General features: G+C 72.1%; 48 protein-coding genes. 17 read left to right on the forward strand and 31 right to left on the reverse strand.

Annotation, left to right across the window (positions count from 1 at the left end; genetic code table 11):
* From GQQ95_RS17590 to GQQ95_RS17625, 8 genes are all read right to left on the reverse strand, one after another.
* Positions 1 to 1,301, reverse strand: a 1,301-nt coding sequence (locus GQQ95_RS17590; protein ID WP_246205762.1) for a branched-chain amino acid ABC transporter permease, incomplete at its 3' end; no start/stop codon positions are given.
* Complete coding sequence (locus GQQ95_RS17595; protein ID WP_157428911.1) at positions 1,298 to 2,176, reverse strand: branched-chain amino acid ABC transporter permease; 879 nt, start codon at positions 2,174 to 2,176, stop codon at positions 1,298 to 1,300. The genes GQQ95_RS17595 and GQQ95_RS17590, both read right to left, overlap by 4 nt.
* Positions 2,176 to 3,027, reverse strand: a complete 852-nt coding sequence (locus GQQ95_RS17600) for an ABC transporter ATP-binding protein (protein WP_157428912.1) — start codon at positions 3,025 to 3,027, stop codon at positions 2,176 to 2,178. Before GQQ95_RS17600 ends, GQQ95_RS17595 begins: the two co-directional genes overlap by 1 nt.
* Positions 3,024 to 3,803 (reverse strand): ABC transporter ATP-binding protein, encoded by a 780-nt coding sequence (locus tag GQQ95_RS17605; RefSeq protein WP_212275560.1) that lies wholly within the window; start codon positions 3,801 to 3,803, stop codon positions 3,024 to 3,026. Before GQQ95_RS17605 ends, GQQ95_RS17600 begins: the two co-directional genes overlap by 4 nt.
* A gap of 305 nt (positions 3,804 to 4,108) precedes the next feature.
* Positions 4,109 to 4,870: a glucose 1-dehydrogenase gene (locus GQQ95_RS17610; RefSeq protein ID WP_246205764.1), complete on the reverse strand. Its 762-nt coding sequence runs from the start codon at positions 4,868 to 4,870 to the stop codon at positions 4,109 to 4,111.
* Positions 4,867 to 5,919, reverse strand: a complete 1,053-nt coding sequence (locus GQQ95_RS17615; protein WP_246205766.1) for an NADPH:quinone oxidoreductase family protein — start codon at positions 5,917 to 5,919, stop codon at positions 4,867 to 4,869. Before GQQ95_RS17615 ends, GQQ95_RS17610 begins: the two co-directional genes overlap by 4 nt.
* On the reverse strand, positions 5,916 to 6,515 hold the full coding sequence (locus GQQ95_RS17620) for a TetR/AcrR family transcriptional regulator (protein WP_157428913.1): 600 nt from the start codon (positions 6,513 to 6,515) through the stop codon (positions 5,916 to 5,918). Before GQQ95_RS17620 ends, GQQ95_RS17615 begins: the two co-directional genes overlap by 4 nt.
* A gap of 47 nt (positions 6,516 to 6,562) precedes the next feature.
* On the reverse strand, positions 6,563 to 7,318 hold the full coding sequence (locus tag GQQ95_RS17625; RefSeq protein WP_157428914.1) for an SDR family oxidoreductase: 756 nt from the start codon (positions 7,316 to 7,318) through the stop codon (positions 6,563 to 6,565).
* Positions 7,319 to 7,469: 151 nt separating this feature from the next.
* Here GQQ95_RS17625 and GQQ95_RS17630 point away from each other — a divergent pair, with 151 nt between their 5' ends.
* Positions 7,470 to 8,864 (forward strand): MFS transporter, encoded by a 1,395-nt coding sequence (locus tag GQQ95_RS17630; RefSeq protein WP_246205768.1) that lies wholly within the window; start codon positions 7,470 to 7,472, stop codon positions 8,862 to 8,864.
* A 230-nt stretch (positions 8,865 to 9,094) separates the two neighbouring features.
* On the opposite strand, the gene GQQ95_RS17635 is transcribed toward GQQ95_RS17630, so the two are convergent.
* The 5 genes from GQQ95_RS17635 to GQQ95_RS17655 form a co-directional block, all read right to left on the reverse strand.
* On the reverse strand, positions 9,095 to 9,958 hold the full coding sequence (locus GQQ95_RS17635; protein ID WP_157428916.1) for a 3-hydroxyacyl-CoA dehydrogenase: 864 nt from the start codon (positions 9,956 to 9,958) through the stop codon (positions 9,095 to 9,097).
* The gene (locus GQQ95_RS17640) at positions 9,955 to 10,500 is read right to left on the reverse strand and encodes a MarR family winged helix-turn-helix transcriptional regulator (RefSeq protein ID WP_157428917.1); all 546 of its coding nucleotides are present in this window, start codon (positions 10,498 to 10,500) and stop codon (positions 9,955 to 9,957) included. The genes GQQ95_RS17635 and GQQ95_RS17640 overlap by 4 nt, the downstream gene beginning before the upstream one ends.
* Before the next feature lie 208 nt (positions 10,501 to 10,708).
* Positions 10,709 to 13,420, reverse strand: a complete 2,712-nt coding sequence (locus GQQ95_RS17645; protein WP_246205770.1) for a cation-translocating P-type ATPase — start codon at positions 13,418 to 13,420, stop codon at positions 10,709 to 10,711.
* Positions 13,421 to 13,561: 141 nt separating this feature from the next.
* A complete protein-coding gene (locus GQQ95_RS19525; protein WP_212275566.1) occupies positions 13,562 to 16,702 on the reverse strand; it encodes a DEAD/DEAH box helicase in 3,141 nt (1,046 codons plus the stop codon).
* 35 nt (positions 16,703 to 16,737) lie between these two features.
* Positions 16,738 to 17,493 carry a DeoR/GlpR family DNA-binding transcription regulator gene (locus tag GQQ95_RS17655; RefSeq protein WP_157428919.1) on the reverse strand — a complete coding sequence of 252 codons (756 nt, stop codon included), beginning with the start codon at positions 17,491 to 17,493 and terminating at the stop codon, positions 16,738 to 16,740.
* A gap of 47 nt (positions 17,494 to 17,540) precedes the next feature.
* Here GQQ95_RS17655 and GQQ95_RS17660 point away from each other — a divergent pair, with 47 nt between their 5' ends.
* On the forward strand, positions 17,541 to 17,930 hold the full coding sequence (locus tag GQQ95_RS17660; protein ID WP_246205772.1) for a DUF4406 domain-containing protein: 390 nt from the start codon (positions 17,541 to 17,543) through the stop codon (positions 17,928 to 17,930).
* 6 nt (positions 17,931 to 17,936) lie between these two features.
* On the opposite strand, the gene GQQ95_RS17665 is transcribed toward GQQ95_RS17660, so the two are convergent.
* Both GQQ95_RS17665 and GQQ95_RS17670 read right to left on the reverse strand, forming a co-directional pair.
* Positions 17,937 to 19,778: an N-acetylglutaminylglutamine amidotransferase gene (locus tag GQQ95_RS17665; RefSeq protein ID WP_157428920.1), complete on the reverse strand. Its 1,842-nt coding sequence runs from the start codon at positions 19,776 to 19,778 to the stop codon at positions 17,937 to 17,939.
* Positions 19,779 to 19,785: 7 nt separating this feature from the next.
* Positions 19,786 to 20,316 (reverse strand): DUF4383 domain-containing protein, encoded by a 531-nt coding sequence (locus GQQ95_RS17670; RefSeq protein WP_157428921.1) that lies wholly within the window; start codon positions 20,314 to 20,316, stop codon positions 19,786 to 19,788.
* Positions 20,317 to 20,564: 248 nt separating this feature from the next.
* On the opposite strand from GQQ95_RS17670, the gene GQQ95_RS17675 reads away from it, so the two are divergent.
* The gene (locus GQQ95_RS17675; RefSeq protein WP_157428922.1) at positions 20,565 to 21,998 is read left to right on the forward strand and encodes a M20/M25/M40 family metallo-hydrolase; all 1,434 of its coding nucleotides are present in this window, start codon (positions 20,565 to 20,567) and stop codon (positions 21,996 to 21,998) included.
* 73 nt (positions 21,999 to 22,071) lie between these two features.
* Here the strand turns inward: GQQ95_RS17675 and GQQ95_RS17680 are convergent, their stop codons facing one another.
* Both GQQ95_RS17680 and GQQ95_RS17685 read right to left on the reverse strand, forming a co-directional pair.
* Positions 22,072 to 22,914, reverse strand: a complete 843-nt coding sequence (locus GQQ95_RS17680; protein WP_157428923.1) for an SDR family NAD(P)-dependent oxidoreductase — start codon at positions 22,912 to 22,914, stop codon at positions 22,072 to 22,074.
* A 27-nt stretch (positions 22,915 to 22,941) separates the two neighbouring features.
* Positions 22,942 to 23,406 carry a Cif family virulence factor gene (locus GQQ95_RS17685; RefSeq protein WP_157428924.1) on the reverse strand — a complete coding sequence of 155 codons (465 nt, stop codon included), beginning with the start codon at positions 23,404 to 23,406 and terminating at the stop codon, positions 22,942 to 22,944.
* Positions 23,407 to 23,507: 101 nt separating this feature from the next.
* Here GQQ95_RS17685 and GQQ95_RS17690 point away from each other — a divergent pair, with 101 nt between their 5' ends.
* Positions 23,508 to 23,969, forward strand: coding sequence for a DoxX family protein (locus GQQ95_RS17690; RefSeq protein WP_246205773.1), 462 nt, complete (start codon positions 23,508 to 23,510; stop codon positions 23,967 to 23,969).
* On the opposite strand, the gene GQQ95_RS17695 is transcribed toward GQQ95_RS17690, so the two are convergent.
* Positions 23,932 to 26,124, reverse strand: a complete 2,193-nt coding sequence (locus GQQ95_RS17695) for a hypothetical protein (protein ID WP_157428925.1) — start codon at positions 26,122 to 26,124, stop codon at positions 23,932 to 23,934. The two genes, GQQ95_RS17690 and GQQ95_RS17695, sit on opposite strands and share 38 nt — an antisense overlap.
* 357 nt (positions 26,125 to 26,481) lie before the next feature.
* Here GQQ95_RS17695 and GQQ95_RS17700 point away from each other — a divergent pair, with 357 nt between their 5' ends.
* On the forward strand, positions 26,482 to 26,898 hold the full coding sequence (locus GQQ95_RS17700) for a CBS domain-containing protein (RefSeq protein WP_157428926.1): 417 nt from the start codon (positions 26,482 to 26,484) through the stop codon (positions 26,896 to 26,898).
* Positions 26,899 to 26,957: 59 nt separating this feature from the next.
* Here GQQ95_RS17700 and GQQ95_RS17705 read toward each other — a convergent pair whose 3' ends face one another.
* The 4 genes from GQQ95_RS17705 to GQQ95_RS17720 form a co-directional block, all read right to left on the reverse strand.
* Positions 26,958 to 27,974 (reverse strand): LacI family DNA-binding transcriptional regulator, encoded by a 1,017-nt coding sequence (locus GQQ95_RS17705; RefSeq protein WP_157428927.1) that lies wholly within the window; start codon positions 27,972 to 27,974, stop codon positions 26,958 to 26,960.
* A 20-nt stretch (positions 27,975 to 27,994) separates the two neighbouring features.
* Positions 27,995 to 28,906: a carbohydrate ABC transporter permease gene (locus tag GQQ95_RS17710; protein WP_157428928.1), complete on the reverse strand. Its 912-nt coding sequence runs from the start codon at positions 28,904 to 28,906 to the stop codon at positions 27,995 to 27,997.
* 3 nt (positions 28,907 to 28,909) lie between these two features.
* The gene (locus GQQ95_RS17715) at positions 28,910 to 29,890 is read right to left on the reverse strand and encodes a carbohydrate ABC transporter permease (RefSeq protein ID WP_157428929.1); all 981 of its coding nucleotides are present in this window, start codon (positions 29,888 to 29,890) and stop codon (positions 28,910 to 28,912) included.
* Positions 29,891 to 30,162: 272 nt separating this feature from the next.
* The gene (locus GQQ95_RS17720; RefSeq protein WP_157428930.1) at positions 30,163 to 31,470 is read right to left on the reverse strand and encodes an ABC transporter substrate-binding protein; all 1,308 of its coding nucleotides are present in this window, start codon (positions 31,468 to 31,470) and stop codon (positions 30,163 to 30,165) included.
* 194 nt (positions 31,471 to 31,664) lie between these two features.
* Here GQQ95_RS17720 and GQQ95_RS17725 point away from each other — a divergent pair, with 194 nt between their 5' ends.
* The 4 genes from GQQ95_RS17725 to GQQ95_RS17740 all read left to right on the forward strand — a co-directional run bounded on the left by GQQ95_RS17725 (position 31,665) and on the right by GQQ95_RS17740 (position 38,172).
* A complete protein-coding gene (locus tag GQQ95_RS17725) occupies positions 31,665 to 34,148 on the forward strand; it encodes a beta-galactosidase (protein WP_157428931.1) in 2,484 nt (827 codons plus the stop codon).
* Between the two features lie 129 nt (positions 34,149 to 34,277).
* A complete protein-coding gene (locus GQQ95_RS17730; RefSeq protein WP_157428932.1) occupies positions 34,278 to 36,470 on the forward strand; it encodes a glycosyl hydrolase 53 family protein in 2,193 nt (730 codons plus the stop codon).
* 85 nt (positions 36,471 to 36,555) lie between these two features.
* Positions 36,556 to 37,035, forward strand: coding sequence for a pyridoxamine 5'-phosphate oxidase family protein (locus GQQ95_RS17735; protein WP_157428933.1), 480 nt, complete (start codon positions 36,556 to 36,558; stop codon positions 37,033 to 37,035).
* Positions 37,036 to 37,050: 15 nt separating this feature from the next.
* Positions 37,051 to 38,172 (forward strand): epoxide hydrolase family protein, encoded by a 1,122-nt coding sequence (locus tag GQQ95_RS17740; protein ID WP_157428934.1) that lies wholly within the window; start codon positions 37,051 to 37,053, stop codon positions 38,170 to 38,172.
* Positions 38,173 to 38,219: 47 nt separating this feature from the next.
* Here GQQ95_RS17740 and GQQ95_RS17745 read toward each other — a convergent pair whose 3' ends face one another.
* Positions 38,220 to 38,867, reverse strand: a complete 648-nt coding sequence (locus GQQ95_RS17745; protein ID WP_157428935.1) for an NADPH-dependent F420 reductase — start codon at positions 38,865 to 38,867, stop codon at positions 38,220 to 38,222.
* A 206-nt stretch (positions 38,868 to 39,073) separates the two neighbouring features.
* Here GQQ95_RS17745 and GQQ95_RS17750 point away from each other — a divergent pair, with 206 nt between their 5' ends.
* Positions 39,074 to 39,472: a hypothetical protein gene (locus GQQ95_RS17750; RefSeq protein WP_157428936.1), complete on the forward strand. Its 399-nt coding sequence runs from the start codon at positions 39,074 to 39,076 to the stop codon at positions 39,470 to 39,472.
* Between the two features lie 87 nt (positions 39,473 to 39,559).
* Here GQQ95_RS17750 and GQQ95_RS17755 read toward each other — a convergent pair whose 3' ends face one another.
* A complete protein-coding gene (locus tag GQQ95_RS17755; RefSeq protein ID WP_157428937.1) occupies positions 39,560 to 40,009 on the reverse strand; it encodes an Hsp20/alpha crystallin family protein in 450 nt (149 codons plus the stop codon).
* 243 nt (positions 40,010 to 40,252) lie between these two features.
* On the opposite strand from GQQ95_RS17755, the gene GQQ95_RS17760 reads away from it, so the two are divergent.
* Complete coding sequence (locus tag GQQ95_RS17760) at positions 40,253 to 40,468, forward strand: hypothetical protein (protein WP_157428938.1); 216 nt, start codon at positions 40,253 to 40,255, stop codon at positions 40,466 to 40,468.
* Between the two features lie 97 nt (positions 40,469 to 40,565).
* The gene (locus tag GQQ95_RS17765) at positions 40,566 to 41,039 is read left to right on the forward strand and encodes a nuclear transport factor 2 family protein (RefSeq protein WP_157428939.1); all 474 of its coding nucleotides are present in this window, start codon (positions 40,566 to 40,568) and stop codon (positions 41,037 to 41,039) included.
* A gap of 27 nt (positions 41,040 to 41,066) precedes the next feature.
* Here the strand turns inward: GQQ95_RS17765 and GQQ95_RS17770 are convergent, their stop codons facing one another.
* The 3 genes from GQQ95_RS17770 to GQQ95_RS17780 form a co-directional block, all read right to left on the reverse strand.
* Positions 41,067 to 41,576 carry a methylated-DNA--[protein]-cysteine S-methyltransferase gene (locus tag GQQ95_RS17770; RefSeq protein WP_157428940.1) on the reverse strand — a complete coding sequence of 170 codons (510 nt, stop codon included), beginning with the start codon at positions 41,574 to 41,576 and terminating at the stop codon, positions 41,067 to 41,069.
* Between the two features lie 150 nt (positions 41,577 to 41,726).
* Positions 41,727 to 42,092, reverse strand: a complete 366-nt coding sequence (locus tag GQQ95_RS17775) for a hypothetical protein (RefSeq protein WP_157428941.1) — start codon at positions 42,090 to 42,092, stop codon at positions 41,727 to 41,729.
* 380 nt (positions 42,093 to 42,472) lie between these two features.
* On the reverse strand, positions 42,473 to 42,991 hold the full coding sequence (locus GQQ95_RS17780; RefSeq protein ID WP_157428942.1) for a MarR family winged helix-turn-helix transcriptional regulator: 519 nt from the start codon (positions 42,989 to 42,991) through the stop codon (positions 42,473 to 42,475).
* Positions 42,992 to 43,094: 103 nt separating this feature from the next.
* Here GQQ95_RS17780 and GQQ95_RS17785 point away from each other — a divergent pair, with 103 nt between their 5' ends.
* Positions 43,095 to 44,132 (forward strand): NADP-dependent oxidoreductase, encoded by a 1,038-nt coding sequence (locus tag GQQ95_RS17785; protein ID WP_246205774.1) that lies wholly within the window; start codon positions 43,095 to 43,097, stop codon positions 44,130 to 44,132.
* An 83-nt stretch (positions 44,133 to 44,215) separates the two neighbouring features.
* Here GQQ95_RS17785 and GQQ95_RS17790 read toward each other — a convergent pair whose 3' ends face one another.
* A complete protein-coding gene (locus GQQ95_RS17790; protein ID WP_157428957.1) occupies positions 44,216 to 44,815 on the reverse strand; it encodes a response regulator transcription factor in 600 nt (199 codons plus the stop codon).
* 131 nt (positions 44,816 to 44,946) lie between these two features.
* Positions 44,947 to 46,176: a sensor histidine kinase gene (locus GQQ95_RS17795; RefSeq protein ID WP_157428943.1), complete on the reverse strand. Its 1,230-nt coding sequence runs from the start codon at positions 46,174 to 46,176 to the stop codon at positions 44,947 to 44,949.
* Positions 46,177 to 46,345: 169 nt separating this feature from the next.
* Between GQQ95_RS17795 and GQQ95_RS17800 the strand changes: the two genes are divergently transcribed.
* On the forward strand, positions 46,346 to 46,909 hold the full coding sequence (locus GQQ95_RS17800; protein WP_157428944.1) for a hypothetical protein: 564 nt from the start codon (positions 46,346 to 46,348) through the stop codon (positions 46,907 to 46,909).
* A 135-nt stretch (positions 46,910 to 47,044) separates the two neighbouring features.
* Here the strand turns inward: GQQ95_RS17800 and GQQ95_RS17805 are convergent, their stop codons facing one another.
* Positions 47,045 to 47,887: a helix-turn-helix transcriptional regulator gene (locus GQQ95_RS17805; RefSeq protein ID WP_157428945.1), complete on the reverse strand. Its 843-nt coding sequence runs from the start codon at positions 47,885 to 47,887 to the stop codon at positions 47,045 to 47,047.
* Between the two features lie 178 nt (positions 47,888 to 48,065).
* On the opposite strand from GQQ95_RS17805, the gene GQQ95_RS17810 reads away from it, so the two are divergent.
* From GQQ95_RS17810 to GQQ95_RS17820, 3 genes are all read left to right on the forward strand, one after another.
* On the forward strand, positions 48,066 to 49,010 hold the full coding sequence (locus GQQ95_RS17810; protein ID WP_157428946.1) for an SDR family oxidoreductase: 945 nt from the start codon (positions 48,066 to 48,068) through the stop codon (positions 49,008 to 49,010).
* A 98-nt stretch (positions 49,011 to 49,108) separates the two neighbouring features.
* A complete protein-coding gene (gene glsA / locus GQQ95_RS17815; protein ID WP_212275568.1) occupies positions 49,109 to 50,332 on the forward strand; it encodes a glutaminase A in 1,224 nt (407 codons plus the stop codon).
* Between the two features lie 484 nt (positions 50,333 to 50,816).
* Positions 50,817 to 51,194, forward strand: a complete 378-nt coding sequence (locus tag GQQ95_RS17820; RefSeq protein WP_157428948.1) for a YciI family protein — start codon at positions 50,817 to 50,819, stop codon at positions 51,192 to 51,194.
* Positions 51,195 to 51,502: 308 nt separating this feature from the next.
* On the opposite strand, the gene GQQ95_RS17825 is transcribed toward GQQ95_RS17820, so the two are convergent.
* Positions 51,503 to 52,336: an SDR family oxidoreductase gene (locus tag GQQ95_RS17825; RefSeq protein ID WP_343032772.1), complete on the reverse strand. Its 834-nt coding sequence runs from the start codon at positions 52,334 to 52,336 to the stop codon at positions 51,503 to 51,505.
* Positions 52,337 to 52,342 lie beyond the last annotated feature (6 nt).

Raw genomic sequence — 52,342 nt, forward strand, 5'->3', positions numbered from 1 at the left:
GTCGGCGCGTCCGGCGTCGGCGCGTCCGGCGTCGGCGCCGCGGGCGTCGGCGCGTCCGGCGTCGGCGCGTCGGGTGCGTCGAGTGCGTCCGGCGCGTCGGGCGTCGTCGGCGCCGGGGCGCCGCGACGCGGCATCCGCTTCGGCAGTGCTCCCCGGATGCCGCCCGGCCACGCCGCCGTCACCACGATGAGCAGCACGCCGAACACGAGCACCGGGAGGTTGCCCGTGAGGCGCTGCGCGGCATCCGCCGACAGGTCGAGCGCACCCGTCGCGGTCTGGATGAGCCAGGGCAGCATCACGATGACGATGGACCCGAGGAAGGCGCCGAGCAGGCTGCCGAGCCCGCCGATGACGGCCGCGACGACGAGGAGCAGCGAGAACGCGAGCGTGTACGCGCCGGGGCTGACGCTCTGCGTCACGAAGCAGAGCACGGCGCCGCCCGCGCCCGCGGCGATGGAGCTCGCGGTGAAGGCGAGCACCTTCACGCGCCCGGCCCGGACGCCCTGCAGCCGGGCCGCCGTCTCGTCGTCGCGCACGGCGCGCATGCGGAGGCCCGCCGGTCCGTTGCGGAGCACCGCGAGCCAGGTCACGACGCCCGCGGCCACGAGGATCGCGACCCACGCCTGCCACTGCTCGACGGCGATGAGCGCGCGAAGCACCTCGGGAACGCCGTCGTACGGGATCTGCACGCCCTGGTCGCCGCGGAACACGCCCGAGAACACCGCCGTGAACGCCGGCAGTGCGATGACCAGCACGAGCGTCACGCCCGAGAGGTACGGCCCTTTCAGGCGGGCGGCGGCGAGCCCCAGCAACAGGCCCAGCAGGGCGGATGCCGCGATCGCGGCGGCGAGCGAGAGCAGGAAGCGGGGCACGCCGTCGACGCCGGCCTCGGTCAGCGCGTTGGCGGCGAGGGCGTATCCGTAGCCGCCCGCGGCCATGAGCGCCGCATGCCCGAGGGAGAGCTGCCCGGTGAGGCCGATGAGCAGGGTCAGGCCCGCGGTCGCGCAGAACGTGGCCGCGATGATCGCGAACTGGTAATTGCGATACGGGTCGAGCAGGAACGTCGCGCCGATCGCGACGAGCGTCAACACGAGGGCGGTGAGCAGCAGGCGCGAGGTGGGCCGGCGTTCGCCGCGATGCACGCGGAGGCTGATCGTGAGCGGGCCCGAGCCCGCGGGCGCGGGCGTGGTGGGCGTGGTCTCGGGGGCGGCGGGACTGGGAGCGGGAGCGCCGGATGCCGCGGCTCCGGGTGCCGGGGCTCCGGGAACCGGGGCGCCGGATGCCGCGGTGCGGGCGTTCATGCGGTCCTCGCCTCGGCCGCGGCGAACAGGCCGCCCGGCCGCACGAGCAGCACGCCGACGAGCAGGACGAGCACGGCGATCGGCGCGACGGTCGCACCGAGGTAGCCGGTCACGAGGCTGATGAGCACGCCGACGGCGAGCCCGCCGATGAGGGCGCCAGGCGGCGAGTCGAGTCCGCCGACCACGGCGACCGTGAACGCCGAGACGAAGAGCATGTCGGCCGAGTGCGGGTTGAGTCCGAGCTCCGTGGGCACGAGCAGCAGTGCCGCGAGCGCACCGACCGCGGAGGCGAGCACCCAGCCGGCGGTGACCATGCGCGCGACGCGCACGCCGAGCAGTCGCGACACCTCGGGCGCGAAGGCCGAGGCTCGCAGCTGCAGGCCGAGCGAGGTGCGCGTGAAGAGGAGCGCCAGGATTCCCATGAGGCCGATCGCGACGATGAGCACGAAGAGGTCGTACGGCGAGAGCACGGGCACGCCGCCGATCACGATGGGCGTCTCGGGGAACGGCGCCTCCATCGGGCGCGCGTTCGGCCCGAACGCGATGCCGAGCGCCGACTGCAGCACCATCACCACGCCGATCGCGATGATGACCCCCGAGAGCGGGGACGCGTGCGTCGCGAAGCGCATGACCCCGCGCTCGACGATGAAGCCCATGAGTCCGCCGGCGACGAGGGCGCTCGCGAGGCCGATCCAGTACGAGCCGGTGAGCCCGGTGACGGCGAAGGCGACGTAGGTCGCGACGACGGCCATCGCGCCCTGCGCGAAGTTGACGACGCGGGCCGCGCGCCAGATGAGCACGAGGGCGAGCGCGAACAGGGCGAAGATCGCGCCGCGGGCGAGGCCGGTGGCGAGGAGGAAGAGGAGGCGGTCCATCAGAATCCCAGGTAGGCGTGGCGGAGGGCGGAATCGGTGCGGAGGTCGCGGGCCGGCCGGTCGGCGACGACCTCGCCGAGGTTCAGCACGACCCCGTGGTCGGCGATGGCGAGCGCGCTCGTCACGTTCTGCTCGGCAAGCAGCACCGTGAGGCCCCGCTCGTCGCGGAGCGTGCGCAGCACCGCCATGATCTGGGCGACCACGCGGGGCGCGAGCCCGAGCGACGGCTCGTCGAGCAGGAGCACGCGCGGCTCGGCGATGATCGCCCGGCCGAGGGCGAGCATCTGCCGTTCACCGCCCGAGAGCTGGTGCCCGGCCGCACGACGACGGCGTGCGAGCGGCTCGAACAGGTCGTAGATGCCGTCGACGGCCGTCGTCAGGCGCCGCCCGCGGAAGCGCTGCAGCCCCCCGAGCCTGAGGTTCTCGTCGACCGTGAGTTCGGCGACGACGCTGCGCCCCTCCGGCACCTGGGCGAGGCCGGCCCTGGCGCGATTCTCGACCGAGACGCCGGCGAGGTCCTCGCCGTCGAACACGATGCGACCGGATGCCGCGGGCATGAGCCCCGACACCGTGCGCAGCAGCGTGGTCTTGCCCGCCCCGTTCGCCCCGAGGAGGGCGACGATGGAGCCGGCGGGCACGCGCACGTCGACGCCGCGCAGCACGGGGGCGCCACCGTAGCCGGCGGTGAGGCCATCGAGGTGCAGCTCGGCGCCGGCGCGGTGCGGCCCGCGGACCGCGGCGGGCGGCGTCAGCTGCGCGGCGGCCGGCGTCACCTGCGCGGCGGCCTCGGCGCCCGACCGGGAACGTGGCTCGGACTGGGACTGCGACTGCGGCTGGGGCTGCGTGCTCATGCGGCGGGCTCGATTCCGAGGTAGGCCTCTTCGACCCGGGGGTCGGCGCGCACCTCGTCGGGGGTGCCGCACGCGATGACGCGACCGAAGTCGAGCACGACGATGCGGTCGGCGACCCCCATGACGAAGTCGACGTGGTGCTCCACGAGCAGCACCGAGCACCCGGATGCCGCGACCTCGCGCACGGCGGCGCCGAGCGCCTCGATGTCCTCTTCACCGAGCCCGCCCGCCGGCTCGTCGAGCAGCAGCAGGTCGGGATCGGTGACGAGCGCCCGCGCGAGCGCGACCCGCTTGCGCTCGGGGTAGGGCAGCGCAGCTACGGGCACTGCCGCGAGGTGCGCGAGTCCGAGTTGCGCGAGGCATCCGCTCGCCGTGTCCTCGGCGTCGGCCGTCCGGCCGGCGCCCCCGCCGCCGCGCTGCGCCTGCAGCGGCACCAGCACGTTCTCGAGCACGGTGAGGGAGTCGAAGAGCCCGAGGCCCTGCAACGTTCGGGCGACGCCTCGGCCGACGAGCCCGGTGGGGCGGTTCGGGGCGGTCGCGCCGTCGATGCGGATGCCGCCGGCGGCACGCCGCACGAGCCCGCACACGGCGTTGAAGACGGTGGTCTTGCCGGCGCCGTTCGGCCCGATGAGGGCGACGACCTCGCCGCGGCCCACCTCGAACGAGACGGCCTCGAGCGCGGTGAGCCCGCCGAAGCGCACGGTCAACTGGTCGACCCGCAGTCGCGGTTCGGGGGCGGATGCGGCGGTGGAGTCGGGCTCCACGCCACTCGGCATGTGGTTCATCGGCACCTCTTCGTGTCGGTTTCAAGGTCACTGTACAACAGATACCGACCAGACGGTATGCCCGAGATCGAAGCGTGATCCGGTGGGCAGTTGGACGTGGCGCGCGCGCGGCAGGGCGCGTCCGAGCGGTCACGCTCTGCGGCATCCGGATGCCGCAGAGGCAGCAATTCGTGACCGCTCGGAGCTTCCCGACGGCATGCCGCCGGGCGCGGACGCGAATGGTCGCCACCCGACCGCGATGGTGACCATTCGCGTCCGCGGTGCGAGCGAGGCGGGACGGGACGGGCGCGGGGCGCTCAGTGGTGCGGGATGCCCGCGATCATGCCGCCGTCGACGACGAACTCCGCGCCGCTCGTGAACGACGAGGCATCGCTCGCGAGGAACACGATCGTGCCGGCGACCTCGTCGGGCACGGCCGGGCGTCCGAGCGGGATATCGAGCTTCGCCGGGTCGATGCGCGTCGTCATGTCGGTCAGGATGAGCCCGGGATGCACCGAGTTCACGCGGATGCCGAACTGCCCGAGTTCGACCGCGAGCGACTGGCTGAGCCCGCGGACGCCGAACTTGGAGGCCGTGTAGCCGTGCAGCCCGGGGGACCCGCGCATGCCCTCGACCGAGGAGATGTTGATGATCGAGCCCGACCCCTGCGCCTTCATGGCGGGCACGACGGCGCGGCATCCGAGGAAGACCCCCGTGAGGTTCACGGCGATCACGGCGTCCCACTTCGCGAGGGTGAGGTGCTCGATGGGGGCGGCATTCGCGATGCCGGCGTTGTTCACGAGCACGTCGATCGCGCCGAAGGACTCGAGCGTCGCCTCGACGGCCGCCGCCCAGGATGCCTCGTCGGTCACGTCGAGGCGCACGAAGCGCGCGCGGTCACCGAGCTCGGTCGCGAGGTCCCGGCCCTCGTCGTCGAGGAGGTCGGCGACGACGACCCGCGCGCCCGCGGCGTGGAGCGCCCGCGCGTACGCGGCGCCGAGCCCACGGGCACCGCCGGTGACGAGCGCGACGCGTCCGCCGAGGTCGGCGCCGCGCACCCGCCGGTCCCCCGCGCTCACGATGCCACCGCATCCGCGACGCGCACGACGAGCCGGCCGACGGTCGCACCGCCGGCCAACTCCTGGATCGCGGCCGGGGCCTGATCGAACTCGACGATCCCTCCGACGACCGGAGTGATCGCACCGGCATCCGCCAGTCGCACGAGTTCGGCATGGGCCTCGCGCACGAGCTCCGGCCGGCGCTGCTGGTAGAGCGCCCAGTGCAGGCCGAGCACCGAGTAGTTCTTGACGAGGGCGTGGTTGGCGCGCACGGGCGCGACGTCGCCGCTCGCGAAGCCGACGACGACGATGCGGCCCTCGAACGCGATGCACTTCGTGGTGCGGGTGAACGCGTCGCCGCCCACCGGGTCGAACACGACGTCGGCGCCGCGCCCGTCGGTGAGCTCGTTGACCACCGCGGCGAAGTCCTCCTGCTCGGCACGCACGATGACCGTCTCGGCGCCCGCGGCGCGCGCGGTCTCCGCCTTGGCCGCCGAGCCGACGACGGCGATGACCCGCGCCCCCGCCGCGACGCCGAGCTGCACCGCGGCCGTGCCGACCCCGCCGGCGGCGGCGTGCACGAGCAGCGTCTCCCCCGGCTGCAGCGCCGCCCGTCGATGCAGGCCGAACCACGCGGTCTGGTAGGCGATCACGAGGCCGGCCGCGTGCACGTCGTCGAGGGACGCGGGTGCGAGGTGCGCGGCATCCGCCTCGACGATCGCGTACTCGGAGAGCACGCCGATGCGCGAGGCCACGACCCGGTCACCCGGTTCGAACGGACGAAGGCCGGCGGACGCCGCGGACGCCGCGACGCCGTCGCCGACCGCGACCACCTCGCCGACGAGCTCGATGCCCGGCACGAACGGCAGCTCGGGGCGCACCTGGTACTCCCCGCGGCAGAGCAGCACGTCGGGGAAGTTCACGGCCACCGCGCCGGTGCGGAGTAGCAGCTCGCCCGTGCCCGGCGCCGGCACCGCGACCTCGTGCTGCTCGAGCACGTCGGTGGGCTCGCCGTGCCGCACGACCCGCCAGGCGCGCATCGTCTCGGGACGGGGCATCCGCTCGCTCATCGCGCTCCCCCCTTCGCGGCCTTCGCATCGATTCCCGTGAGGAACAGGTCGGTGAGCTGCTCGGCGAGGAGCGTCTTGCCCTCGGGGCCCTCGGGCGAGTACCAGTGCGAGAGGTAGTGCACGTCGGCGAAGAAGTTGGCAATGAGCACCGGCTGCGGGATGTCGGTGCGGTACAGCCCCTCGGCCTGGCCCTGCTCGATCAGCTTCGCGAACGTGTCGTTGTAGTCGCGGCGCCGCCGGGTCACCTCGGACTGCCTCGGCGCGGCGAGCATGTGCATGCTGCGGAAGAACACCGTGCCCTCCGGCAGGAAGTCGATCGACGTCTCGATCACGTCGATGCACACCGCGCGCAGCACCTCGCCGACGGGGCCGCCGCGCTCGATGATCTGGTCGAGGTGCTCCTTCTGCAGCGAGAGCATGCGGTCGTAGATGCCGAAGAGCAGGTCGTCCTTCGACTGGAAGTAGTGGTACATCGCACCCTTGGTGACGCCGGCCGCCTCCACGACCTGCTGCACGCTCGTGTTCGCGTACCCGTTCGCGGCGAAGAGCTCGACGGCCGCTCGCATCACGTCGTCGGCGACGCTGGTCTCCTTCATGTGGTTCTCGTCTCTGTCGGGATCTCGGTGTTCGAAGTCTGGTTCCCTCAGCCGATCGGCCGCAGGCTCGCGCCGCCGTCGATGAGGATCGTCTGCCCGGTGATCCACGCGGCATCCTCGGAGAGGAGGAACGCGACCGGGCCGGCCACATCGTCGGGAACGCCGAGCCGCTGGAGCGGGTACTCGGCGGCGACCTCGGCCTCACGGCCCTCGTAGAGCGCCCGCGCGAAGGCCGTCTTCACGACGGCGGGGGCGACGGCATTCACCCGGATGCCGGGCGCGAGCTCGTGCGCGAGCTGCACCGTCAGGTTCATGAGCGCCGCCTTGGAGACGCCGTAGAACGCGATGCCGGGCGCTGCCGAGACCGCGGAGATCGAGGAGAGGTTCACGATCGAGCGCGTGAGCCCAGCCTCGACGGCCGAGCGCGTCCACTCGAGCGCGGCCACGACGTTGACCTCGAGGATCTTGCGGATCACGGAGGCCTCGATCTCGAGCGCGGGCCCGTACGCGGGATTGATGCCGGCGTTGTTCACCAGGTGGTCGAGTCGGCCGTGGCACTCGGCGATGTGGGCGAAGACGGCGGCGCGGTGCTCGGCGTCGTCGGCCTTGCCGGCGATGCCGGTCGCGTGCGGGACGCCCGCTTCATCGACGCCGAGTTCCGCGACGGCGGCGTCGAGCGACTCCTGCGAGCGGCCCGTGATCACGACGCGGGCCCCCTCGTCGACGAGGCGTCTCGCGATCGCGAGGCCGATGCCCCTGCTGCCACCGGTGATGAGCGCTACGCTCGATTCGAACCTCTGCACGCGTCTCTCCTTCGAGTTCGCGGGTGGTGCGGATGCCACAGGATGTCGTGGCATACCGACTGGACGGTATGCAGGTCAGCGTACCCCATCCGCCCGGCGTCGTGCAGCGACGCGCGCCCGACCTCCGTCGAGGAGGGGTGAAGATGGACTGGTGAGCCTCTCCACGCCCGCGCCATCCGCGAACCCCATCGTTCCCCCGTGGCGCCTGTGGCTCATCTGGGGCGTCGGCGTGGCCGCGTACGTGCTCTCGATCACGAACCGCACGTCGCTCTCGGCCGTCGGCGTCGATGCGGCCGTGCGCTTCGATGCGGATGCCTCGACGCTGTCGATGTTCGCCGTGATCCAGCTCGCCGTGTACGGCGGCATGCAGATCCCGGTGGGGGTGCTGCTCGACCGGCTGGGCGCGCGGCCGGTGATCACCGCGGGAATGGCGCTCATGGCCATCGGCCAGGCGGTGCTCGCGTTCGCGCCCGACGTCGGGTGGGCGATCGTCGCGCGCATGCTGCTCGGCGCGGGCGACGCGGCGGTCTTCCCGAGCGTGCTGCGCGTGGTCGCCGTGTGGTTCCCGGCGAGGCAGGCGCCGTTCCTCGTGCAGATGACCGGGATCCTCGGCCAGGTCGGCCAGCTCGCCGCCATCTTCCCGCTCGCGGCCCTGCTGCACGCCACGACGTGGACGATCACCTTCGGCAGCCTCGCAGGACTCGGCGTGCTGTTCACCGTGCTGACGTTCGCGGTGATCCGCAATCGCCCGCCCGACCGCTCGGAGGACGTCTCCGTCGACACGCAGACGGGTGCGATCCAGATCGTGCGCTCCTCGGTCGACTTCCGCGAGAGCTTCCGCCAGTCATGGGCGCACCCCGCGACCCGCCTCGCGTTCTGGTCGCATTTCACGACCCCGTTCTCGGGCACCGCGTTCATGCTGCTCTGGGGGTTCCCGTTCCTCACGGTCGGCGAGGGCCTCACCCCGGCCGTCGCCTCGCTCGTGTTCAGCGTCTACGTCGTGTTCGGCGTGCTCTCGGGGCCGGTCATCGGCATGCTCTCGAGCCGGCACCCGATGCGCCGCTCGCGCATGCTCGTGCTGCCGATCATCGGGCTGCAGGCGTTCGTCTGGCTCATCGTGATCGGCTGGCCGGGCCAGGCACCGCTGTGGCTCCTCTTCGTGCTCGTGTTCGCGATGAGCACGGGCGGCCCGGCGTCGATGATCGGCTTCGACCACGCGCGCACGTTCAACCCAGCGCACCGGCTCAGCACGGCGACCGGCATCGTGAACGTCGGCGGGTTCCTCGCCGCCCTGCTCGCGATCCTCTTCATCGGCCTCGCCATGGACGCCCAGGGCGCCGGCACCCCCGACACCTACACGCTCGAGGCGTTCCGGATCGCGTTCCTCACGCAGGTGCCGCTCTGGGCGCTCGGCGCGCTCTTCATCGTCATCGAACGGCACCGCACCCGCGTGCACCTGGGCCTCGAGGAACCGCGCCGGCGGCGCCGTCGTCGTGGCATCGCCGCGGTCGGCGACTCGCCCGGCGACGAGCTGCCGCTCGACTGACCCGACGGGCGGAGACGGCGGATGCCGCGACGAGGGGTCCCGTCGCGGCATCCGGCAGTCGCGGCATCCGGCAGTCGCGGCATCCGTCCGGTCGCGCACCCGCGGAGGAGATCAGTCGATCGGGAGGACCGAATCGGTGTTCGGCTCCTCCCGATCGCGCGATCTCCTCCCGAGGGGACGGCGGATGCGTCGCGCGTGGCTCCTGAGCGGGCGGCTCGCGCCGAGGGGAGCTAGGCCGCCTTCGGGTAGCTGTAGAAGCCCTCGCCCGTGGCGACGCCGAGCTTGCCCTGGTCGATGTAGCGCTCCTTGATGAGGTCGGCGAAGGCCTGCTGCTTGGGACCGCCGGCCTTGGAGATGTTGTACGCCGTGGTGAGGCCGACGATGTCGTAGATCTGGAACGGGCCCATCGGGGCGCCCGTGCCGATGCGCCAGGTCTTGTCGATGGCGTCGGGCTCGGCGATGCCGTCGACGAGCAGCTCGCCCGCGGCCGAGAGGAACGGCACGAGCAGGGAGTTGAGCAGGTAGCCCGCCTTCTCCTTCTTGATCTCGATCGGGACCATGCCGATCTTCGACGCGAATTCGACGACGGTCGCGTACACCTCGGGGCTCGTGGCCTCGGTGCCCATGACCTCCGCGGTGTTGTGCGCCCAGACGCGGTTGGCGAAGTGCAGTGCGAGGAAGCGATCGGCGCGGCCGGTGAACGGCGAGAGGTCGCTCGGCAGCAGGGTCGAGGAGTTCGTGGCGAAGATCGTGCGCTCGGGCGCGAGCGCGGCGAGCTTCTCGTAGGTCGACTGCTTGAGCGCCAACTGCTCGGGGATCGCCTCGATGACGAGGTCGGCGTTCGCGACGGCGTCGGCGAGGTCCGCGGTCGTGCGGATGCGGCCGAGGGCGGCCTGCGCGCGGTCGTCGGCTCCGGGCACGCCCTCTGCGACGTAGGTGTCGGCGAGTCCGGCGAAGCGCTGCTTCGCGGCCTCGAGCGCGTCGTCGCTGATGTCGTAGGCGACGACGTCGAAGCCGCTGAACGCGGTCTGGTAGGCGATCTGCGAGCCGAGCACTCCGGTACCGAGCACGGTCACGTTCGCGATGGCGGTCATTGCTGTTCCTTCTTTCGTTGCGTCCCTCGTGGGGCGTTCTCGGCGCCGGGTGCGGCGCTGTCCTGAGACCCGGTGGGGGCCTCGAGCGGATGCCGCGGACGGGTCTCGTCCGGACGTCCGACGTTGAATCGCTGCAGGTCCCGCGCGAAGCGGGCGACCTGCGGGTCGGTCCAGTCCGCGAGCTGGTGGCTCACGATGCCGTGCAGGACCTCGATGGCCTCGTCGTAGGCGGCCCACCCCTCGTCGGTCAGTTCGAGCGGACGGCCGCGGCCCGCGGCATCCGGGACCTCGCGGACGACGCCGAGTTCGGTGAGGCCCGCGAGCTGGCGGGAGACCGTCGAGCGGTTGAGGCGATAGGCCTGCGCGATGTCGACCGAACGGCAGCCCGGGTTGTCGGCGATGAACCCCAGGATCGACTGGTCGGTCATGCTGAGCGCGAGGTTCGCGGTGCGCGCGTCGGCGATGCCGCGGCGGCTGATGGTGATGAGGGCGCCGAGGATCGCGGTGGTGGCGCCGTCGCGGGTGTTCGCCGCTGCATCCATGGTCCGGACCTCCTGTTGTCAAATGCAACGCTACGCTCGTGCGTTGCATTCCGCAACAAAGCAAAGCGTCTTCGCATGCTCCCCGCGGATCCCGCCGGTCGGGCGCGGAGGGCGGCGAGGTGGAACTGACGGATGCCCCGACCCTTCGCCCGGGGCATCCGTCGTCCTGGTTCAGCTCATGGCGCCCCTGGCGCCCCTGGCGCACCGGTCACCGGCGTGCGCGCAGCCGCCGGCGACGGAACCACTTGTCGCCCTCGACGACGACCAGCAGCACGAGCGTCAGCCCGATGCATCCGAGCCACTGCCAGCCGGTGAGGGACACGGTGCCGAGCATCCGCTGCAGCACGCCGATCTCGGTGGACGCCACGATGAGCAGCACCGGCCACACGAGGATCTTCGCGACGGCCGCGATGGGGGCCCGCAGGCCCGACTCGGGCGTGCGGCGCATGAGCAGCGCGCTCAGCACCGTGGCGAGGCCGAGCACGACGTAGGCCATGGTCATCGAGGCGGTCGGCTCGGTCGGGCTGGGCGCGTCGGGCCCCCACAGCAGCGGCACGAGCGCGATGAGGAAGATGACCGCACCGTAGACGAGCCACTCGACGAGCGAGACCCGGTTGACGACGCCGACCTTCGGGTCGCGCGGCGGGTGGTTCATGATGCCCGGCGGGTTCGCGTCGGCGGCGATCGCGAAGACCGCGAAGAGGGCCACGAAGAAGTTGATGAACAGAACCTGGGCCGGGAACAGCGCGACGCCCTCGGCGATCGAGAACGCGCTCGCGGCGAGGAACAGCATGATGAGGCTGAGGAGCTGCGTCATCTGGAACCGCAGGTACGCCGTGATCTTCGAGTAGACGATGCGGCCGATCTCGACGGCGTGCACGAGGGTCGCGAAGTTGTCGTCGGTGAGCACGAGCTTCGCGGCCTGCTTCGTCACCTCCGAGCCGGAGCCCATCGCGACGCCGATGTTCGCCTGCTTGATGGCCGCCGCGTCGTTCACGGCGTCGCCGGTCATCGCGACGATGGCGCCCTTCGCCTGCAGCAGGCGCACGAGTCGCAGCTTGTCGTCGGGCGTGACGCGGCCGAAGACGTGGAGGTCCGGCAGCCGGCCGCTGAGCTCCTCGTCGCTCATCTGCTTGAGGTCGGCGCCGCTCACGGCCCCGGTGCCGAGCCCGAGCTCGGCGCCGATCGCGCCCGCGGTGACCGCGTGGTCACCGGTGATCATGCGCACGTCGATGCCCGCGTTGTGGGCGACCGCGACGGCGTCCTTCGCCTCCGTGCGCAGCGGGTCGACGATGCCGACGATGCCGATCAGCGAGAGCTCCTCGACCCACGACATCGGGTCGGCCGCGATGCGACCCTCGTCGCCGTCGTCGAGGAAGCGCGCCGCGATGGCGAGCGTGCGCAGGCCGGTGGCGGACATCCGCTCCAGCTCGGTGGTCGCCGCGTCGGATGCCACGGGCACGACCTCGCGCGTCTCGCTGAGCATCGTCGTGCAGCGGCCGAGCACCACGTCGGGCGCGCCCTTCACGATGAGCACGAGACGCTGCTCGCCGCGGTAGGGGATGCGCTGGAGCGTGGCCATGAACTTGTAGTCGGAGTCGAACGGCACCTCGGCGAGGCGCGGGTAGTCCTTGCGCGCCTGGTCCGCGTCGATGCCGAGCCTCGCGGCGAGCACGACGAGGGCCGCCTCGGTGGGGTCGCCGACCACGTCGCCCTCGGGCGAGACCGTCGCATCGTTGGGCAGGCCGATCGCGAGGCCGAGGGTCGGGGCGTCGAGGGGTTCGTCGGACGTGCCGATCACATGGCCCTCGAACGAGTACCCCTCGCCCGTGACCCGGTAGGTGTTGCCGCCGAGCCACGCGGTGCGCACGGTCATCATGTTCAGGGTCAGGGTGCCGGTCTTGTCGGAGCAGATCGCGCTCGTCGCCCCGAGCGTCTCGACGTCGTTCAGCGAGGTGACGATCGCCCGTTCCTTCGCGAGCTTCGAGGCACCCCACGCGAGCAGGCTCTGCACGAACACCGGCAGGCCCGTCGGGATGGCCGAGATCGCCACCGCCGTGGCCAGGAAGAGCAGTTCGTCGAGGCTCTGGCCGCGCGCGAAGCCGATCAGCACGATCACGAGCACGGCGCTCCAGGCGATGATGCCGAGCACCTTCGTGAGGCCGTCGAGTTCGAGCTGCAGGGGCGACTTCTTATCGCCGACCTGCGTGAGCAGTGACGCGATGCGGCCCATCTGGGTGCGCATGCCGGTCTCGACGACGACGATGCGCGCCGTGCCGCGCGTGACCGAGGTGTTCTGGAAGACCATCGACGTGCGGTCGGCCAACGCGGTGGAGGCCGTGTTCTCGGCCGATCCCTTCGGAATGGGGAGCGACTCGCCCGTGAGCGAGGATTCCTGCGTCTCGAGGTTGGCGGACCTCAGGATCCTGCCGTCGGCCGGCACGAGGTCCCCCGACTCCAGCTCGACGATGTCGCCGGGCACGAGCCCGGTCGCGTCGATCTGCAGCAGCACGCCGTCGCGGATGACGCGCGCCTTCGGCGTCTGCAGCTTGGCGAGCGCGTCGACGCTGCGACGGGCCTTGACCTCCTGCTGGGTGCCCGTGATGACGTTGAAGAGCACGAGGACCGCCACGATGATCGCCGTCGTGACCTGCCCGATGAGCAGGGACACGATCGTGACGGCGATGAGCATGAGCGTCATGAGCTCGAGCACCTGGCTGAGCGCGATGCGCCAGACGCTCGGCGGCGGCGCGCTCTGCAGCGCGTTCGGCCCGGCGTCGGCAAGGCGCCGCTCCGCCTCGGCGGCGGTGAGCCCCCTGGCCGCCTCGGTCTTCGCCTGCGCGACGACGGCGTCGGGGGCGAGCGCCCACCACTCGATGCCGTGCCCCTCGGTTGTGCCCTGCTGTGCTTCGATGGTCACGGAACCCCCCAGATCCTCGCCGACAATCCACACCATAGCCCTCGGAGGGCGGCCGGCGGCAGGTCATGGGCGCCCCGGTTTCGGCCGTCGGGTCGGCGGGACCGCGGCCGTGGCATCCGCTGCAGGCTCCGGCCGCGCGCGTCAGGCGCCGAGCAGCCCCCGCAGGTCGTCGGCCGTGAGCGCCTCGGCGGCGCGCGGGTCGGCGGCGTCGGTGCCCTCGTCGAGGATCGACGCGACGAGGGCGCCCTTCCGCGCCTTGAGCGCCATCACCTTGTCTTCGATCGTGTCGGAGGCGACGAGCCGGTAGACCATGACCTGCTTCGCCTGCCCGATGCGGTGCGCGCGGTCGACCGCCTGCGCCTCGCTCGCCGGGTTCCACCACGGGTCGAGCAGGAACACGTAGTCGGCCTCGGTCAGGTTCAGTCCGAAGCCGCCCGCCTTCAGGCTGATGAGGAACACGGATGCCTCGCCGTCGCGGAAGCGCGCGATCTCGGCGTCGCGACGGCGAACGGGGGTCGACCCGTCGAGGTAGGCGTAGGACACGCCCGCGGCGTCGAGCCGCGACCTCGCCCGGCCGAGGAACGACGTGAACTGGCTGAAGACGAGCGCCTTGTGCCCTTCGGCGAGCACGTCGTCGAGCTGCTCGAAGAGCGCGTCGAGCTTGGCCGACGGCATGCCCGCGTAGCGTTCGTCGTCGATCAGCGTGGCGTCCAGTGCGAGCATGCGCAGCAGGGTCAGCGAGCGATAGACGATGAATCGGTTGCGGTCGAGGTCGTCGATGAGGCCGAGCAGCTTCTGCCGCTCGCGCTGGAGCATCGTGTCGTAGAGGCGCCGGTGGCTCGGCGCGAGCGCGACCTCGAGCACCTGCTCCTGCTTGGGCGGCAGCTCGGGCGCCACGAGCTCCTTCGTGCGTCGGAGCATGAGCGGTCGGATACGGCGGCGCAGCCGATCGCGGCGCTCGAGGTTGCGGTCCTGCTCGATGGGGCGCCGGTACTGCTCGTCGAAACCACGGCGCGAGGCGAACAGGCCCGGCGCGACGATCTGCAGGATCGCCCACAGCTCGCTCAGGTCGTTCTCGATGGGCGTGCCGGTGACGGCCAGCCGGAAGGGTGCGCGGATGCCGCGGGCCGCCGCGTGCACCTTGGTCGCCGCGTTCTTGACGAACTGCGCCTCGTCGAGCACGAGGCCGCCCCACTCGAGGGCGGCGAACGCCTCGGCCTCGAGGCGCAGCACGGCGTAGGTCGTGACGACCAGGTCGGCCCCCGCCGCGGCGTCGGCGAGGCTGGCCTTGCGCTTCGCCTCGGTCGAGGTGACGGATGCCACGCGCAGGCCCGGCGTGAACCGGGCGGCTTCGCGCACCCAGTTCGAGGCGACCGAGGTCGGGGCCACGACGAGGAACGGCCCGGTCCGCTCGGCGGCCGGCTCGGCGTCGTCGCCGGCTCGGACGGTCTCGTCGGGGTCTCGATGCGCTCCTTCGTCGCTACTGGACCGCCGGAGGTCGCCGCTGCCCGGCCGACCTTGCGCGACGGCATGCGCGACGAGCGCGAGCGCCTGCGCGGTCTTGCCGAGGCCCATGTCGTCGGCGAGGATGCCCCCGAGCCGGGCCTTCCAGAGGTAGGCGAGCCAGCGGAACCCGGCGAGCTGGTACGGCCGGAGCGGCAGGACGACGCCCTCGGGCTGGGGCAGCTCCTCGACCCGCCCGTGCTCGAGCGCCTCGACGGTGCGACGCCACGAGACGGCGGGCTCCGAGACATCCGCCAGGTCCTCGAAGTCGGCCCAGAGGCTCGTGCGACTCGCGTGGATGCGCAGCCCGGTCTCCCACTCGGCGAGCGCGCCGGCCTCCTCGATGAGCTCGCGCAGGGGGTCGAAGACCGCCTGGTTCAGCATGAGGTAGCTCTTGTCGACCATGAGCAGCCGGCGCTGCCCCTTCGCCAGCGCGCGGAAGAGGGGCATGAACGGCACCGGCCGGCCGTCGATCGTGATGACCACGCCGAGGTCGAACCAGTCGGTCTTGCGCGACTCGACCGTGGTGATGCGCACCTTCGGCGGCTCGGTCAGCAGGCGGTAGTCGGGGCGCTCGCCCTCGACCTCGATGCGGAGCGGATGCCGCTCGGCGAGCGCCTCGAGCCTCGGCAGTCGCTCGGCGCAGAACTCCGCCGCGTCGACGCCGCGCACGAGCACGGTGTCGAGCGGCACCCAGCCCAGCACGTCGGCGACCCGTGCGAGCAGGTCGTCGTCGAGGTCGGGGTCGGCGGCCGCCTCGGCGATCGAGGCGGCGACCGCGGAGCTGCTGTCGATGCCGTCGGATGCCCCGACCGGCGTGGTGCGGCCGTCGGCGTGCTCCCAGTGCCACGCGAGGCGCAGCACGTCGTGCGGCTCGAAGACGAGGTCGAGCACGAGGGCCGCCGGAGCCGGCGGCGGAGGCGTGAACGACCCGTCGCGACTCGCGATCGGGAGGGAGCGGGCGAGCCCGGGCAGGTGGCGACGGAGGAACTCGGGCACGTCGGCCGGCGGAACCCCCACCGGCGCCTCGCCCGGGTTCTCGAGCAGCGCGCGTGCCGCGGGGGTGACCGGCCCGCGGAAGCCCGCGAGCTCGATGCGCCCTTCCTCGAAGTCGGAGCGGTAGACGCCGTGCTCGCCGATGGCGCGGGCGTTCGCCAGTGGACCGGCCACCTCGTCGAACGCGAGCTCGGGCGAGAGCGTCAACGTGCCGTCGGCACCCTCGCGGGCGTCGAGCCCGACGACCGCCGAGCCGTGCAGGACGACCTCGGGCGTGACATCCGACCCGACCAGCGCGACGCCGAGGCGTGCGGCCTCGGCGAACAGCGCCCAGAGCAGCGGGCTCTCGAACTCGTCGAGCGTGACCCACTCCGACCCGTAGGTCGTGTAGACGCTCGGGGAGCTGCCCTTCAGGAGCGTGAACTGCGCGAACCAGCGGGCCTGCGCGGGGTCGAAACCGCCGGCCTCACCCTGGTAGGCGATGTTCTGCCACGTGAGGCCCGCCTTGATCCACGCGCCTCGGACGCTCTGGGTGACCGGTCGCACGGCGAGGCGATCGACGGATGCCGCACGCTTGGCCGGTTCGTCGCGGGGACCCTGCCACTGGCCGCTCCGCCGCGTGACCTTGCGACGGAGCTCGAACTGCAGCCCGAGCCGCTTCGAGGCGCCGGAGGGCGGATCGGCCGGTGCGCCGCGATGCGGGCCGGCCGGCCGCGGGGCGAGGGGCGCGAGGGCCGACCGCCAATCGCCGACGCCGCGCGTGGGCGGCGTCGAGTCGGTCATCCCCTCATGCTCGCACGGACCGCCGACGCGCTCGGTTACCCGGCGTCGATCACCCTGACGCCCGTCTCGCGGAGCCGCGCGAGCGAGGTGGGGTCGGCGTCGGCGTCCAGCACGAGTCCGGCCACGGCCTCGAGCGGCAGCACCTGGTGAGGAGACGCCGCTCCGACCTTCTCGACGCTGCCGAGCGCGAAGGTCTCTGCCGCGCGGGAGGCGAGGACCCGCTTCATCGCGGCCTCGTCGGCGTCGCCGGTGGTGAGACCGGTGTCCGGATGGATGCCGGTGACGCCGAGCAGGAACAGGTCGGCGGTGATGCGCCCGGCGGCCTCGACGGCCGCGGCGCCCGACGCGACGGCCGAGTGCTTGAACAGGCGACCGCCGATGAGGATCACGTCGGCCTCGTGCTCGAGCAGTGCGACGGCGATCGTCGGGCTGTGGGTGACGATCGTGCACGGCCGCTCCCGCGGGAGGTGCCGCACCACTGCCAGGTTCGTCGTGCCGCCGTCGAGGATGACCGTGGCACCGGGGCGGATCAGCCGGGCGGCGGCGGCAGCCACCCGGTCCTTGCTGTCCGACGCGATCGTGCTCCTGGCGGCGTAGTCGGCGACGGCGGGTGAGGCCGGGACCGCGCCGCCGTAGACCCGGGTGAGCAGCCCCTCGCCCGCGAGTTCGCGGAGGTCGCGCCGGATGCTGTCCTCCGAGAGATCGAGTTCCTGGGCGACCTCCTTGGCCACGATGCGTCGATCACGGCGCAGTCGCTCGAGCAGGAACTCACGTCGCGCAGCCGCCAGCATTCGCACTCCTTCACGTTGTTGCACGTTCCTGCACTATTATGGCAGACATGACCACTTCCATGATGATCCTGATCGCCGGCCCCTACGCCTCCGGCACGAACGGCGACCCCGCGCTCATGCAGCGCAACCTCGAGCGCCTGGAGGAGGCGGCCTGGCCGCTCTTCGAGGCCGGACACGTGCCCATGATCGGCGAGTGGGTCGCCCTGCCCGTCCTCCGCAGCGCGGGTGCCGACGGGCCGACCGATCCGCTCGCCGAACAGGTGATGTACCCGACCGCCGAGCGGCTGCTCCAGCGCTGCGATGCCGTGCTCCGCCTGCCGGGCGATTCACGCGGCGCCGACCAGGATGTCGCGATCGCGCGCTCGCGCGACCTGCCGGTGTACTACAGCCTCGACGAGGTCCCCGGCGTGATCGCGGCATCCGAGCTCGCGAGCTGATCGGGGTCAGACCGCCCGGGATGCTGGCACCCAGTCGACGGCCCCGACCTCGGCCAGGACCGCGCTCGGTGCGCTGACGTGCTCCTGCAGCCAGAGCTCGAGCACGGCGAGCGGCCACAGCAGGTTGCCGTCGACGGCGGAGAACGAGCCGTTCGGCCTCGCGAGCAGGCGGTCCAGTTCCGCCGGGCGCACGATCGACCGGAGCCTGGCGGTGCTCGGCCCGAGGGCGTCCCTGACCAGTTCCAGGACCGCCCCGTCGAGCTCCTGGAGGGCCGGCACGGGGAAGTACCCCTTCGGGCGGTCGATGACCTCGGCCGGCAGCAGCCTGCGGCCGAGCATCTTCAGCGGCCCCTTGCCGCCGTCGGCGAGCTTGAGCTCCGGCGGGCAGGTCGCGGCCAGCTCGACGAGCTCGTGGTCGAGGAACGGCACCCTCGCCTCGAGTCCCCAGCTCATCGTCATGCAGTCGAGCCGCTTCACCGGGTCGTCGACCATGAGGAGGTGGGTGTCCAGCCGCAGGATGGCGTCCAGCGCCGTCGCAGCCCCCGGAGCCGACAGATGGGCCGCGGCGAGCGCCCGGCTCACGTCCCGGTGCGGCATGCTGCCGGCCCTCACCAGCCTCAGCAGCTCGCGCTCGTCGCGATCGAAGAAGGCCTCCGACAGCACGTCGATGGCCCGGTCGCGGCGGGCGCCCGCTGCCGCCGCGTGGTAGCCGTAGCCGGCGAACACCTCGTCGGCGCCCTGGCCGCACAGCACGACCTTGATCTCGCGGGCCACCGCCTCGGCCAGGAGGAAGAACGCCGGCACGTCGTGGGAGGCCATCGGCTCGGTCATCGCCGCCACGCTGTCCATCACCATCGGCGCGATGGAGTCGGCGCCCACCCGGAGTTGGCGATGATCGGTCCCGAAGGCCCGTGCCACGGCATCCGAGTACCGGAACTCGTCACCCGACTTCCCGCCCGCGCTCTCGAAGCCGATGCTGAACGTGTGCGGCGGTGCCCCGCTCACGCGTGCCAGCAGGGCGACGAGGAGGCTCGAGTCGAGCCCTCCCGAGAGCAGCACGCCGACCGGGACGTCGGCGACGAGCCGACGCTCGACGGCGGTCTCGAGCGCGGCCTCGACGGCGTCGGTCCAGTCCTCGGCGCTCCAGCGCTCACGATCAGGCGAACGCTCGTACTCGGGCTGCCAGTAGATGCGGTCCCGCTCGGCGCCCGTGGCCGAGACCACGCGCACGGTCGCGGCGGGGAGCTTCTCGACCCCCGCGAGGATGGTGCGCGGGGCGGGCACGATCGAATGCCACGACAGGTAGTGGTGGATCCCGACGGGATCGAGCGAGGTGTCCACGTCGCCGGCCGCGAGCAACGCCGGCAGGTGGGAGGCGAAGCGCAGCCCGGTCGGGGTTCGCGCGAGGTAGAGCGGCTTGATCCCGAGGCGATCCCGCGCGAGCACGGCCACGTCGCGCCGCCCGTCGATGATCACGATCGCGAACATCCCGATGAGGTGCTGCACGAAGTCCTCGCCCCAGCGCTCGTAGGCCCGCAGCACGACCTCCGTGTCCCCGTCGGAGCGGAACGGGCGATCGCCCTCCAGTTGCTCGCGCAGTTGCTTGTAGTTGTAGATGCAGCCGTTGAAGACGAGGGCCAGGCCGGACTCCTCGTCGACCATCGGCTGCGCCGCGGCATCCGTCAGGTCGATGACCGTGAGCCGTCGGTGGCCGAGCGCCGCCCAGCCGTCGTTCCAGTAGCCTTCGCCGTCGGGGCCGCGGCAGGCCTGAGCATCCGACATCCGACGGACCGCCCGCAACTGCGGGCGATCCGCGCCGAACGCGAGTTCACCGGCGATGCCGCACATGGCCGGCTCAGCGGACCGTGCGGGAGCGGCCCGTCGTACCGGTCGTGCCCGTCGTACCGGTCGTGCCGGTCGTGCCCGTGCGGCGGACTCGGTCCTCCCGTCCGAGCAGGACGCCCAGCACGATCATCGCGACGGCGAGCACGGCGTGCAGCCAGTTGTCGGCGGAGTTGAGCGGGACGAAGTTCGCCGGGTGGTCGCCCGAGAGGAACAGCCCGTAGATCAGGAGCAGCGCGTAGACCGCACCACCCCAGATGAGGTAGTTCTTCGAGAATGCGAAGCTCGTCGCGGCAGCGAGCCCGACGATGCCGTAGAGCAGGTGCACCAGGTTGTGCAGGATGGACACCTGGAACACCCCCAACAGGAGCGCCTGCGATTCGTGCCCGGCGAACTGGATGGTCTCGAGGTTCGTCGTGAGGCCGGGGATGAACCCCGCGACGCCCACGATCACGAAGACGATCCCGAACACCAGGGCCACCTTCTGGACGGGCGTTTCCGCGTACCTGGTCCGATCTGCCGCCGGACGGGCAGTGCTGTGCATGTCGACCTCCTCGTCAGGTCCGGCATCCGAGCGAGCGGATCGCCGGAACGTGGGTTCTCCGCACATGGTCGACCGGCCTCGCCGATCCGAGGGAGGGGCTTGACTCCCGCGTCGCGGAGGGGCAGCGACTGATGCGCCGCCGGCCGCGGCCTGCGCGAACTGCGGATGCCACAGGCGGATGCCGCGGCGGATGCCGCGACGGATGTCAAGCCCTACGCTCGCCGCGACGCGTGCGATCTGATGTCGACATGGCCGCGAAGACACCGGACGACGACGTGAGGCGCTTCCTCCGCGACCGGACCGCCTCGATGGTCTCCGAGCTGAGCGAGTGGGTGCGCATCCCGTCGATCGCGGCGGTGCCGGAGCACGCCATCGACGTCCGCAGGTCGGCGCGATGGCTCGCCGGCGCGTTCCGCACGATGGGCCTCAGGACGCAGCTCATCGGAACCGGCGAGACCGAGGCGGTCCTCGCGCGGCTCCACGTCGACGACCGCCTGCCGACCGTGCTCGTCTACAGCCACCACGACGTTCGGCACGCCAAGCCCGAGGAGTGGGCCGAGACGCATCCGTTCGAACCCGTGCTCCGCGACGGCCGTCTCTTCGGCCGCGGCGCCTCCGACGCCAAGGGGCAGGTCATGGCGCATCTGCAGGGGCTCCGAGCCCATCTGGCGCTGCTCCACGGGGATCGGCCGGCCGTCAACCTGACGTACCTGATCGAGGGCGAGGAGGAGCTGGGTTCCCCGCACCTGGAGCAGTTGCTGGGCGAGCACGCCTCGATCCTCGCGTCCGACGCCGTCGTCTTCTCCGACACCATTCAGTGGGCGAAGGGCGATCCGGCGGTGGTGACCTCCGTCCGCGGCATGGTGCCCGCCGTCCTCCGCGTGTTCGGGCCCGAGCGTGACGTGCACAGCGGCACGGTCTCAGGTGCCGCGCCGAACCCGATGCAGGCGCTCGTCGAGGTCCTCGCCCGCCTCCACGACGACCGGGGCCGCATCATGCTGCCCGGCTTCGCCGACCACGTCGAGGAGCCCGCGCCGGCGAGGGTCGCGGAGCTCGCCCGGCTGCCCTTCGACGAGGCCGACTGGCTGCGCCGCACCGAGACGCGCTCCGTGCGCGGCGAAGCGGGCTTCAGCGTTCCCGAGCGGCTCTGGCTGCGCCCCGCGCTGGAGATCGTCTCCCTGCTCGGCGGTGACCCCGAGGGCATCGCACGGGCCGTCATCCCCGCCGAGGCCAGCGCGAGCCTCAGCATCCGGACAGTGCCGAACCAGACCGTCGCCACCGTGGCCGACCAGGTGCGAGCGTTCGTCGCCGAGGCGATGCCCGACGGCGTCGCCTTCGAGCTCGAGGTCGACGAGACCACTGCGCAGGAGCCGTACCTCACGCCCGAGGGTCCGGCGCTGGCCGCACTGGAGCGCGCCGCCGCCCTCGGGCTGGCCGCCGGCGGCGCCACCGCCCCGGACTCGGAGGACGTGCCGAGGCGCATGGGCAACGCCGGCGGCGGTCCGGCCGAACTCCTCGCCCGCTCGCTGGACGCCCCGGTCCTCTTCCTCGGCACCGGACTGCCGGAGGACCACTGGCACGCGAGCGACGAGAGCGTCGACGTCGACATGCTCGTGAACGGCGCCGCCACCATCTGCCACCTGTGGAGCGAGCTCGCCGAACTGCCCGTCTCGCGGCGCTGACCGACGGGTCGGCACCCGCTCGGCGCCTGGGGTTGCCGTCGGAGCCCGGATTCGCGGCGGGTCGGCCCCGGGCTCAGCGCTCGGTGACGCCCGCCTCGAGCATCGCGACCGAGCGATCCCACAGCGCGCGAGCGAGCGCGGCGTCGTCGGCGCGGCGGCTGGCGCGAGCCGGCCGCGACCGTTCGTAGTACAGCCCCGTCGGGTAGTCCTCGCCCGGCGCGCCCTCCGCGAGGAACACGAGCGTCTCGGCCCCCTTCTCGGGCGTGGAGAGCACGAGGTCGCGCAGCCGCCACTGGTAGAGGCGCGCCATGCCCGATCCGCGATCGGCGGAGAAGTTCGTGGCGATCGCCCCGGGGTGGAACGCCGTCGACGTCACGCCCTCGGCTCCGTGCCGGCGCTCGAGCTCCTTCGTGAAGAGGATCTGCGCGAGCTTGGCATTCCCGTACGCGCGCACGGGGCGGTATCGGCGCTCGGACTCGAGGTCGTCGAGGTCGAACTTCGCGAACAGCCGGTTCGCGAGGCTCGACGTGTTGATCACGGTCGCCCGTGAGGCGACGAGCGTCGGCATGAGTAGCCGGGTGAGCAGGAACGGCGCCAGGTAGTTCACCTGGAACGTCATCTCGTGGCCGTCGCGCGTGACCTCGCGCTCGGCGCCGAAGACGCCGCCGGCGTTGTTGGCGAGCACGTCGATCCGCGGATGCCGCAGCGCGAGCTCCACGGCGAGCGCGCGGACCGAGCCGAGGTCGGCGAAGTCGACGAGGTGGTGCTCGGCGCCGAGCTCGTCGGCGAGGGCGCGGGTCTTCTCGGGCGAGCGCCCGACGAGCACGACCTGATGCCCGTCGGCGTTCAGCCGGCGCGCCGCCGCGCGTCCGATGCCGTCGCTCGCGCCGGTGATGACGACGACCTTCTGCGCCATGCTGCCTCCTGGGGGTGAGCCATCAGCCTAGGCGCCCGCCACGACCCCCAGCTCCCACTCGATGCGCCATCGCCCCTCGACCCGCCGCAACCCGATGCTGGTCTCGAGCGTCGTCCGCACGCGCGGCCGGGCGAGTTCCCGGTACGAGACCCGTTCGACGACGCGGCACACGGCGCCGTCATGCGCGAGGTCGAGGCGCTCGACGCGCACCGTCCACCGGATGCGCCCCTGCAGGAGCTCGAACCACTCCCAGAGGCGGACGGCGTCGGTGCCGGGGTCCGCGACACGGGTCACGGGCGGGCTCACGCCGACGACCTCCGCGCCCGGCAGGTAGCGGGCGGCGAGCCAGTCGCCGTCGCGGGAGCGCATCGCGGCGCCGCGCTTGGTCACGATCCAGGCGACCTCGGCCTCGTCGATCCGCGCGTCGCGCGCGACATCCGCCGCCTCCTCCCCTGCGAGTGGTGTCCGGGTTCGTATGCGTCTCGTCGTCATACCCACACGACGAACGCCGCGGCGTCGGATCGACACCGGCCGCGGCATCCGCGACCCGCTGTGCGTTCGGACCCCGGATGCCGCGGTGCGAGACTTGGGCGATGCGACGACGCCCGAACTCCCGACCGAACGGCCCGCTCAGCGTCATCCGCTCGATCGCGAGGTGGCTGCTCGCTGGGCTGCTCGTCTTCGCGGGGCTCTCGCACCTGTTCTGGGCCAGGCGGGGCTACCGGATCGTCGTGCCCGACTGGGTCGAGCAGGTGACGCCGCTCGACAAGGACGCCGTCGTGGTCGCCTCGGGGGCCGCCGAGGTGCTGCTCGGCGCCGCGGTCGTCGGCCTTCCCCGGGAACGCCGTCGCGTCGGTGCGCTCGTCGCGGCGTTCTTCGTCGCCGTGTTCCCGGGCAACGTGCACCAGTGGCGGACGGGCCGGCCTGCGCCGCTGATGCGCAGCGACCGGGCGCGCTTCATCCGCCTGTTCCTGCAGCCGGTGCTCGTCGCGTGGGCCCTCTGGAGCACCGCGCCGGTCACTCCGGACGCGGCCGCGCCAGCACGCCGCCGATGAACGCGAGCACGCAGCCGATCCAGATCAACGGGAGCCCGATCCCGAGCGTCGGCACCACCGCGACGACGGCGAGGAAGATGAGCCAGGCGACCGTGATCAGCACCGTGAGCACCGCACTGAATCGCGTGAGGCGCCCCGACTTGCCGATCATGCCGAGGAGCATGAGCGCCGCGAAGAGGAACACGAGCACCCGCACCGCGGGCTCGGTCAGCCTGATGTCGCCCAGGAACAGCTCCGACCTGGCGAGTGCGCCGATGAGCTCGATCGACGGCAGGAACGGCGTGAAGCCCGCGAACCATTCGGCGAACGCCCCGACGATCACGAGGAGGCCGCCGATGATGACGAGGATCCGGCTCGTGATCGGTCGGCGGTCGGCCGTGGCCTGCGTGAGCACGGCCTGCGCCTCGACCGAGCGCACGCCGTCGGTCGCGATGACGCGCATGCGGCGAGTCGCCTGGTCCGACGGGGCCGGGCGAGGCGCATCGACGGCGAGCCGCGCCGCTGCCACCTGACCCGCGGGCACCACGAGCTCGCTCGGCGTGAAGACGAGGCGGGCCGTGCCGTCCTCTGATGCGCCCTCCAGCCGCACGCCGAGCGGTTCGACGCCGCGACGGTTGTCGACGGTGACCTGGAATGCAGCGGCCCGTTCGTTGACGACGAGCTGCGACGGCGGGTCGATGCGGAGCACCGCGGTGAGGATGGCCTCCGGCGGCGACGAGAGCTCGACCGACCCGAGGGCCTCGACGTCCTGCACCCCGTCGGACACGACGACCGAGAACGCGTGCGTCGCCGTCTCGCCGCGCTCCGGCGCCGGGGCGGCGAGCCGGCCCCGCACGCGCACGACCGCGCCGGGCTCGATGACGACCTGCTCGGAGCTGAACGCGAAGCCGATCGACCGGCCCGGGTCGCGCGCGGCGAGCGCCGCCGTCACCTCGCGGTGGCCGCCGCGGTGGTCGATGATGACGTCGAAGTCGGCCGTGTTGCCGCGCTCGACCTTGAGTGAGCTCGGCTCGATGCGCACGCGCACGGGCGCGTCGACCGTGATCGCGGAGGTCCGCTGCACGAGCGTCAGCGGCACGGCCGTGCGTCCGGCGTCGTTGCCCGCCTCGACGGTGACCTGGCGGCTGAGCTCTCGCCCCGGCTCCGGCTCGGGCGCGCTGAAGGACACCGGGAGCTCGACCACCTGGCCGGGCGGCACCGTGACCACGTCGGGGGCGAATGCGAAGCGAACGAGCCCCTCGGCGTCGGCCGCGGTGAGGCGCACGGTCTGCGCGAAGTTCGCCGCCCGGTTGTCGAGGCGCACGGTGAACTCGCCCGCGGCGTGATCCTCGAGGCGGATGAGGCTCGGCCGCACCTCGAGCGACGCGTTCGGCCCGACGGGCGGCACGGTGAGCTGCAGTGAGACCTCCGTGCTGCGTTCCGGCTCGGCCAGCGAGGAGATGCGGATGGTGAGCGCCACGCGCTGCGCGAACACGAGCACCTCGTCGTGCACGCCGATCATGAGCGGCACGGAGAGCTCCTGCGCCGGCATGAGGTGCGCGTCGCCGTGCGAGAAGGAGAGCCACTGCGGCGGCGAGACCGGCTCGATCGCGTAGCCGTCGACGATCGACGACGGATTCGTGAGCCGCAGCTGCACGGTCACGGGCGCGCCGGGCACGACGGTCGCCTCGGTCACGTCGAGCACCGCCTCGGGCGCCTCGAGGCGCGCAGTCGTCGTGGGGTGCGGCTGGGTGCCCGAGACCGGGGTCGCCTGGCCTGGGGCGTCGGATGCCGCGGGGTCGGCGGATGTCGCGGGCTGATCGCCTCCGGCCGGGTCTGCGTCCGTCGGCTGCCGTGCGCCCGGCGCCGAGTCGGTGGTGGCCGGGTCGGCGGTCGCCGGGTCGGCCCCGGCCACGCCCGCCACGGGAGCCGTGCCCGGCGCGGCGTCGGCGGTTCCGTTCGGACCGGTGCCCGCGGCATCCGTCGACGGCACGGTCGAGGCCGCCGACTCCTCGGTCTCGACGGAGTCGACGATCGTCGGCACGCTCCCCGCGAGCGGGGCGCCGTCGAGCGTGGCGCCGCCGGAGTCCCAGCCGAGGTAGGCGTCGCAGCCGCTGCAGAAGCGGGCGGCGGCCTCGTTGACGGTGCCGCACACCTCGCAGACGCGCTCCGCCATCGCCGTCCTCCCGCGCTCGAACCCGGACGTTCTCCTCGCCCTCGGGGCGACCGTATCGCCGCGGGCCCGCGGCGGCCAGCGAACTGCCCGAACGGGTACGCAGGAGTGCCCGAACCCGGCCGAGCCGCGCGCGCACCTCAGGCATTCGCACGCCTGTCAGGACGATTCCGCGGAGAACCTCCTGAGCCGCGACCGTTCGCCTGACGCGGCAACGCCGAGTCGTGGCATCCGCCCCAGACGCGACCGCACGGATGCCGCGCACCGCCCTTCCGCGCCACGTCAACCCCCGCGCGGGGCGGAGCCGACCGTGCCTACGATGCCCGGACACCGATGATCGAACGACGATTGGAGTACCCGATGACTGTGGCACGCGACATCATGACGCCCGACGTGACCTGTGTGAAGGAGGACCAGACGCTCGTCGAGGCGGCCCGCATGCTGCGCGACCTCGATGTCGGCGCGCTGCCCATCTGCGGCAACGACGACCGGCTGAAGGGCATGCTCACCGACCGCGACATCGTCGTGAAGTGCCTCGCCGACGGCGGCGACCCGAGCACCGTGACCGCCGGAAGCCTCGGCGAGGGCAAGCCGGTCACGATCGGCGCCGACGACGACATCCGCGAGGCACTCGAGACGATGCAGGAGTACCAGGTGCGCCGCCTTCCGGTGATCGACGGGCACGACCTCGTCGGCATCATCAGCCAGGCCGACATCGCGCTCTCGCTCTCCGCGACGGAGACCGCCGAGACGGTCGCGGAGATCTCGGAGGACTGAGCCCCGCGGCCCGGCGTGCGTGTGGCGCGCGCGCCGCGCGAGGACGAGGGCGGATGCCGCTACGCGGACTCGCGCACCACGAGTTCGGTCGGCAGGGTCATGCGCCCGGCCGGCCGGCCGTCGAACACGTCGAGCAGCATGCGCACCATCTCGTGCGCGATGCGGTCGAACGGCTGGCGCATCGTCGTCAACTGCGGGGTGAGGCGGGTCGCGATGGGCGCATCGTCGAAGCCGGCGACGGCCACGTCGTCGGGCACGCGGCGCCCGTGCGCCTGGAGCACGTCGATCGCGCCGGCGGCCATCATGTCGTTCGCGGCGAACACCGCGTCGAGGTCGGGCGCCTGCTCGAGCAGCGACTCCATGGCGCGCGCGCCGCTCGCGCGCGAGTAGTCGCCGTACGCGACGTAGCGCTCCTCGAACGCGTCGCCCAGCTCGGCGCGGTAGCCCTCGAGGCGGCCCACGCCGCCCGAGGTGTCCTGCGGACCGGTGATCGTCGCGATGCGCTCACGCCCGCGTTCGCGCAGGAACGACACGGCGTCGCGGGCACCGTCGCGGTCGTCGGCCGAGACGAAGCCGATGCGGCGCTCGTAGCCGAGCGGCACCCCGCAGGAGACGACGGGCACCTCGGCCTCGACGAGGCGCTTGAGGAATCCCTCGCGGCCGCGGTGCGAGGAGACGAGCAGGGCGCCGTCGACGTGGCCGCCCATGATGAAGTCGGTGGCCCGGCGCTGCTCGTCGTCGGATCCGGCCATGAGCAGTACGAGCGGGAGGTCGCGTTCGGCGAGCGCGTCGGCGGCCGAGCGCATGAGCACGGAGAAGTTCGGATCCTCGAAGAGCCGGTCGTGCGACTCGGTGAGCAGGAACGCGACCGAGTTCGCCCGCGCGGTCGCGAGGTTGCGAGCGTGCGGATTGATCCGGTAGCCGGTCTTCTTGATCGCCGCCTCGACCGCCTCACGGGCGGGCGGGCTGACCCAGTGTCCGCCGTTGAGCACGCGCGACACCGTGCCGCGCGAGACCCCTGACACGCGCGCGACGTCCTCGATGGTCGGCCGCTTGCGCGGGGCGTGGTCGCTCACGTGCCCAGTGTAGGAGCGCGTCACGCCTTTACCGCGCCCGCGGCGAGGTCGACGCGCCAGTATCGCTGCAGCACGAGGAAGAGGGCGATGAGCGGCACGATCGAGAGCAGGGCGCCCGTGATGACGAGCGTGTACATGGAGGGCAGCGACGCGCCCTGGTTCAGCAGGCCCGAGAGCCCGACGGTGATGGGGAAGAGCCGGTCGTCGCCGAGCATGATGTACGGGAGCATGAAGTTGTTCCACACGGCGACGAACTGGAACAGGAAGATCGTCACGAGCCCCGGCCCCATCATGGGCAGCCCGATGCGGTGGAAGATGAACAGCTCGCGGGCGCCCTCGGTGCGGGCGGACTCGACGATCTCGGTCGGCACGGCCGCGGCCGCGTAGATGCGGGCGAGGTAGATGCCGTACGGGCTGATGAGCTGCGGGAGCAGCACCGACCAGTAGGTGTTCGTGAGGCCGACCTGTGCGAGCAGCAGGTACTGCGGGATCGCGAGGATGACGCCCGGCACGAGCACGCCCATGAGCAGGATCCGGAAGACCGTGGCCTTGCCCGGGAAGACGTACTTCGCGAGCGCGAAGCCGGACAGCGCCGAGATGTACGTCGAGATGATCGCGCCGACGCCCGCGTAGAGCGCGGTGTTCGCCATCCATCGCCAGTACAGCCCGTCCCGGTAGGCGGTGAGGTCGACGATGTTCTCCCACAGGTGGGTCGAGGGCGCGAAGGTGAACGTCGAGAACAGCTCCGAGGCATCCTTCGTCGACGCGATGAGCACCCACGCGACCGGCAGCAGGCAGTAGAGCGCGCCGAGCAGCAGCACCGCGGTGGAGCCGACGGCGACGGGGACGCGGGTGTCCTTGGGGGCGCGCCGCCCGGTGGTGCCGGAGAGCTCCGGAACGAGGGCGGCGCGTGTCTCGGTGGTGACGGTCATGGCTCAGTCCTCCTGGCCGAAGGCGCGGCGCTGCACGACGCGAAGGAAGAAGAAGGAGATCGCGAACGTGGCGAGCGCGATGACGATCGAGGTGGCGGCGGCCGAGTAGACGTCGTCGCGCGTGAAGGCGTCGCGGTAGACGAACATCAGCGGCGACCAGGTCGTGGAGAGGCTGTTCGTGAGCGGCCGCAGCGTGGTGGGTTCGGCGAAGACCTGCAGCGTCGCGATCATCGAGAACAGGGCGGTCATGATGAGGGCGGGCATGATGATCGGCACCTTGATGCGCAGGGCGATCTGGCGCTCGGATGCCCCGTCGATGCGGGCTGCCTCGTAGATGTCGCTCGGCACGGCCTTGAGCGAGGTGTACATGACGATCATGTTGAAGCCGACGCCGCCCCAGAGGCCGATGTTCGCGATCGCGAACGTGACGAGCCCCGGTGAGAGCAGCGACGGGACGTCGTCCCAGCCGAGCTGCTCGAAGATCCAGTAGAACGGGCTCACGGCCGGCAGGTAGAGAAAGCCCCAGAGCAGCGAGGAGATGACCGCGGGCACCGCGTAGGGCAGGAAGATCGAGACTCGGCCGAAGCTCTTCGCGCCGGTGCGGCGGGCATCCAGCAGCAGGGCGAAGAGCAGGGCGAGACCGAGCATGGTGGGCACGAGGATGAGCCCGTAGACGAGCACCCGGCCCACGCTCGCGAGGAACTCGGGGTCGGTGAGCGTCGCGACGTAGTTCTCGAGCCCGGCGAACTCGCGGGTGCGGGAATCGCCGCCGAGGCCGAGGCCCTTGACCTGCTCCTTCTGGAACGACAGCGCGAGCGTGTAGAAGATCGGCGCGGCCATGAACACCGCGAAGAGCACGATGCCGGGGGCGAGCATCATCCAGGGGGTGAGGGCGCCCTTGCGGCTTCGCCGGGCTCGCGCGGCGCGCGGATGCCGCGTGGGCGGCGGGGTGCCGCCGCTGCGGTCGTCGACCGTGGCGGTCATGGTTCGGGTCCTTCCTGGGATGTGGGGCATGCGCCCGACGGTCGAGGTGCGAAGCGTGATCGTGGTCTCGATACGGCGCCGGGGCGCCTACTCGACCGCCGGAGACGGTGCGAGGCGTCTCGGGACCGGTCTCGATACGGCGCTGGCGCGCCTCCTCGACCACCGGTCGAGGTGCGGAGCGTGATCGTGGTCTCGATACGGCGCCGGGGCGCCTACTCGACCGCCGGAGACGGGGTGTGCGGGGACGCCCGGGCCGCGCCCCCGCACCGCGGCTACTCGGAGACCGAGAAGCCGCCGTCCTTCAGGTCGTCGATCGTGACCTGCTGCATGGCCGCGACCGCCGCGAGGAACGCGTCGACCGTCTTGGCCTCGGCCGCCTTGGCGAACTCGTCGTTGTACGCGCTGAACGCGACGTTGACGTTGGGTCCGTAGGTGAACGGGGCGACGGCCTGGGCCGCCTCAGCGGCGACGTCGTAGAAGTCGGGCTGGTTGCTGAAGAACTCGGGCGCCTCGGTGAGGATGGATGCCGCGGCATCCGTCGCCGCCGGGTAGATGCCGGTCTGCTCGACGAGCGCGCCGACGGCCTCGGGGTCGGTGTTCAGCCAGGTGGCGAACTCGGTCGCCGCCTCGGCGTGCTCCGACTGCGAGGTCACGGCCGTCGAGGATCCGCCCCAGTTGCCGTTGGAGACGTCGCCGTCCCAGGTGGGCAGGGGTGCGGCCTTCCAGAGTCCGGCGGTGTCGGCGGCGTTGCCCGAGAGCACGCCCGGGCCCCAGACGGCGCCGAGCCAGCCGGCTTGCGAGCCGTCGTTCAGCGCGGCGTTCCACTCGGGCGTGTACATCGGCTTGTTGTCGATCGCGCCCTCGGCGACCAGGCCGCCCCAGTACTCGGCGACCTTCTGCGTGGGCTCCTCGTCGATGCCGACGCCCCAACTGTCGCCGTCGATCGACCACCACTCGGCCTTCGCCTGCTGGGCGAGGCCGGCGAACCAGCCGGCGTCGTTCGCGGAGAAGGTGCCGAGGTACTTGGTCGGGTCGGCGGCGTGCAGCGCACGCGCCGTCTCGGCGTACTCCTCCCACGTGGTGGGCACGGTGAGGCCGAGCTCGGTGAAGATGTCGTCGCGGTAGAAGAACATCATGGGGCCGGTGTCCTGCGGCACGGCGTAGACGGCGTCGCCGCCGAGCGTGACGGAGTCCCACACGCCGGCCGGGAACTGGTCGGCCACGTCGTCGCCCGCGTACTCGGCGATGTCGGCGAGCGCGTCGGAGGCGACGAGCGTCGGGATCTTCTGGTACTCGGCCTGGATGAGGTCGGGGGCTCCGCTGCCGGCCTTGATGGCGGTGAGGAGCTTGGTGATCGCGGGGTCGCCGCCGTCCTGCTTGTTGACGGTGACCTGGATCTCGGGGTGCTCGGAGTTCCAGAGGTCGACGACCTTGTCGAGGTTGGGCGCCCAGGCCCAGTAGGTGAGCTCGACGGGGTCGTCGGCGGTGCCCTCCGACCCGCTGTCGGCCGAGCACCCGGTCATGATGAGCGCCGCGGCGGCGATGGCCGCGATCGCGCCCGTGCGGAGTGTGGAACGCATTCGTCCTCCTTGTCGAAAGCTGTGTTTGCAGGGGCCCCTGGCTGCACGCGACCGAGAAGGACGACGTTGTGCCTGTGAGCGATCCCAGTAATACACAGCGGACTGGTGACTGTCAACTCAAGTAACGCTGATGTTGCAGCACCGATCTCCTGTGCTAGAACTGTGAGCGCACACAGATTCAAGGGAGAACGTCCATGCCTTCGCAGCATCCGCTGTTCACGGTGACGCACGAACCGTGGGCCGAGCCGCTCACCCGCCCGGCGATGGGCAACGAGGTCGATCGGCACGAGCGCATCTCCCTCACGAACCGGTACGTCGAGGCACGCGGCATCCCCGTGATCCCGGTCTCGGGCGAACTGCACTACAGCCGCGTCCCGCGCGCCGAGTGGGGCGAGCGCCTGCGCCTCATGCGCTCCGGCGGCGTCACGGTCGTCGCCTCGTACCTCATCTGGAACCACCACGAACCCGTGCAGGGCGAGGTGGGCTTCGAGGGCGACCTGGACGTCGCCGCGTTCGTGCGAACGGCCGCCGACGCCGGACTCGACGTCGTGCTCCGCCTCGGTCCATGGATCCACGGCGAGGTGCGCAACGGCGGCTTCCCCGACTGGGTGCAGCACGCGGCCGTCGCGCACCGCACCGACGACGCCGGCTACCTCGCGCTCGTCGAGGCGTGGTTCGCCGCGCTCGGCGCGCAGCTCGCGCCCCTCTGCGGCCCGGCGAGCAACGTCATCGCGATCCAGCTCGACAACGAGCTCTACGACCAGCCCGGCCACCTCGCGACCCTCAAGCGGATCGCCCGCCGACACGGACTCGTCGCGCCCGTCTACACCGCGACGGCCTGGGGCGGCGCCGAGCTGCCCGACGGCGAGGTGCTCCCCCTCTACGGCGGCTACGGCGACGGCTTCTGGGTCGACGCCGACCACGACTGGGACACGACCTTCCGCGAGCACTTCTTCTTCTCGCACACGTGGGACGACCCCGGCATCGGCGCCGACCTGCGCGCGCACCCCGGCATCGGGCGACGCCCCGAGACGCCGCGGCTGCCGTCGGCCTCCTTCCCGGCCGCCACCTGCGAGCTGGGCGGCGGCATGGCGACGGCCTACCACCGGCGTCCACTCCTCGGCGGGGCGGATGTCGCCGCGGTCGCGCACAACAAGATCGGCAACGGCTCGGGCTGGCAGGGCTACTACATGTACGCGGGCGGCACGAACCCGGGACCCGGACTGCAGGAGTCCCACGACACGGAGTACCCGAACGACCTGCCCGAGTTCGACTACGACTTCCACGCCCCCATCGGCGCCGCCGGACGCCTCGGGCCGGCCCACGCGGCGCTCCGTCGCCAGCACGCCTTCCTCGCCGCGTTCGGCGACCGGCTCGCGCCGATGCCCTCGACGCTTCCCGGCCACCACCCGACGAACGTCGAGGACGCCGAGACGCTCCGCTGGGCGATCCGCAGCGACGGGGCATCCGGCTGGCTGTTCATCACCTGGCAGCAGCCGCACGTGCCGCTCGGCACCGCGCGCGACGTGCAGTTCGACGTGACCCTCGACGCGGCGGCGGGGGGCTCGCTCGTGCTGCCGCATGCGCCCATCGACGTGCCGGCCGGGACGATCGCGCACTGGCCCCTGCGCCTCGAGCTCGGTGGCGTGCGCCTGGACTGGGCGACCGCGTCGGCGCTGACCGTGCTGCCGGGGGTGGATGCCGCAGCCGCGACCTCCTCGGACGCCTCGGACTCCTCGGTGCCGACGCTCGTGCTCGTCGCCGAGCCGGGCATCCCGGTCGAGTTCGCGACCGCGGCCTCGGTCGCCCTCGCCGACGCCGACGCCGGGACCGGCGCCCATGCGCGTGCGGATGTCGCGGTGCTGACCTTCCGGGCCCCGGGGGTCGTGCTCGTGGACACCGCCGAGCCGCGCCTCATCGCGCTCGAGCAGGGCGGCGCCCGGCTCGACCTCCTCGTGCTCCCGGCCGCCTCGGCCGACGACGTGTGGGTGCTCGACGAGAGCGGACACCGCCGCCTCGTGCTGAGCACGGACCCCGTCTTCGAGGACGCCGACGGTCGCCTCGCCGTGCGCGCCGAGCGCCGGCCCGACGTGCAGGAGTACGACGCGGCATCCGGTCGCTTCGAGGCGGTCGCCGTTGCGGTTGACGGGGGCGGCTCGGCCGAGGCGGCTGACGCCCCGGGCGGCACGTTCGCCGTCGAGGTGGGCGCGCCCGCGCCCGGCGAGGCGCCGCCCGCGAGCTACGGCGAGCGCCACGGCCGCGCCTCGTCACCCTCGCGCGAGGAGGTCGCCCGCCACGGCACGGCCTTCCCGCTCGCGCTGCCCGCGGCACGCGGCGGCCGTCGATACCTCGAGATCGAGTGGGCCGGCGACGTCGCCCGTCTCGAACTCGACGGCGTCGTCGTCGCGGATCGCTTCTGGGACGGCACGACGTGGACCGTCGGGCTCGACGCCCTCGGCCTCGGCGAGCGCGTCGACGACGATCGCTCCGGCACGGCAGCGGATGCCGCGGAGCTGGTGCTCCGCATCGTGCCGCTGCACTCCGACGCGGCCGTGCACCTGCCCGAGGCGGCCGCCGCCCGACGCGCGGAGGCTGCCCACGCGGCATCCGACGCTCCCCTGATCTCCCTCGACGCCGTGCGCGTCGTCGAGGCCCCGCTCTGGAGGGAGCAGCACTAGCACCACCGCACCATCACCGCACCACCCGCGCCCCGCTCGACCGAATGGGACGCACGCACCCGCAGCGCCGCGGCATCCGCTCCTTCGGAGTCGGCACCCGCGGGGCCGCAGACCGAGAGGAGTGGCACCATGTGGAACCGAACGACGAGAGGGCCGGGCGGCGTCGCCGCTGCCGCGGCGCTCAGCCTCGCCCTGACCGGCGCGGCGCTGACGCCCGCGGCCTGGGCGGCCGACGGCCCCGGCGAGGCGGGCGACGGTCCGGTCGAGGCCGGCATCTTCGTGCCGAAGGTCGAGGGGCTCTCCCCCGACTTCGTGAACGGCGTCGACGTGTCGACCGTGCTGTCGCTCGAGGAGAGCGGGGTCGTGTTCCGGGATGCCGCCGGGCAGCCGGCCGACCTGTTCGACGTGCTCGCCGACAGCGGGGTGAACACCGTCCGCGTCCGCGTGTGGAACGACCCCTTCGACGCCGAGGGCCGAGGGTACGGCGGCGGCAACGTCGACGCGGCGCGAGCCGTCGAGATCGGCGAGCGCGCGACATCCGCGGGGCTCAGCGTGCTCGTCGACTTCCACTACGCGGACTTCTGGGCGGACCCCGCCCGACAGCTCGCGCCCAAGGCCTGGGCCGGTCTCGCCGGCGACGACCTCGAGGCGGCCCTGCACGACTACACGGCCGAGACGCTGCAGTCCTTCGAGGACGCGGGCGTGGACGTCGGCATGGTGCAGGTCGGCAATGAGACGAACAACGCCATCGCCGGGTACTCGCGCCCGGGCACGGCGATCGACGAGCCGTTCGCCGACCTGATCCAGGCGGGCAGCAGCGCCGTGCGCGAGGTGCTCCCCGACGCCCTCGTCGCCGTGCACTTCACCAACCCTGAGACGCCGAACCGGTACGCGACCTACGCCGCCGGCCTCGCGTCGTTCGGCGTCGACTACGACGTGTTCGCGAGCTCGTACTACCCGTACTGGCACGGCACGACCGCGAACCTCACCGCGGCGCTGACGCACGTCGCGACGACGTACGGCAAGCAGGTCATGGTCGCCGAGACCTCGTGGGCGCACACCCTCGAGGACGGCGACGGGTACGGCAACGTCATCGGCTCGGGCACGATCACGGACCAGTACCCGGTGAGCGTGCAGGGCCAGGCGAGCCAGCTCCGCGACGTGATCGCGGCCGTCTCGGCGGTCGGTCCCGCCGGCGTCGGCGTCTTCTACTGGGAGCCGGCGTGGGTGCCGGTCGGTCCGCCCTCCGAGCTCGAGGCGAACCGTGCGCTCTGGGAGCAGTTCGGATCGGGCTGGGCGACGTCGGCCGCCTCCGAGTACGACCCCGTGCACGTGGGCGAGTTCTACGGCGGCTCCGCGTGGGACAACCAGGGCCTCTTCGGCTTCGACGGCACGGCCCTCGAGTCGCTGCGGACCTTCGAGTACGTGCGCACGGGCGCGGTCGCGCCGCGCGAGGTCGTCTCGATCGAGCAGGTCGCCCTGACGGTGACCGACGGCTCGCCCGTGGCGCTGCCCGCCACGATCACCGTGACGTACAACGACGGCACGACGGAGCATCCGGCGGTCGACTGGAGCAGCGCCGTGGACTGGATCCGCGGGGTCGGCACCTACTCGATCCCCGGCGTCACCGAGACCGGGCTCGCGGTCACCGCGTCGGTCGTCGTCGAGGCGCCGAACTTCGTGCGCAACCCCGGCTTCGAGGACCCCGACGTGTCCGACTGGCGCTTCACGGGCCCCGCGGCGCGCCAGCCGTCGTCGGACGCGTTCGCCGGCGAGCACGCCGTGACCTTCTGGAACGGCTCGGCCTACGAGACCTCGGCGATGCAGACGGTGACGGATGTCCCGGCCGGCACGTACTCGCTGCAGGCGACCACGCAGGGCACGAACAGCCCAGCGACCGACGTGCGCACGCTCACGGCGACCACGTCGGAGGGAACCTGGAGCGTGCCGCTCGAGTTCACCGCGTGGAACGAGTTCCACACCGCGACCCTGCCCGACGTGGTCGTCGGCGCCGACGGCGTGGTCGAGATCTCCGCGGAGTTCTCGCTCTCGGGCGGCGCCTGGGGCGTGCTCGACGAGGTGCGGCTCACCGCGGCCGACGACGACGGCCCGTCGGTGCGCACGAAGGTGCTCGAGGTGGCGCTCGCCGGCGCGGCGCGCATCGACCGGGAGCGCTTCACGGCGGCATCCGTCGCCCGGCTCGACGAGGCTGTCGCCGTCGGCGAGGTCGTGCTCGCCGGATCGCGGGCGACCCAGCGCGACGTGGTGCGGGCGACGGCGCTCATCGCGAAGGCGATGCTGCAGCTGAAGCGCGCGAAGTAGCGGGCGCGGGGTGGCGGAGGTCTCCCGCCACCCCGGGTCCGTGTCGGGGGGCCGACGTACGCTCGGAACGACGGAAGGATCATCGATGACCGACCACGCGACATCCGCCCCCACCGGCCACACCGCCGTCGAACCGTTCGCGTTCGACCCCGAGAACGACGTGCACGCCCGCGCCCTCGCCCGGCTCGCGAGCGAGCGCATCGCCTGGCTCGGCACGACCGGCCGCAACGGCTACCCGCACGCGGTGCCCGTCTGGTTCCTCTGGCACGACGGCGCCGTGATCGTCATGAGCGAGCCGACCTCAGCGAAGGTGCGCAACGCCGACCACGACGGGCGCGTGCTGGTGCACCTCGAGTCCGGGCACGACGAGGAGCAGCTCACGGTGCTGCAGGGCAGGGCCGAGGTGCTGCACGACGCCTCGTCGTCGTGGCTTCCGGCCATCGGCGAGGCCTACCTCGCCAAGTACGAGCACGACCTCCCGCCGCTGAAGCTCACGGTCGAGTCGATGGCGGCGAAGTACAGCACGGTCATCCGCGTGGTGCCCGAGAAGCTCATCGCCTGGTGACGGGGTGACCGCGGCATGACCGAGCCACGCCCGTTCGAGCTCCACGTCAGCGACGAGGAGCTCGGCGACCTGCGCGAGCGCCTCGCGCGCACCCGCTTCCTCGACGATTCGCCGCGCAAGCCCGCGTCGGGAATGGATGCCGCCTCCCTCCGCGAGCTCGTCGAGGCCTGGCGCGGCTGGGACTGGCGAGCCCGCGAGGCGTGGCTCAACGCGCATCCGCAGTTCATCGCCGACGTCGGCGATGCGGCCGTGCACTTCGCGCACCTCCGGTCGGAGCGAGCGGATGCCCCCGCGCTGCTCGTCATGCACGGCTGGCCGCACACGTTCGCGCTGCAGCTCGACTTCGCCGATCGGCTGCCCGACTTCCACGTCGTCGTGGCGAGCCTGCCCGGCTTCGCGTTCTCGTCGCCGTACGCCGACGGCCCCATGTCCGAGACGCGCATCGCGGCGACCATGCACCGCCTCATGACCGAGGTCCTCGGCTACGAGCGGTACCTCACGTACGGCGAGGACGTCACCGCGAACGTCAGCGACCTCATCGCGGCCCGCTACGCCGACCACGTCGAGGGCATCCTCGTGACGCATGCGCACTTCCCGAACGGCGATGAGCGCGCGGCACTCACCGATCCCGACGAGCGGGCGTTCTTCGCCGGCATCGCCGACTTCCACGAGGCGCACGGCGCCTACGGGCACGTGCAGTCCACGCGCCCCGACACGCTCGCCGCGGCGCTCAACGACTCCCCTGCGGGCCTGCTCGCCTGGCTCGCCGAGAAGCTCGTCGAGTGGAGCGACACCCCGCCGGGGTATCCGTCGGCCGTCGAACGGCGCATCTCGCGCGACCGCATCCTCACGGAGGCGATGATCTTCTGGGTCACCCAGTCGATCGGCACGTCGTTCCGGCCGTATTACGAGGGCGCCGACCAGCCCGATCCGATCCCGCCGACGTCGGTTCCCGCGTCCGTGCACATCCAGCGGCACGAGGCCGCGTATCCCGAGTCGCTCGTGCGCCGTCACTACCTCGACCTGCGCGTCTTCGAACGGCTCGACGAGGGCGGGCACTTCACGGCCGCCGAGGTACCCGACGCCCTCGCCGAACGCCTGCGCTCCTTCGCGAGGTCGCTCGGCGCGTTCGACTGAAGCGGGGTCCGACCGATCGGTCGGACCCCGCTCGACGGGCCTCGTGCCTACGCGGCGGTGGCGCGCTCGGCCCTGGCGAGGTTCGCGACGAGCTCGTCGCGGTTCTGCGACACGCCGTAGGCGGGCTGGTCGCGCTCGACGCGCCAGCTCTCGGCGAGCGGGCCGATGTTGACGGTGTCGAAGCCGAACTGGTCGTACAGGTCGGTGACGAACTGCGCTGCGTCGTCGTGGTCGCTCGACGTGGCGAGGGCGCGACGGCCCGGCGTGCCTGCGGGACGCCCGGTGGTCGTGATGTCCGCGGCGGTGATGTGGTTGAAGCCCTTGGCGACGCGGCTGGTCGCGAGGTGCTGCTGCAGCATGCCGCTCACGGTGTCGCGTCCCTCGTCGAGCGCGGGCACGTGGCCGTCGCGCTCCCAGTAGTAGTTGTTCGTGTCGATGACGATCTTGCCCGCGAGGGGCTCGACCGGCACCGAGCCGTACGCCTTGAACGGCACGGTCACGACCGCGACATCCGCTGCCTGTGCCGCCTGCTCCGCGGTGCCCGCGGTGGCCTTGGGGCCGAGCTCGGCGACGAGGTCGGTGAGGGTCTCGGGTCCGCGCGAGTTCGAGATGACCACCTCGTATCCGTTCGCGACGGCCGCGCGTGCGACCTGGCTGCCGATGTGTCCTGCTCCGATGAATCCGATCGTTGTCATAGTGAGGAACAACGGATGCCGCGCCCCGCGCATTCCCGATTCGCGTTGCAGAAGACAACGGAGTTTCGATGCAGGTCATCGCGATCCGTGCCGACGGAAACCCGCGCACGCGCGTGCCCGCGAGGGCTTGTCAAGCCCCTGACAGCCGCACCGTCGGCGACGAGAGTTGAACTGCGCGGATGGCGCCATGAAGAAACGGAGCGACGATGACGGATCCCATGAACTCCCAGCCCTTCACCCCCGACCCCGATGCGACCGACCTCGACGGCGAGTACACCGACACCGACTTCGGCGACGACACGGAACTCGGCGGCGACGCGGACCTGGCGGAGCGGGCCTCTCGCGCCGGCGCGGACACGGGCCTCGGCACGGGCGTCGAGGGCGAGTACACCGACACCGACTTCGGCGCGGACAGCGCGCTCGGCAGCGACGACGACCTCGACGATGACGACGACGAGCTCCGCGACCTGGACCGCTCGAACGACCAGCCGGCGGGCGGCGACCGCCCCGACGGCGTCGGACCGGGTGCACCGGGCAACGCCCAGCCGATGACGGAGTCCACCGATGGCGGGCTCCGCGGCGGAGACCCGGGCGTCGAGGAGTGACGGGCGCGGCCTCGAGCCGCTGAGACCCGCAGAACACACGAGGGCGGATGCCGCGGCATCCGCCCTCGTGTCATGCGACCCGCGAGATCAGCTCTCGGCGGCTGCGACCTGCTTCGGCGCTTCGGCCGTCGCCGAGCGCACCTCGACCTTGCGCGGCTTCGCGCGCTCGGACATGGGCACGAGCACGCTGAGCACGCCGTTGTCGTAGTGCGCGCTGATGCCGGCGGTGTCGATGCCGTCGCCGATCGTGAGCTGGCGCAGGAACGAGCCGCTCGGCCGCTCGTGCGCGAGCCACTGCACGCCCTCGCCGCCGCTGCCGCTGTCGCGCAGCGTGCGCTCGGCGCGGATCGTCAGCAGCTGGCCGTCGACGTCGATGTCGATCGAGCCCGGATCGACGCCCGGGAGATCGGCACTCAGCACGTAGTGATCGCCGTCGCGGTGCAGGTCGATCGGCATCATCCGCGGGCCCTGCCTCGAGTCGAGCATGCTCGCCGCGAGGCGGTCGAGTTCACGGAACGGGTCCCAGGTGACAGGCATGGTCTCCTCCTCATCTGTGTCTCGCTTGACCGCGGGACGCCCACGATCAAGGGGTTCCAAGGGTTGAGCCTCTTCCGCTCAACTATGAAAATGTTAGCACTCTCGGTCGGAGAGTGCCAAGATGCACCGGCCAGATTTTCACGTCCTCGAACTCGTCGTGGTGGGCCCTCGAGGGCAGGCTGTCAACCCGCTCGTGCGCCCGCCGCGCACGTGGAAACGTGGCATCCGGAAAGGAGCACTGACATGAGTGACACGTCCACGAACGCGGCAGCCCCGACTGACAACCGGGCCGAAGAGGATCGGGCGAACCTGCCCATGACCCAGGTCGACGAGGAGGAGGTCGCCTCGCATCGCGGCACTGCACAGGCCCCCGAGGGGCAGGGCGTCGGCATCGCAGGTGAATCCTCGCCGCTTCCCGACGAGGACGCGGATCCGGCGGTCGAGCGCGGGATCGACTAGCGCGCCGGGTGCGCGGCCGCGCCGCCCTCGAGTTCACAGCTCGGCACGCACGGCCGCATCCGCGCCCGCGGGTGCGCGCGCTGCTAGCGTGTGCCGCATGTCCGCACCGGTGCAGCAGCTCGTCGAGTCGATGCTCGCGGGGGTCCAGGCCCTCGACGTCGACGCCGCGACCGCCACGATGTCCGACGACATCGTGCTCTACGACCCGCACTACCCGTACCCCGACATGGTCGGCATCGCGGCCGTACGCGAGGGCCTCGCGTGGGCGTTCACGCAGATGGCGAGCATGCGCTTCGACGTCGAGCGCTGGTTCTTCGGCGCCGACGGAACCTCGGTCGTCATCGAGACGTCGACGCATCACGTGCTGAAGATGGGGTCGAAGCGCCTCGACTTCCCGCAGGTGTTCGTCATCGACACGAACGGTGGCACTCGTGACGACGGGGAACCCGACGCGCTTCGCATCATCCGCATGCGGGCATACGAGCCCTACGGCCCCCACGGGTCGACGGGCTTCGGCCTGAAGATCGGCCACGGCATCTACCGCATCACCCACCGTCGGCGACTGCGCTGACCGGGCGGATGCCGCGGCATCCACCCGTCAGAACAGGCGCGTCTGCGCGACGATGGGCGCCCCCTCGAGTTCGAGCAGCAGTCGCTTGCGCTCGAGGCCGCCGGCGTACCCGGTGAGGGACCCGTCGGCGCCGACCACCCGGTGGCAGGGCACGATGATGCTGAGGGGATTGCGTCCGACGGCATTGCCCACCCGCCGCGCGAGGTTGCGGTCGCCGAGCCGCACGGCGAGCGCACCGTATGTCGTGGTCGTGCCGTACGGGATCTCGCGCAGCATCTGCCACACCGCCACCTGGAACTCGTCGCCCGCCGGCGCCATCGACAGGTCGAACTCCGTGCGCTCGCCGCTGAGGTATTCGGCGAGCTCCTCACCGAAGCGCGCGACGAGCGGTTCGTCGGCAGCGACCGGCACACCGAGCGCCTCGACGGGCAGCGGGTGCCAGTGCCCCGGAAAGGTGATGCCCGCCAGCGCCTCGCCGTCGGCGACCACGAGCAGGTCGCCGAGGTCGGTCGGGAGGGTCGCGTGCCGCCGGGTCATGCTTCCATGATCGTCGGTCTTCGCTGCTGCGCGGCCGCGTTGGGCAGCGGGAATCGGACGTGATCCTCGCTATGGGCCGGCCGGCAGGCGCGTCCGCCGCCGAGTAATCGCCGCGCGTGCACGCGGCGCTCGCCCGGCCGCCGCCACTCGCTACCGCTCGCCGAGGAAGAGCCCGCGCTGCGTCGTCTCGCGGCGCACGGCGTCGATGAAGTCGCCGTAGGCGTTCTTGCTCTTGGCGTAGCCGATGGCGCCGCCCTTGACCGCGCCCAGCGCGCCGTCCTGGTCGAAGCGCAGCCACGTGTTGCCGTGCTGGTCTACGCCGATGTCGAAGGTGAACGAGATGTGGAAGTTCTTGCCCGCCATCGCCCCGAGCAGCAACGTCTTCGTCAGGTTGCCGCGCTCGAGCTTGATGCTCCGCTCCGAGGGCTGCGTGGCCTCGTAGCCCAGACCCTTGGCGATCTCGACCACGACCGGCACGGTCTGCAGGTCATTGCCGGAGAGGATGAGTTCGGGCATGCTTCGGGCTCCTTCTGGGTGGGTGGCCTGATGACGATACCGCGGGCGGCGAGCGGATGTCGGGGCGCCGGTGGGCGGGCATCGGGCCGCGCGGGACGCGTTCGACGGGCGGAACGCGCGGGACGCTCAGGAGGCGGGCGAGCACGCGGGAGGAGCACGTCGGTCTGGAATGTCGCGCGACATCGCCACATCGCCACATCGCCACATCGCCACATCGCCACATCGCCACATCGCCACATCGCCACATCGCCACATCGCCACATGCGCTGGGTACCTGCCCCCTCCTGCCTCGCGCACCATGGCAGCCCGCTGATTCGATGCCCGCCTCGTACTGGCGCGCGGAACTCCGCCGCACCAGCGCTCCGCCGCACCGGCCGACGTCAGTCCGGCTGCGCCGCGGCGATTCCGCGCGCCGAGCGAGGCGGCCGAGCGCGCAGGTGCTTGCCGACCTTCCCGAGCAGGCCGGTGAGACGCTCTCGCTCGGTGTCGTCGAGGGCTTCGACGAGCATGCCGCGGACGACCTCGAGGTGCCCGGGGACCACGCGCTCGAGCAGCGCCGCGCCCTCGGGGGTGAGCCGCACCTCGACTCCGCGCTCGTCGTCGCTCGATGGCGCTCTCGTCACGAGCCCCGACTGCTCCAGCCGGCCGACCTGGTAGGTCAGGCCGCTCTTGCTGTGCACGAGCCGGTCGGCCAGGTCGGTCATGCTGAGCGGCGACGGCCGGTCTTCGCCGAGGATCGCGAGGATCTGGAACTGCACGAAGCTGAGGTCGCCGTCGCGTCGGAGCTGGCCCACGACGCCGTGCTCCACGAGGGCACTCACCTCGAGGAGCGCGAAGTACACGCCGAACTCGGGCGGCAGGCCCGGCGGGAGCATCGATGAGGCCTCGGATTCCGGCATGCCCGCATCCTACGACGCGAATTGATTCGAATTGGAAATAACCGCGCCCGACACGGCGTTGTCGATCGATGAAGGTAGTTCGAATTCGAAGGAGTTCTCCATCATGACCGTCTCATCCACGACACCGACCCAGGCCACGGGCACCAGCGAGGGCAAGGGCAAGGGCGCGCACGACACCCCCACCACGACCATGCGCGCGATCCAGTTCGGCCGGTACGGCCAGCCGGACGTCCTCGAGGTCGTCGAGGTCCCCCGTCCCCACGCCGGGCCCGGCGAAGCCCTCGTCCGCGTCGCCGGTACCACGTTCAACCCGGTCGACGCCTCGATCCGCGCGGGCTACCTCGCGGGGATGTTCCCGGTCGAGCTGCCGCACGTGCCCGGCATCGACGTCAGCGGCACGGTCGTCGCCGTGGGCGACGGCGTCGACTCCGAGCTCGTCAGCCGCGACGTGATCGCGTTCCTGCCCATGACCGGGCCAGGCGCCTCCGCCGAATACGCAGCCGTGCCCGCCGAGCTCATCGCACCCGCGCCCACCTCCATCCCCCTCGCGGATGCCGCGGCGCTGGCCTCGAGCGGACTCACCGCCTGGCAGGCGGTCGTCGAGCAGGCCGACGTGCAGCGCGGACAGCGCGTGCTCGTCAACGGCGGCGGGGGCGGCGTCGGCGGATTCGCCGTGCAGCTCGCTGCGCGGGCCGGCGCGACGGTGATCGCCACGGCGGGGCCGCGCAGCCGTGCGGCGGTCGAGGCGCAGGGCGCGAGCCAGGTCGTCGACTACACGAGCACGCCCGTGACCGACGCCGTGACCGAGCCGGTCGACGTCGTCGTCAACCTCGTGCGCACCTCGCCAGAGGAGACGGCGGCGCTCGTCGGGCTCATCCGCCCCGACGGCGTGTTCGTCTCGACCACCACGCCCGGAACCGCGCCGGCGGCCGCCGACGTGCGCACGGTGAGCGTGTACGCCAGGAGCGACGCCGACCAACTCGCCGAACTGGCCCGACTGGTCGATGCGGGCGAGTTGCGCGTCGACGTCAGCGCGCACCACCCGCTCGAGGACCTCGCCACCGTGCACGCCCTCGGCGAGCGCGGCGAGCTCCGCGGCAAGGTCGTGCTCACGCCGACGAGCGCGGTCGCGCGCGACTGAGCCGAGCGGGCACGGGCAGGGCACGCGAGCGCGGCCACGCACCCGACCGCCACGGAGCACGTCCGAGCCCGACGCACGTCGGCTCAGATCCAGCCCTGCTCCCATGCCCGCTCGGCCGCCTCGTGCCGCGACGACGCATCGAGCTTCGTCATGGCCGAGGAGAGGTAGTTGCGCACGGTGCCCGGCGCGAGGTGGAGTCGCTCCGCGATCTGCTGCACGCTCATCGTCGATCGACTGAAGCGCAGGGCGTCGAGCTCGCGGTCGGTGAGCGGGCAGCGCTCGGCGGTCAGCGCGGTCGCCGCGATCTCGGGGTCGATATAGCGTCGCCCCGCCGCGACGTCGCGGATCACGTGCGCCAGCTCCTCGGCCGGCGTCGACTTCGGCACGAAGCCCGAGACCTTCGACGCCAGGGCCCGGCGCAGCACCCCGGGGCGGGCGTGCCGGGTCACGATCACGACGCGCGTCGGAACCGCGGCGAGGATGCGCGTCGCCGCCTCGATGCCGTCGGCCTCGGGCATCTCGAGGTCGAGCAGGCACACGTCGGGTCGCGTCGCGATCGCCTGCTCGACCGCGGCGACGCCGTCGGCGGCACTCGCCACGACCTCGATATCGGGCTCCAGGTTCAGCAGCGCGACGAGGGCCCCGCGGATGAGGTGCTCGTCATCCGCGATCAGCAACCGGATGCCGCGTGCCGCACCATCCGCGCCGGCGTCGACCGGGCCGACTCCGACCCCGCCAGCCGCGACCCCGCCGGCCGCAACCCCGCCAGCCGCACCCCCGCCGGCCCCGACCCCGCCGGCCCCGGCCGCGCCGCTCACGCCTCCACCTGCTCACCAACGGGCACGGTGGCCCGGAGCTCGAAGCGCCCGCGCGCGGCATCCGTCACCGTCTCGAGGGCGCCGCCCACCGCCGCGAGCCGCTCGCGCAGGCCGGCGAGCCCCGACCCCTGCGCCTCGGCACCGGCGCGCCCGCCCGCTGAGGCGCCGGCGGCACCGGATGCCGCGACATCCGTCACGCCGTCGTTGACGATGCGCAGCTCGGTGAACCCGCCCGTCGTCGCGACCTCGATCGTCACGGCCGTCGCCTCGCTGTGCCGCAGGATGTTCGTCGTCGCCTCGCGCACGACGGACGCGAGCGCGCTGCGCGCGGCGGCATCCGCCGGCAATGCTCCGAGCCGCAGGTCGCACGCGGCCCCCGACGCGGTGAGCACCTCGCGGGCGTTCTCGAGCTCGTCGTCGAAGGCGACCTGGCGGTAGCCGGCGACGAGCGAACGCGTCTCCTCGAGGGCCTGCTTGGCGATGAGGCGCGTCTCGTGGATGTGCTCGCGCGCGGCCTCAGGGTCGACCTCGAGCAGGCGCTCGGCGAGCTCGGCCTTCAGCGAGATGACCTGCAGGTGGTGGCCCTGGATGTCGTGCAGGTCGGACGCGAACCGCAGCCGCTCCTGCGTCACCGCGAGCTCGGCGGCCGTGCGGCGGTTGCGGTCGAGCCGCACGACGACCTCCCACCACCAGAGGCTCGAGAGCAGCATGAGCGGCACCATCGCCGCGAAGAAGCCGAACACCCACAGGTCCGACGAGCCGATGATCGAGAAGGGCACGCCCGTGATCCACCCGGTGAGGATCGGATGCGAGACGAACAGGCCGATGTTCGCGAACAGCAGCGTGCGTCGACGCGGCGTCGGCAGCAGGCAGGCGAGGACGGACGCGGCCGCCCAGAGCGGCACGGCGGCGGTGAGCTCGGCGCCCGGGACGAACAGGCCGAGCACCCAGACGGATGCCGCGGGCACGAGGAGCGCCGCCGTCCAGCCGGGGTGCGGCAGGCCGCCGCCGCGTCCGGCACGGAGGAACCAGCAGTAGCGGATCTGCGTCGCGGACGCGACGAGCGTCAGCAGGACGAGCACCGCGGTCGCGGGGTCGCCCGTTGCGGTGTACGCCTCGAGCATCGTGAGCATCACGATGGCGTCGAGGAACCCGATGAAGAAGACGATCGACCCGAGCGTGTAGAGCCACGTGGTGTGCACGCTCCGGGCGGGTTCGGCAGGCATGGGTCAGAGCCTAGGCCAGTGACATTTGTCATGCTCCGGCGTGCGGAACCCCACGCGAATGCCTGACACCACGGCACTGCCGGGCGGCGACGCGGTCGCGGAGGCTTGATCCATCACCAGCCGCTCCCGTTCGGGGCCGCTGCATCCGCTTCCCACGAGAGGACCCGTCATGATCGACGCACTCCAGGACTTCACCTCCTCCTTCCCCGACTTCCTCCAGTGGCTCGGCGTCATGATCGTGGCCGCGATCCCGTTCGTCGAGTCGTACTTCGGCGCGGTCATCGGCGTCGTGATCGGGCTGCCGCCCGCCCTCGCGATCGCCGCAGCCGTCATCGGCAACGTCATCTCGATGCTGATCTTCGTCTTCACCGCCCACAGCGCCCGCACGAAGGCGGTCGCGAGCCGTCAGCGCAAGCGCGCACTGGTCGGAGCCGAGGCGCCGGGCGCCGGGGCATCCGGTTCGGGAGGTCTCGATGCGGATGCCGCAGCCGACGGGATCGGCCCCGAGGAGTCGCCGCGCCGCGAGAAGCTCCGCCGCGCGTTCGACAAGTACGGCGTCGCGGGCGTCAGCATCGTCGGGCAGACCATGCTGCCCAGCCAGATCACGTCGGCCGCGATGGTCTCGTTCGGCGCCAACCGCAACACCGTGATCTTCTGGCAGATCATCTCGATCATCCTCTGGGGCGTCGTGTTCGGTGTGCTGGCGACGCTGGGCGTCTCGCTGGCGCGCTGATCGGGTCCGGTCGTCGGCCGCGGGCGGGGGCCCGTCGCGCCGAAGCCGGAACCAGGACGGGCCGGGAGCAGACGCTCCCGGCCCGTTCGCCGCGCGCCCGCGCCAGGCTCCTCGCGCGCCCGAATCGACGCTGGCTCAGCGGAGCGTCTGGCTCCCGATGACCGAGAGCAACTGCAGCTTCTCGGCGGTCTCGCTGCCCGGGATCGCGGTGTAGACGAGCAGCGAGTGCGACTGCGCGGGGTCGAGCAGCGTCTGGCAGGCGAGCTCGAGCACCCCGAGCTCGGGATGCACGAAGTGCTTGACGTCGCGCGGGCGGATGCCGACCTCGTGCAGGCCCCACACCTCGCGGAACTCCTCGCTCTGCGCGAGCAGTTGCTCGGCGAGGTGAGCGGCTCGCGAGTCGGCGCCCCGCAGCGTCGCCACCTGCCGGAGGCCCGAGGCCCACAGCCGGCTGAGGAAGGCGTGGTCCTCGGGTGCGTAGAGCGCGCGCGTCGCCGGATCGGTGAACCACCGGTAGCCGATGCTGCGGGCCGGTCCGCGGTACGCGGTCAGGTCGCCGGTGAGGGCGACGGCGAGCGGCGTCTGCCGCAGGCTCTCCCCGAGTTCGGTGACGATCTCGGCGGGCGTGTCCTGCAGGCGGTCGAAGATGCGCAGCATCCCTGGGCCGATGTACTCGCCGGATGAGCCCCGCCCCGGCGGCGTGTGCCCCGCGAGCCGGAAGAGGTGGTCGCGCTCGTCGAGCGAGAGGTGCAGGCCCTGCGCGATCGAGGCGATCATCTGCTCCGACGGCTGCGGCCCCCGCTCGCGCTCGAGGCGCGAGTAGTAGTCGGTCGACATGTGGCTGAGGGCGGCGACCTCCTCGCGGCGGAGCCCGCTCGTGCGCCGCCGTTGCCCGCGCGGCAGTCCGACGTCCTCGGGCTGCAGTGACTCGCGGCGGTGGCGGAGGAACTCCGCCAGTCCGGTCCGGTCGATCTCCATGCGTCCCCCTCGTGGCTTCCGGTTCCTTTCTAGCGCGTGCGCGTGGGGCCATCCACGGACTGCCGATCCCAGGATGGGCGGGAGCCTCGGCCTGCGTATCGGGGGATCGTCAGGCCCTGAATAGGTTCGCGCCGATCGGCGACGGTGGAAGCACGACACGATCGGCAGGAGCCAGCACATGCCACGCACGACCTTCGACCTCACCGTTCCCGACCTCTCGGGCACCCGCGCCGTCGTCACCGGCGCCAGCGACGGCATGGGCCTCGGCATCGCCGAACGGCTCGCCGCTGCGGGCGCCGAGGTGATCATGCCGGTGCGCAACCGCGAGAAGGGGGAACGCGCGATCGCGGCCATCCGCCGATCCAACCCCCGAGCGGATGTCGCGCTCCGCGACCTGGATCTCGCCTCGCTGGCCTCCGTCGCGGCCCTCGGTGCGACCCTGCGGGCGGAGGATCGCCCGATCCACATGCTCATCAACAACGCCGGCGTGATGACGCCGCCAGAGCGGCAGGTCACCGCCGACGGGTTCGAGCTGCAGTTCGGCTCGAACCACCTCGGGCACTTCGCCCTCGTGTCGCACCTCCTGCCGCTCCTCAAGGCCGGCCGAGCACGCGTGACCTCGCAGGTCAGCATCGCCGCGAACCAGGGCGCCATCAACTGGGACGACCTGAACTGGGAGCGCTCGTACGACGGCATGAAGGCGTACAGCCAGTCGAAGATCGCGTTCGGCCTCTTCGGGCTCGAGCTCGATCGGCGCAGCGCGGCCAATGGCTGGGGCATCACGAGCAACCTGTCGCATCCCGGCATCGCCCCCACGAACCTGCTCGCGGCGCGCCCCGAGCTCGGACGCGGCGAGGAGGTCTCGGGCCGCCGCCTCATCCGGGCGCTCTCGGCGCGCGGCATCCTGCTCGGCACGGTGGAGTCCGCGAAGCTGCCGGCCCTCATGGCCGCGACCGACCCCGAAGCGAAGCCCGGCGGGTTCTACGGTCCGCGGGGCCTCGGCCACCTCGGCGGCGCCCCGGCGGAGCAGAAGCTGTACTCGCGCCTGCGCAGCGCCGACGAGGCCCGCCGCATCTGGGAGGTCTCGGAACGCCTGACCGAGGTCGCGATCCCCGCCGTCTAGTGCGGGCGCGGCCGCACCCGTCGGCGCGCGCCGGGGTCCGCCGCGCCCGGACGGCCGCACCCCGGATGCCGCCGCGCCCCGGGCGTAGGCTGTGCCGCATGACCGCCACCGAGGTTCGCGATCCGGTCCGTTCCGCCCTCGAATCCGTGCTCGACGAGGTGCGCTCGAAGACGTCCGGGGAGGTGGCGTCGTACATCCCCGAGTTGGCTCGGGTCGATCCCGACCCGCTCGGGGTCGCCCTCGTGAGCGTGCACGGCGTCGTGCACGAGGCCGGTGACACCGACACGCACTTCACGATCCAGTCGGTGTCCAAGCCGTTCGTCTTCGCGCTCGCGGTCGACGCGCTCGGCCTCGAGCAAGTGCTGACGCACGTCGGCATCGAGCCGAGCGGCGAGCCGTTCAACGCGATCAGCCTGGAGCCCGCGACCGGGCGCCCGCTGAACCCGATGATCAACGCCGGCGCGATCGTGATGTCCTCGCTCATGGCCGGCGACACCGCCGACGAGAAGTTCGCTGCCATCCATGCGGGCATCGAGAGGTTCGCCGGGCGCGACCTCGTCGTCGACGAGGCGGTGTTCTCCTCGGAGGCGCAGACCGGCAACCGCAACCGCGCCCTCGCCTACCTCACGCTCGCGGCCGGCACGCTCGGCTCCCCGGTCGACGTGGCGACCACGGCGTACTTCCGCCAGTGCTCGATCTCGGTCACCGCGCGCGACCTCGCGACCATGGCCGCGACCCTCGCGACGGGCGGCGTGAACCCGATCACGCGCGAGCGGGTCATCAGCGAGGATGCCGCGCGCTGGACCTCCTCGGTCATGACGAGCTGCGGCATGTACGACGAGTCGGGCGACTGGCTCATGCGCGTCGGCCTGCCGGCGAAGAGCGGCGTGGGCGGCGGCATCGCGGCAGAGCTGCCCGGCCAGTTCGGCATCGGCACCTTCAGCCCCCGTCTCGACGCGAAGGGCAACAGCGTGCGCGGCGTCGCGATGCTCGAGGCGATGTCGGCCCGCTTCGAGCTGCACCAGATGCAGCACCGCGGCGAGCCGCTCTCCCCCGTCGGCTCGCTCACGCGCAACGGCGCCGAGACCGTCGCCGCCCTGCGCGGCGAGCTCTTCTTCTCCGGGGCTGAGGAGGTCTTCGCACGCCTCAGCCCGCTCCTCAGCGATGACGGATGCCTCGTGCTCGACTTCTCGGACGTCACCCGCGTCGGCGACGCGGCCGCCCGCCTGTTCCGCGAGGCACCCGGCGTCGCGGGCCAGCGCACGGACGGCGGCGGCGACAAGGTCGTCGTGCGCGACCCGGAGGGCGTGCTCGGCCACTGAGCGGCCGGCCCGCTCGTGCTCGTGCTCGTGCTCGTGCTCGTGCTTGTGCTTGTGCTTGTGCTCGACGCTGAGGCCGCTGATCGGGAGCTGATCGGCAGCGCCCGCGCGCTCGGCGAAAGAGTGGCAGTTGAGCGGCATCGGCCGAGGGTGCTCGGAACCGGGTCTCGCCCCGGGAAGTCCCGCCACTTCGCGACATCGCCACATCGCCTTTTCCCTACTTCCCTACCTCCCTACTTCCCTACTTCGCGACATCGCGACATCGCCACTTCGCCACTTCGCCACTTCGCCACTTCGCCACTTCGCCACTTCGCCACTTCGCCACTTCGCCACTTCGCCACTTCGCCACTTCGCCACTTCGCCACTTCGCCACTTCGCCACAGCATTCTCGAAAGAAACCCCCGGTGCCTGTCGATCCGGCCCGAACCTGTTCGACGCATGAGTAGGAGGCGCTCCGAACGGCGCGCAATGACGAAAGGTTTCGATCATGACGCAGTACTTCCTCACCGTTCCCCACGACTCCGCCGAGGAGCCGACGATGGCGTCGATGCAGGAATTCGACCCCGCCGACCTCGCCGCCGTGATCGCGGCGGTCGACGAGTTCAACACCGCGCTCAAGGATTCGGGCGCGTTCGTGTTCGCCGGCGGCCTGTATCCGCCGTCGACCGCGAAGACCGTCGACCCGTCGGCGGGCGCGCCCCGAGTGCTCGACGAGCCGTTCGTCGAGGCGTCGCAGTACGTCGGCGGCTTCTGGGTCATCGAGGCCACGGACGAAGCCGCGGCCGTCGAATGGGCGACCAAGGCGTCGCTGGCGCTCCAGGGCCGCATCGAGGTTCGCGCGCTGCAGGAGGCCCCCGACGCCTGATCGCGTCGGCCGGCGTCCCGGAGCGAGGGCGCGTCGCGACCCCGCGCCGCGTGGCTACACGGCAACACCGCCGCACCGCGTGGCTACACGGCAACCGCCGCACCGCGTGGCTACACGGCAACCGCCGCACCGCGTGGCTACACGGCAACACCGCCGCACCGCTACGCCGGCGCCGAGCCACGCCGGCACGCCGGCACGGCTACAGGTTCCCAACCGGACGACCCGCACGCATCCCCGCGGCCACGCCGACGTCTCCGCGGGCGGCGGCGCCCGCATGCCCGGCGACGACCGACGTCGCCCTCGAGCGCTCAGCGCCCGAGCCAGCCCCCGTCGACCGGCAGCACGACGCCGTGCACGTAGACGGCATCGGGCGAGGCGAGGAACGCCACCGCGCCCGCGATGTCGTCGGGGGTCGCCCAGCGGCCCGCCGGAATCCGCTCGGAGATCTGCCGGAAGCGCACCGGGTCGGCCTGCAGCGCCTCGTTCATGTCGGTGGCAACGTAGCCGGGCGCGACGGCGTTGACGTTCACGCCCCGCGCGGCCCACTCATTGGCGAGCGCCTTCGTGAGCTGGGCGATGCCACCCTTGCTCGCGGCGTAGCCCGGCACGGTCAACCCGCCCTGGAAGCTCAGCAGCGACGCGACGAACACGACCTTGCCGCTGCCGCGCGCGAGCATGCCACGGCCGAGCTCGCGGGCGAGGATGAACGGCGAGCGCAGGTTCACGCCGAGCACGTCGTCCCAGTCGGCGGTCGGATGCTCCGCGGCGGGCGCGCGCCGATTGATTCCGGCGGCCTGCACGAGGACGTCGGGCGTGCCGAACGCCGCGGTGATGCGCGATGCGAGGTCGAGCGCAGCATCCGGGTCGGCGAGGTCGGCGGCGAGCGGCTCGAAGCGGCGGCCGAGCGCCTCGACCTCGGCGGCGGCATCCGCAAGTCCGTCGATCGAGGAGCCGACGCCCACGATGTCGGCACCGCCGCGTGCCAGCCGTGACGCGATCGCGCGGCCGATGCCGCGGCTCGCGCCCGTGACGACCGCGAGCCGCACCGGCTCGACCGCCCGTTCGGCATCGCCGTCCCGGAGCGCGGCAGCCGCGTGCGCGGCCGGCTCGCCCGGCGCGGTCGGCTCGCCCGGCGCCGCCAACCAGGC

This window comes from Agromyces salentinus, assembly GCF_009749395.1.
Classification (GTDB): domain Bacteria; phylum Actinomycetota; class Actinomycetes; order Actinomycetales; family Microbacteriaceae; genus Agromyces; species Agromyces salentinus.

Bases quoted from the DNA above. Each gene is read 5' to 3' on its own strand.
- GQQ95_RS17595 (WP_157428911.1), bottom strand. From the start codon at position 2,176: ATGGACCGCCTCCTCTTCCTCCTCGCCACCGGCCTCGCCCGCGGCGCG.
- GQQ95_RS17600 (WP_157428912.1), bottom strand. From the start codon at position 3,027: ATGAGCACGCAGCCCCAGCCGCAGTCGCAGTCCCAGTCCGAGCCACGT.
- GQQ95_RS17605 (WP_212275560.1), bottom strand. From the start codon at position 3,803: ATGCCGAGTGGCGTGGAGCCCGACTCCACCGCCGCATCCGCCCCCGAA.
- GQQ95_RS17615 (WP_246205766.1), bottom strand. From the start codon at position 5,919: ATGAGCGAGCGGATGCCCCGTCCCGAGACGATGCGCGCCTGGCGGGTC.
- GQQ95_RS17620 (WP_157428913.1), bottom strand. From the start codon at position 6,515: ATGAAGGAGACCAGCGTCGCCGACGACGTGATGCGAGCGGCCGTCGAG.
- GQQ95_RS17635 (WP_157428916.1), bottom strand. From the start codon at position 9,958: ATGACCGCCATCGCGAACGTGACCGTGCTCGGTACCGGAGTGCTCGGC.
- GQQ95_RS17640 (WP_157428917.1), bottom strand. From the start codon at position 10,500: ATGGATGCAGCGGCGAACACCCGCGACGGCGCCACCACCGCGATCCTC.
- GQQ95_RS19525 (WP_212275566.1), bottom strand. From the start codon at position 16,702: ATGACCGACTCGACGCCGCCCACGCGCGGCGTCGGCGATTGGCGGTCG.
- GQQ95_RS17655 (WP_157428919.1), bottom strand. From the start codon at position 17,493: ATGCTGGCGGCTGCGCGACGTGAGTTCCTGCTCGAGCGACTGCGCCGT.
- GQQ95_RS17660 (WP_246205772.1), top strand. From the start codon at position 17,541: ATGACCACTTCCATGATGATCCTGATCGCCGGCCCCTACGCCTCCGGC.
- GQQ95_RS17665 (WP_157428920.1), bottom strand. From the start codon at position 19,778: ATGTGCGGCATCGCCGGTGAACTCGCGTTCGGCGCGGATCGCCCGCAG.
- GQQ95_RS17670 (WP_157428921.1), bottom strand. From the start codon at position 20,316: ATGCACAGCACTGCCCGTCCGGCGGCAGATCGGACCAGGTACGCGGAA.
- GQQ95_RS17675 (WP_157428922.1), top strand. From the start codon at position 20,565: ATGGCCGCGAAGACACCGGACGACGACGTGAGGCGCTTCCTCCGCGAC.
- GQQ95_RS17680 (WP_157428923.1), bottom strand. From the start codon at position 22,914: ATGGCGCAGAAGGTCGTCGTCATCACCGGCGCGAGCGACGGCATCGGA.
- GQQ95_RS17685 (WP_157428924.1), bottom strand. From the start codon at position 23,406: ATGACGACGAGACGCATACGAACCCGGACACCACTCGCAGGGGAGGAG.
- GQQ95_RS17690 (WP_246205773.1), top strand. From the start codon at position 23,508: ATGCGACGACGCCCGAACTCCCGACCGAACGGCCCGCTCAGCGTCATC.
- GQQ95_RS17695 (WP_157428925.1), bottom strand. From the start codon at position 26,124: ATGGCGGAGCGCGTCTGCGAGGTGTGCGGCACCGTCAACGAGGCCGCC.
- GQQ95_RS17700 (WP_157428926.1), top strand. From the start codon at position 26,482: ATGACTGTGGCACGCGACATCATGACGCCCGACGTGACCTGTGTGAAG.
- GQQ95_RS17710 (WP_157428928.1), bottom strand. From the start codon at position 28,906: ATGACCGTCACCACCGAGACACGCGCCGCCCTCGTTCCGGAGCTCTCC.
- GQQ95_RS17715 (WP_157428929.1), bottom strand. From the start codon at position 29,890: ATGACCGCCACGGTCGACGACCGCAGCGGCGGCACCCCGCCGCCCACG.
- GQQ95_RS17720 (WP_157428930.1), bottom strand. From the start codon at position 31,470: ATGCGTTCCACACTCCGCACGGGCGCGATCGCGGCCATCGCCGCCGCG.
- GQQ95_RS17725 (WP_157428931.1), top strand. From the start codon at position 31,665: ATGCCTTCGCAGCATCCGCTGTTCACGGTGACGCACGAACCGTGGGCC.
- GQQ95_RS17730 (WP_157428932.1), top strand. From the start codon at position 34,278: ATGTGGAACCGAACGACGAGAGGGCCGGGCGGCGTCGCCGCTGCCGCG.
- GQQ95_RS17735 (WP_157428933.1), top strand. From the start codon at position 36,556: ATGACCGACCACGCGACATCCGCCCCCACCGGCCACACCGCCGTCGAA.
- GQQ95_RS17740 (WP_157428934.1), top strand. From the start codon at position 37,051: ATGACCGAGCCACGCCCGTTCGAGCTCCACGTCAGCGACGAGGAGCTC.
- GQQ95_RS17745 (WP_157428935.1), bottom strand. From the start codon at position 38,867: ATGACAACGATCGGATTCATCGGAGCAGGACACATCGGCAGCCAGGTC.
- GQQ95_RS17750 (WP_157428936.1), top strand. From the start codon at position 39,074: ATGACGGATCCCATGAACTCCCAGCCCTTCACCCCCGACCCCGATGCG.
- GQQ95_RS17755 (WP_157428937.1), bottom strand. From the start codon at position 40,009: ATGCCTGTCACCTGGGACCCGTTCCGTGAACTCGACCGCCTCGCGGCG.
- GQQ95_RS17760 (WP_157428938.1), top strand. From the start codon at position 40,253: ATGAGTGACACGTCCACGAACGCGGCAGCCCCGACTGACAACCGGGCC.
- GQQ95_RS17765 (WP_157428939.1), top strand. From the start codon at position 40,566: ATGTCCGCACCGGTGCAGCAGCTCGTCGAGTCGATGCTCGCGGGGGTC.
- GQQ95_RS17770 (WP_157428940.1), bottom strand. From the start codon at position 41,576: ATGACCCGGCGGCACGCGACCCTCCCGACCGACCTCGGCGACCTGCTC.
- GQQ95_RS17775 (WP_157428941.1), bottom strand. From the start codon at position 42,092: ATGCCCGAACTCATCCTCTCCGGCAATGACCTGCAGACCGTGCCGGTC.
- GQQ95_RS17780 (WP_157428942.1), bottom strand. From the start codon at position 42,991: ATGCCGGAATCCGAGGCCTCATCGATGCTCCCGCCGGGCCTGCCGCCC.
- GQQ95_RS17785 (WP_246205774.1), top strand. From the start codon at position 43,095: ATGACCGTCTCATCCACGACACCGACCCAGGCCACGGGCACCAGCGAG.
- GQQ95_RS17795 (WP_157428943.1), bottom strand. From the start codon at position 46,176: ATGCCTGCCGAACCCGCCCGGAGCGTGCACACCACGTGGCTCTACACG.
- GQQ95_RS17800 (WP_157428944.1), top strand. From the start codon at position 46,346: ATGATCGACGCACTCCAGGACTTCACCTCCTCCTTCCCCGACTTCCTC.
- GQQ95_RS17805 (WP_157428945.1), bottom strand. From the start codon at position 47,887: ATGGAGATCGACCGGACCGGACTGGCGGAGTTCCTCCGCCACCGCCGC.
- GQQ95_RS17810 (WP_157428946.1), top strand. From the start codon at position 48,066: ATGCCACGCACGACCTTCGACCTCACCGTTCCCGACCTCTCGGGCACC.
- glsA (WP_212275568.1), top strand. From the start codon at position 49,109: ATGACCGCCACCGAGGTTCGCGATCCGGTCCGTTCCGCCCTCGAATCC.
- GQQ95_RS17820 (WP_157428948.1), top strand. From the start codon at position 50,817: ATGACGCAGTACTTCCTCACCGTTCCCCACGACTCCGCCGAGGAGCCG.